This is a genomic window from Chryseobacterium sp. NRRL B-14798, assembly GCF_050470705.1.
In the GTDB taxonomy this organism is placed as follows: Bacteria; Bacteroidota; Bacteroidia; order Flavobacteriales; family Weeksellaceae; genus Chryseobacterium; species Chryseobacterium cupriresistens.
Genome location: NZ_JBFLUL010000005.1, coordinates 5008700 through 5066370 on the forward strand (window position 1 = coordinate 5008700; position 57671 = coordinate 5066370).

General features: G+C 37.3%; 50 protein-coding genes (2 of these 50 running past the window's edge). 31 read left to right on the forward strand and 19 right to left on the reverse strand.

Annotation, left to right across the window (positions count from 1 at the left end; translation table 11 throughout):
- From AB1278_RS22925 to AB1278_RS22935, 3 genes are all read right to left on the reverse strand, one after another.
- Nucleotides 1–133, reverse strand: partial view of a M1 family metallopeptidase gene (locus AB1278_RS22925; RefSeq protein WP_202841865.1) — the beginning only. The gene continues 1706 nt to the left of window position 1, outside the view; the window shows 133 of its 1839 coding nt (coding positions 1–133); it begins with the start codon at nucleotides 131–133; its stop codon lies beyond the left edge, outside the window.
- A 159-nt stretch (nucleotides 134–292) separates the two neighbouring features.
- Nucleotides 293–784 carry a DUF1572 domain-containing protein gene (locus AB1278_RS22930; protein ID WP_202841867.1) on the reverse strand — a complete coding sequence of 164 codons (492 nt, stop codon included), beginning with the start codon at nucleotides 782–784 and terminating at the stop codon, nucleotides 293–295.
- Nucleotides 785–976: 192 nt separating this feature from the next.
- Complete coding sequence (locus AB1278_RS22935) at nucleotides 977–2668, reverse strand: DUF6909 family protein (protein WP_202841869.1); 1692 nt, start codon at nucleotides 2666–2668, stop codon at nucleotides 977–979.
- 304 nt (nucleotides 2669–2972) lie between these two features.
- Here AB1278_RS22935 and AB1278_RS22940 point away from each other — a divergent pair, with 304 nt between their 5' ends.
- Entirely contained in the window at nucleotides 2973–5168 is a 2196-nt protein-coding gene (locus tag AB1278_RS22940; protein WP_137904454.1) for a glutamine synthetase III, read from the forward strand.
- A gap of 338 nt (nucleotides 5169–5506) precedes the next feature.
- The gene (locus AB1278_RS22945; protein ID WP_395972195.1) at nucleotides 5507–6217 is read left to right on the forward strand and encodes a C40 family peptidase; all 711 of its coding nucleotides are present in this window, start codon (nucleotides 5507–5509) and stop codon (nucleotides 6215–6217) included.
- Nucleotides 6218–6403: 186 nt separating this feature from the next.
- Here the strand turns inward: AB1278_RS22945 and AB1278_RS22950 are convergent, their stop codons facing one another.
- From AB1278_RS22950 to AB1278_RS22975, 6 genes are all read right to left on the reverse strand, one after another.
- Nucleotides 6404–6985: a pentapeptide repeat-containing protein gene (locus AB1278_RS22950; protein WP_395972193.1), complete on the reverse strand. Its 582-nt coding sequence runs from the start codon at nucleotides 6983–6985 to the stop codon at nucleotides 6404–6406.
- A gap of 87 nt (nucleotides 6986–7072) precedes the next feature.
- A complete protein-coding gene (gene rodA, locus AB1278_RS22955; protein ID WP_429817226.1) occupies nucleotides 7073–8302 on the reverse strand; it encodes a rod shape-determining protein RodA in 1230 nt (409 codons plus the stop codon).
- Nucleotides 8299–10344 (reverse strand): peptidoglycan D,D-transpeptidase FtsI family protein, encoded by a 2046-nt coding sequence (locus tag AB1278_RS22960; RefSeq protein WP_343640858.1) that lies wholly within the window; start codon nucleotides 10342–10344, stop codon nucleotides 8299–8301. Before AB1278_RS22960 ends, rodA begins: the two co-directional genes overlap by 4 nt.
- Nucleotides 10341–10847: a hypothetical protein gene (locus AB1278_RS22965; RefSeq protein ID WP_002982456.1), complete on the reverse strand. Its 507-nt coding sequence runs from the start codon at nucleotides 10845–10847 to the stop codon at nucleotides 10341–10343. The genes AB1278_RS22960 and AB1278_RS22965 overlap by 4 nt, the downstream gene beginning before the upstream one ends.
- Nucleotides 10840–11694 (reverse strand): rod shape-determining protein MreC, encoded by an 855-nt coding sequence (gene mreC / locus AB1278_RS22970; RefSeq protein ID WP_202841879.1) that lies wholly within the window; start codon nucleotides 11692–11694, stop codon nucleotides 10840–10842. The genes AB1278_RS22965 and mreC overlap by 8 nt, the downstream gene beginning before the upstream one ends.
- 28 nt (nucleotides 11695–11722) lie before the next feature.
- Entirely contained in the window at nucleotides 11723–12748 is a 1026-nt protein-coding gene (locus tag AB1278_RS22975; protein ID WP_002982450.1) for a rod shape-determining protein, read from the reverse strand.
- A 393-nt stretch (nucleotides 12749–13141) separates the two neighbouring features.
- Between AB1278_RS22975 and hemA the strand changes: the two genes are divergently transcribed.
- From hemA to hemE, 4 genes are all read left to right on the forward strand, one after another.
- A complete protein-coding gene (gene hemA, locus AB1278_RS22980) occupies nucleotides 13142–14416 on the forward strand; it encodes a glutamyl-tRNA reductase (protein ID WP_110009152.1) in 1275 nt (424 codons plus the stop codon).
- The gene (hemC, locus tag AB1278_RS22985) at nucleotides 14403–15311 is read left to right on the forward strand and encodes a hydroxymethylbilane synthase (RefSeq protein WP_202841882.1); all 909 of its coding nucleotides are present in this window, start codon (nucleotides 14403–14405) and stop codon (nucleotides 15309–15311) included. The genes hemA and hemC overlap by 14 nt, the downstream gene beginning before the upstream one ends.
- Nucleotides 15312–15375: 64 nt before the next feature.
- Nucleotides 15376–16059: a uroporphyrinogen-III synthase gene (locus tag AB1278_RS22990; RefSeq protein WP_202841884.1), complete on the forward strand. Its 684-nt coding sequence runs from the start codon at nucleotides 15376–15378 to the stop codon at nucleotides 16057–16059.
- Nucleotides 16060–16105: 46 nt separating this feature from the next.
- A complete protein-coding gene (gene hemE / locus AB1278_RS22995) occupies nucleotides 16106–17137 on the forward strand; it encodes a uroporphyrinogen decarboxylase (protein ID WP_079240028.1) in 1032 nt (343 codons plus the stop codon).
- A 78-nt stretch (nucleotides 17138–17215) separates the two neighbouring features.
- Here hemE and AB1278_RS23000 read toward each other — a convergent pair whose 3' ends face one another.
- On the reverse strand, nucleotides 17216–18037 hold the full coding sequence (locus AB1278_RS23000; RefSeq protein ID WP_202841886.1) for a T9SS-dependent choice-of-anchor J family protein: 822 nt from the start codon (nucleotides 18035–18037) through the stop codon (nucleotides 17216–17218).
- A 137-nt stretch (nucleotides 18038–18174) separates the two neighbouring features.
- Here AB1278_RS23000 and AB1278_RS23005 point away from each other — a divergent pair, with 137 nt between their 5' ends.
- The gene (locus AB1278_RS23005; protein ID WP_202841888.1) at nucleotides 18175–18300 is read left to right on the forward strand and encodes a GNAT family acetyltransferase; all 126 of its coding nucleotides are present in this window, start codon (nucleotides 18175–18177) and stop codon (nucleotides 18298–18300) included.
- Between the two features lie 53 nt (nucleotides 18301–18353).
- On the opposite strand, the gene AB1278_RS23010 is transcribed toward AB1278_RS23005, so the two are convergent.
- The 5 genes from AB1278_RS23010 to AB1278_RS23030 form a co-directional block, all read right to left on the reverse strand.
- Complete coding sequence (locus AB1278_RS23010) at nucleotides 18354–19574, reverse strand: cysteine desulfurase (RefSeq protein ID WP_202841890.1); 1221 nt, start codon at nucleotides 19572–19574, stop codon at nucleotides 18354–18356.
- A gap of 284 nt (nucleotides 19575–19858) precedes the next feature.
- The gene (locus AB1278_RS23015; RefSeq protein WP_110009121.1) at nucleotides 19859–20506 is read right to left on the reverse strand and encodes a 50S ribosomal protein L25/general stress protein Ctc; all 648 of its coding nucleotides are present in this window, start codon (nucleotides 20504–20506) and stop codon (nucleotides 19859–19861) included.
- A gap of 56 nt (nucleotides 20507–20562) precedes the next feature.
- Nucleotides 20563–21501: a ribose-phosphate pyrophosphokinase gene (locus tag AB1278_RS23020; RefSeq protein WP_110009120.1), complete on the reverse strand. Its 939-nt coding sequence runs from the start codon at nucleotides 21499–21501 to the stop codon at nucleotides 20563–20565.
- Nucleotides 21502–21586: 85 nt separating this feature from the next.
- Complete coding sequence (locus AB1278_RS23025) at nucleotides 21587–23047, reverse strand: G-D-S-L family lipolytic protein (RefSeq protein ID WP_343643873.1); 1461 nt, start codon at nucleotides 23045–23047, stop codon at nucleotides 21587–21589.
- Between the two features lie 12 nt (nucleotides 23048–23059).
- Nucleotides 23060–24298, reverse strand: a complete 1239-nt coding sequence (locus AB1278_RS23030) for an OmpP1/FadL family transporter (protein WP_110009118.1) — start codon at nucleotides 24296–24298, stop codon at nucleotides 23060–23062.
- A gap of 430 nt (nucleotides 24299–24728) precedes the next feature.
- Between AB1278_RS23030 and AB1278_RS23035 the strand changes: the two genes are divergently transcribed.
- The 6 genes from AB1278_RS23035 to AB1278_RS23060 all read left to right on the forward strand — a co-directional run bounded on the left by AB1278_RS23035 (nucleotide 24729) and on the right by AB1278_RS23060 (nucleotide 32836).
- Complete coding sequence (locus AB1278_RS23035; RefSeq protein WP_411414153.1) at nucleotides 24729–26123, forward strand: PSP1 domain-containing protein; 1395 nt, start codon at nucleotides 24729–24731, stop codon at nucleotides 26121–26123.
- A complete protein-coding gene (locus AB1278_RS23040; protein WP_411414152.1) occupies nucleotides 26116–26580 on the forward strand; it encodes a gliding motility lipoprotein GldH in 465 nt (154 codons plus the stop codon). Before AB1278_RS23035 ends, AB1278_RS23040 begins: the two co-directional genes overlap by 8 nt.
- Nucleotides 26581–26586: 6 nt before the next feature.
- Complete coding sequence (locus AB1278_RS23045; protein ID WP_110009115.1) at nucleotides 26587–28965, forward strand: transglycosylase domain-containing protein; 2379 nt, start codon at nucleotides 26587–26589, stop codon at nucleotides 28963–28965.
- Nucleotides 28966–29040: 75 nt separating this feature from the next.
- A complete protein-coding gene (locus AB1278_RS23050; protein WP_202841901.1) occupies nucleotides 29041–30582 on the forward strand; it encodes a protein adenylyltransferase SelO in 1542 nt (513 codons plus the stop codon).
- An 86-nt stretch (nucleotides 30583–30668) separates the two neighbouring features.
- Nucleotides 30669–31484, forward strand: a complete 816-nt coding sequence (locus AB1278_RS23055; protein ID WP_429817240.1) for a T9SS type A sorting domain-containing protein — start codon at nucleotides 30669–30671, stop codon at nucleotides 31482–31484.
- Nucleotides 31485–31558: 74 nt separating this feature from the next.
- The gene (locus AB1278_RS23060; protein WP_429817243.1) at nucleotides 31559–32836 is read left to right on the forward strand and encodes a DUF6080 domain-containing protein; all 1278 of its coding nucleotides are present in this window, start codon (nucleotides 31559–31561) and stop codon (nucleotides 32834–32836) included.
- A 56-nt stretch (nucleotides 32837–32892) separates the two neighbouring features.
- Here the strand turns inward: AB1278_RS23060 and AB1278_RS23065 are convergent, their stop codons facing one another.
- A complete protein-coding gene (locus AB1278_RS23065) occupies nucleotides 32893–33450 on the reverse strand; it encodes an SPOR domain-containing protein (RefSeq protein WP_227941202.1) in 558 nt (185 codons plus the stop codon).
- A gap of 184 nt (nucleotides 33451–33634) precedes the next feature.
- Between AB1278_RS23065 and AB1278_RS23070 the strand changes: the two genes are divergently transcribed.
- From AB1278_RS23070 to ypfJ, 13 genes are all read left to right on the forward strand, one after another.
- On the forward strand, nucleotides 33635–34993 hold the full coding sequence (locus AB1278_RS23070) for a c-type cytochrome (RefSeq protein ID WP_047426932.1): 1359 nt from the start codon (nucleotides 33635–33637) through the stop codon (nucleotides 34991–34993).
- A 23-nt stretch (nucleotides 34994–35016) separates the two neighbouring features.
- Nucleotides 35017–38079: a TAT-variant-translocated molybdopterin oxidoreductase gene (locus AB1278_RS23075; RefSeq protein WP_110009110.1), complete on the forward strand. Its 3063-nt coding sequence runs from the start codon at nucleotides 35017–35019 to the stop codon at nucleotides 38077–38079.
- A gap of 25 nt (nucleotides 38080–38104) precedes the next feature.
- Nucleotides 38105–39502, forward strand: a complete 1398-nt coding sequence (gene nrfD, locus AB1278_RS23080; protein WP_034691792.1) for an NrfD/PsrC family molybdoenzyme membrane anchor subunit — start codon at nucleotides 38105–38107, stop codon at nucleotides 39500–39502.
- Nucleotides 39489–40010, forward strand: coding sequence for a DUF3341 domain-containing protein (locus AB1278_RS23085; protein ID WP_027371993.1), 522 nt, complete (start codon nucleotides 39489–39491; stop codon nucleotides 40008–40010). The genes nrfD and AB1278_RS23085 overlap by 14 nt, the downstream gene beginning before the upstream one ends.
- Nucleotide 40011: 1 nt before the next feature.
- A complete protein-coding gene (locus AB1278_RS23090; protein ID WP_110009109.1) occupies nucleotides 40012–40701 on the forward strand; it encodes a c-type cytochrome in 690 nt (229 codons plus the stop codon).
- Nucleotides 40702–40709: 8 nt separating this feature from the next.
- Complete coding sequence (locus AB1278_RS23095; RefSeq protein WP_034691800.1) at nucleotides 40710–42041, forward strand: hypothetical protein; 1332 nt, start codon at nucleotides 40710–40712, stop codon at nucleotides 42039–42041.
- 84 nt (nucleotides 42042–42125) lie between these two features.
- Nucleotides 42126–43142, forward strand: a complete 1017-nt coding sequence (locus AB1278_RS23100; protein ID WP_202841909.1) for a hypothetical protein — start codon at nucleotides 42126–42128, stop codon at nucleotides 43140–43142.
- Between the two features lie 114 nt (nucleotides 43143–43256).
- A complete protein-coding gene (locus AB1278_RS23105) occupies nucleotides 43257–44453 on the forward strand; it encodes a hypothetical protein (protein WP_429817250.1) in 1197 nt (398 codons plus the stop codon).
- Between the two features lie 3 nt (nucleotides 44454–44456).
- A complete protein-coding gene (locus tag AB1278_RS23110; protein WP_110009105.1) occupies nucleotides 44457–44993 on the forward strand; it encodes an adenine phosphoribosyltransferase in 537 nt (178 codons plus the stop codon).
- Nucleotides 44994–45231: 238 nt separating this feature from the next.
- Nucleotides 45232–45939, forward strand: a complete 708-nt coding sequence (locus AB1278_RS23115; protein ID WP_062673110.1) for a hypothetical protein — start codon at nucleotides 45232–45234, stop codon at nucleotides 45937–45939.
- A 3-nt stretch (nucleotides 45940–45942) separates the two neighbouring features.
- A complete protein-coding gene (ribH, locus tag AB1278_RS23120; RefSeq protein ID WP_429817254.1) occupies nucleotides 45943–46461 on the forward strand; it encodes a 6,7-dimethyl-8-ribityllumazine synthase in 519 nt (172 codons plus the stop codon).
- Between the two features lie 169 nt (nucleotides 46462–46630).
- Complete coding sequence (locus AB1278_RS23125; RefSeq protein WP_429817420.1) at nucleotides 46631–48709, forward strand: LTA synthase family protein; 2079 nt, start codon at nucleotides 46631–46633, stop codon at nucleotides 48707–48709.
- 65 nt (nucleotides 48710–48774) lie between these two features.
- A complete protein-coding gene (gene ypfJ, locus AB1278_RS23130) occupies nucleotides 48775–49638 on the forward strand; it encodes a KPN_02809 family neutral zinc metallopeptidase (protein ID WP_429817256.1) in 864 nt (287 codons plus the stop codon).
- Between the two features lie 60 nt (nucleotides 49639–49698).
- On the opposite strand, the gene AB1278_RS23135 is transcribed toward ypfJ, so the two are convergent.
- Nucleotides 49699–50559 (reverse strand): GLPGLI family protein, encoded by an 861-nt coding sequence (locus tag AB1278_RS23135; protein WP_110009101.1) that lies wholly within the window; start codon nucleotides 50557–50559, stop codon nucleotides 49699–49701.
- Nucleotides 50560–50855: 296 nt separating this feature from the next.
- Here AB1278_RS23135 and AB1278_RS23140 point away from each other — a divergent pair, with 296 nt between their 5' ends.
- From AB1278_RS23140 to sufD, 4 genes are all read left to right on the forward strand, one after another.
- Nucleotides 50856–51185 (forward strand): HesB/IscA family protein, encoded by a 330-nt coding sequence (locus AB1278_RS23140; protein WP_062673099.1) that lies wholly within the window; start codon nucleotides 50856–50858, stop codon nucleotides 51183–51185.
- 81 nt (nucleotides 51186–51266) lie between these two features.
- Entirely contained in the window at nucleotides 51267–52715 is a 1449-nt protein-coding gene (gene sufB, locus AB1278_RS23145) for a Fe-S cluster assembly protein SufB (RefSeq protein WP_062673097.1), read from the forward strand.
- A gap of 232 nt (nucleotides 52716–52947) precedes the next feature.
- On the forward strand, nucleotides 52948–53691 hold the full coding sequence (sufC, locus tag AB1278_RS23150; protein ID WP_110009100.1) for a Fe-S cluster assembly ATPase SufC: 744 nt from the start codon (nucleotides 52948–52950) through the stop codon (nucleotides 53689–53691).
- Nucleotides 53692–53849: 158 nt separating this feature from the next.
- Nucleotides 53850–55157 (forward strand): Fe-S cluster assembly protein SufD, encoded by a 1308-nt coding sequence (gene sufD, locus AB1278_RS23155; RefSeq protein WP_429817423.1) that lies wholly within the window; start codon nucleotides 53850–53852, stop codon nucleotides 55155–55157.
- Between the two features lie 72 nt (nucleotides 55158–55229).
- On the opposite strand, the gene AB1278_RS23160 is transcribed toward sufD, so the two are convergent.
- Both AB1278_RS23160 and AB1278_RS23165 read right to left on the reverse strand, forming a co-directional pair.
- Entirely contained in the window at nucleotides 55230–56153 is a 924-nt protein-coding gene (locus AB1278_RS23160) for a DUF3078 domain-containing protein (protein ID WP_202841914.1), read from the reverse strand.
- Between the two features lie 226 nt (nucleotides 56154–56379).
- Entirely contained in the window at nucleotides 56380–57306 is a 927-nt protein-coding gene (locus tag AB1278_RS23165; protein WP_330744871.1) for a DUF3078 domain-containing protein, read from the reverse strand.
- 249 nt (nucleotides 57307–57555) lie between these two features.
- Here AB1278_RS23165 and AB1278_RS23170 point away from each other — a divergent pair, with 249 nt between their 5' ends.
- Nucleotides 57556–57671: the beginning of a rhomboid family intramembrane serine protease gene (locus tag AB1278_RS23170; protein WP_227941208.1), read on the forward strand. It continues 652 nt past the right edge of the window; 116 of the gene's 768 nt are visible here — the first part of the coding sequence; it begins with the start codon at nucleotides 57556–57558; its stop codon lies off the right edge, out of view.

The window sequence follows — 57671 nt, forward strand, 5'->3', positions numbered from 1 at the left end:
CCTGATAGGTAAATTTTTCAGCATTGACATCAATATCCATCTTGTACTTCGCAGCCTGCTGATAATAAGCTCCTTGCTGAGCCTGAAATTGTGAAATGATAAACGCAAAAATGATTGCAGCCGATTTTCTCATTTAAAATTTTATTTTTTCTAAAGGTAGGTAATTTATATAAGAACCTCAAATAGGAGTTATCCCGAGGTTTTATTCTGTTTATTATGGTTTTAGATGGATATTAATCTGAATTGTTAAATTCTTTTTTGAGCTTTCTTTCAATAATCCGATTTACAGTTTTTAAAAGTTGCTTCTCCTATTTTCATATGTTTTTAATATTTTTTTGATTAAAGTAATCTGTCCCAGATGATAATAGCTGTGTTCAATCATTCCATCGATATTTCTTCGGTAAGTTCCATATTTTTCATCAACGAAAACCTCATCCAGTTGGGAATCCGGCATCTGTTCCAATAATGTGGCAAACTTTTCAGAATCCGTCCAGAGTTTACTCAGCAAGTCTTCCCATTGTTGCTGAGATTCTATGGGAGGAAGATCAAAACTGAATTTGTCTTTAATCTCAAGAGCTCCTCCTTCAAAGACATTGATAATACCTGCAATATAATAATCGATGTGAAAAGTAAGCATCGCAATGGTATTCAAAGTATCTACTTTTGTTACCGCCTGTTCCCAGGTCACCTCTGAAAGCTGATCTTTAAAATTGGTATTGGCGATCCAGAAACCATCCAGCAAAACTTCTCTGAATCTTTTGGCGAGTTGTGAAACTGAACTCATGAATATATATTTATGTTTCCTAAAGATAGGTTTTTATTTAAACACAAATTTCACCAATGAAAACCACTATTTTAAACACAATAAAATAGTGCAATTTGTGAAATAAATTCGTGATATTTGTGTTTAACTAATTACAAAAAAACCTCAAATACAAAAGTATCTGAGGTTGATATTATAATGATTGAATTACAATTATTTTTTAGCCGAAGCTTCTTTCTTACCGCTTCTTAAAATCTTTTCAAGGATTCTTAAAGTGATCAGATACGTTGGTTTTACTCCTGTAAGACCCAGGCCTCCTGAAGACAGTGTGCTTCCCGTTTCCAACGGATTATCCGATGCATAATAAGCATACATGACAAACAAATCCGGTGAAATATGGTGTCTGATCTTGGATGCTACCTGAATAGCTTTCTGGTAGTGTGCTCCTTCCATTTCAAGACCAATAGCTTTCCATGAAGTATTCATAAAATAGGAAAGGATATCTTTATTCTGGAGAGAGGTTCCCAGCACCGTAATCATTGGTCCTTCAAAAGCTTTTAATTCATCATCTTTAAAATCTTCCAGTTTTAAGGCATTTTCAAAAGGATAGTTATCTGCAGTTCCTTCGAAAATATGAGAAGTAGGGATCATGATATCACCTTTCGCTCCGGTAAGAATACCTGCTTTACCCATGATGGAAACGGATTTTACATGCATCATGTATACTTCTCCTTTATGTTCAAAAGGTCTCAGCAATTCGTCCATTACTTCGAAAGCCTGCTCTCCGAAGGCATAGTCAAAAACCATTACTACATCATCACTTGAGAACTTGATGTCTGCAAATGGTGTATTTTTCAGATCTGTTTTGCTGAGGTCTATAATCTGAACGTCAATATTACTTCCACTCTTGTCAGCAATATGAATCATCCCTTCCTCCAAAGCATATTTTAAAACTTTATCACGAAGTTCTTTCTTATTGGAGATCTCTTCGTACAGTTTATAATCTACCTCGTGGTGCTGCTTCTTTTTAAGGGCATTATTGGCATACAGCATATTTTTCACCGAGTGCATATTGGCTGAAATAATGTGTAAAGGACGCATATGAAGATTGTTTTCAAATAAAACTTCCTTCACTTTGTTTGCCCATTTTTCTCCAAAATAATGGTGCCCTACTCTTTCTTTCAATATAGAACTGAAATGAATTTCTCTTTCTCTGCTACCTTTTGCATCATCAAGACTTACTTTTCCTAAGTTGTAAATGATTTTGAACAGACGGTCAGGATTATGATCGTCACCAAAAGTATTATAAGCTCTTAAAGTTTCATCAAAAGATCTTCCTATTAAAGAAGAAAGATGAATAAGTGCCACTTCTTTTTCTTTTCTGCTGAATTTCTTTTCTCCCTTCACTACTTCTTCAATAATTTTGAAGGCACGTGTCGGTTTCCAGTTTTCATCCTGGATGAATGCCAGATTACGGATTTTATCAGCTTCTATAAACAGGAAGGTAAGGTGGGTAAGAATGTCATAAATTTCAGAACGGCCCAAAAGAACCTCAATATTCATCTGGTGTTCGTCTATTCTATAACAGTTTCTTCTTCTTTTCTTGGGAACAATAGGTTCGAAACTTCCTTTATCAAACCCTTCATCAGATGTAAGATGAATAAAAGCACATTCTTCAATTCCTTCCGGAAGTCTGTCCAGTACATACATCAAACCGTCCAATTCCAATTTGCTTGGAATATTCATAGTTCCATAAATTTCCGGATTGATGGTCTTTAACAAACTTCTGATACTTTCTCCTGAAACTCCGCCCGGCTTGAAAAATCCTCTATAAAATAAGTGTCTCATAGAGATGTATAGTCTTTCAATAGCCTCTGTTGTTTCTCTTGCTCTAGAATTTGTCATAAAATAAATTTCACACAAATATACAAAATCTTTGCCCACTTTATTTTAACTGTCTTTTAACAAGTCGTTTAATCCCATCGTATTATTTTAATTTGCACAATATATAGTATATTTACATTAACATCTATAAAACAGGCGTGAATTCTCACATCCTAAATTTTAAATCACAAAACAACCCTCTTAAAAAACACTAAACACTTGTTTAGATTATATAAATTTTCAAAGCACCCCTAAAATTTTTAGGGGTAAAATGTTTTCAATTCATTTTTTTTGTAAATTTGCGCTGTAAAAAATCAACCCAATTATGTCAACCTTAAGATTCAAAGCATTAGAAACCCTTCCATTTAAGGATTTCAGAAAAGACAACTCTGTTGAGATCCCTGCGAAATTATCAGAGCTATTCTGTAAAAATGTTTTCTCAGAAGAAACCATGAGAGAATATTTAACAAAAGAAGCATTCGGTTCTATCATGGATGCGATTAAAAAAGGAACTAAAATCCAGAGACATATTGCAGATCAGGTAGCTGTAGCGATGAAAGACTGGGCAATGAGCAAAGGTGTAACACACTATACGCACTGGTTTCAGCCTTTGACGGGTACTACTGCAGAAAAGCACGATTCTTTCTTCACTCCAATCGAAGGAGGTAGAGCCATCGAAAGATTCAGCGGAAACATGCTTATCCAGCAGGAGCCGGACGCATCGTCTTTCCCTAACGGAGGTATCAGAAATACTTTTGAAGCAAGAGGTTATACAGCTTGGGATCCTACATCTCCGGCATTCATTATGGGAACTACATTATGTATTCCTTCTATCTTCATTTCTTATACAGGAGAAACGTTAGATTATAAAGCTCCTCTTTTAAGAGCTTTGAACGCTGTGGATGAAGCTGCAACGAATGTAATGCAGTATTTTGACAAAAATGTAACAAAGGTAACTCCTACTTTGGGTTGGGAGCAGGAATATTTCCTTGTTGATTCAGCATTATACCAATCACGTCCGGACCTTGTATTAACAGGTAAAACATTATTAGGACATTCTCCGGCAAAAGGACAGCAGCTGGATGACCATTATTTCGGTTCTATTCCGACAAGAGTAATGAACTTCATGAAAGAGCTGGAAATCGAATGTATGAAATTGGGTATCCCTGCAACAACAAGACATAACGAGGTTGCCCCTAACCAGTTCGAGCTTGCACCAATGTTTGAAGAAGTTAACGTTGCTGTAGACCACAACTCTTTGTTGATGGACATCATGGCAAGAGTAGCACACAAACACCACTTCCATATTCTTTTCCACGAAAAACCATTCGCAGGAGTAAACGGAAGCGGAAAACACAACAACTGGTCTTTAGCAACAGATACTGGTGAAAACCTGTTAAGCCCTGGAAAAAATCCAAAGAAAAACTTACAGTTCTTGACATTCTTTGTTAACACCATTAAAGCGGTTCACGAATATGCAGATCTTCTAAGAGCAAGTATCGCTTCTGCAAGTAATGACCACAGGCTTGGTGCCAACGAAGCGCCGCCGGCAATTATTTCCGTATTCATCGGAAGCCAGCTGTTCAGTGTATTGGAAGAACTTGAAAAAGTAACCAACGGAAAACTATCTCCGGAAGAGAAAACAGAATTAAAATTAAATGTAGTTGGTAAGATTCCTGAAATCCTGCTGGATAACACAGACAGAAACAGAACTTCACCATTTGCATTTACAGGAAATAAATTTGAGATCAGAGCGGTAGGTTCTTCTGCAAACTGTGCAGAGTCTATGACCGTAATGAACACGATTGCAGCTAAACAGCTTAATGATTTCAAGAAAGAAGTGGATGCTTTAATTGAAACCGGTCTTAAGAAAGACGAAGCGATCTTTAATGTATTGAGAGAATACATCAAGCAGTGTAAAAACATTATGTTTGAAGGTGACGGATATTCTGATGACTGGGCGAAAGAGGCTAAGAAAAGAGGATTGAACAACCTTAAGACGACTCCTGAAGCTTTAAAACAGGAAATGGACAAGAAATTCCTAGACCTTTATGAAGAGATGGGAATTTTCAACCACAGAGAAGTTGAAGCGAGAAACGAGATTAAATTAGAGAAATACTCTACTGTAATTGATATTGAAGCAAGAGTGCTAAGTGATATCGCCAGAAATCACATCATTCCATCTGCATTAAATTATCAGAACAGATTAATTGAAAACGTAAAAGGTCTTAAAGATATCTTTGGTGATAAAGAATTTAAAACGCTGGCAAAAGAGCAAATGAGTTTAATTACAAGCATTTCTGAAAATGTTTCTAAAATCAAGCTTGGTGTTGAAGATCTTATCAAAGCCAGAGAGGCTGCAAAAACCATATCAGACAGCCAAAAACAGGCAGAAAACTATTGTAACAAAGTAAAACCATTATTTGATCCTATCAGAGAAGCTTCTGATGCTTTGGAAATGATGGTGGATGATGAGCTTTGGCCAATGACAAAATACAGAGAAATGTTGTTTACCAAATAACACCTGTAAAGTTCCATATTAGTTTAAATTCCCCGGAAAACCGGGGAATTTTTTTGTTTTTTTAACAGCACTGAAAATTAAGACTTTGAATCACAAAACGTGATATATAGAAGAAAATCGAAGAAGTTTGTTAAAGAATCTTAATAAAAAAAACCGCACACTTACCAAAAACAGGCTGTTGCGGTTTATTTTTCTTTAACATATGTAAATTATATGTTAAAATGTGTTAAAATAAGATCCTGACAATTATCATATCAGGGGTCTTTTGCTCGGAATCTCTACTTTTGTAATGCTTTTGAAAATAAATATTCCTTTTTAACACGGATAATCAAATATATATGAAGAAAAGAGTTTTGTTTTATTTAGTTGCTTTAGTTACTACAGTTTCATTGCAATCGTGTGCTACAAATTATGTGGTTTCAAAACCAGCAACTTACACAAAAGAATACAAAACAGATGCCAAACTAGCTTCTATAGATAACAAAAAAATGGAGCAGGATAAGCAAAAACTTATCGACTCATTCCTTGCAGAAAAGGCGGCATCTATCGCTAGTGCTAAAAAAGCAGTTAAGAATTCTGAGATTGCAAAAGCAATCAAACATAATAAAACCATTGACGGTATCCTTGAAGAAGCTGAAACATACCTTGGAACTCCTTACAGATATGGAGGAACAACCAGAAACGGTATAGATTGTTCAGCTTTTGTTCTTTCTGTATTCGGAGCAGCAGCAGGTCTTAGTTTACCTAGAGTAGCAGCATCTCAGGCTCAGGAAGGTGAAAGAATTGAAAAAGGAGAGTTACAGAAGGGAGATTTGATTTTCTTTTCTCATGGAAGAAGAATTTCTCACGTTGGTATTGTAGAAAGTGTTTCTGAAGATGGTGAGATTAAATTCATCCACGCAGCAACATCAAAAGGAGTAATGATTTCTTCACTGAATGATTCTTATTGGGGACCTAAATTCAGATTCGCAAAAAGAGTGATCAACGAAGAAGGAGAGGCTTACAACAACTTAGCAGCAGCTACTCTTCCTACACCCGCAAATTTTTAATTTTATAAATAATTGATTTAAATAATGAAGCCATCAGAATCCTGATGGCTTTTTTATATACACTATTTCGACTAAATTCCAGCTAAGCCAGGTTAAATATCCAAGAAGGAAAAAAACGGGCTAAAACCCCTCTCCTATTATTTTAATATTGATAATTTATAAGCAAACAGAACTTAACCAAAGATATCAACTGTTCTTATCAATTTCAATATCCAGCTTATATAACAGTCCATGGATCTCAGAAAGCGAAAATCTGGCCTTTTTAAGCCTATTTAAAGCCGGATCTATCGAATAATTAACCGAAGTTCGGAAATCTGCTTTTTCCAGGTTTGTGCCGTCAAAAACAGCGCCCGACAGATCGCAGTTACTGAAGACTGCATTGGAAAGATCACACTCACTGAAATCTACCTCAATTAATTTTGAATTTTTGAAAACAGTTTTTTTAACGGATGTCTGATAAAAAACGGAATTGTTTAATGAACTTCCATCAAAAGTAAAGGATAATCCGAACGCATTGCAGTCATCAAACTGAAGTCCGAACATTTTACATTCTTTAAAGACAACCCGGTGAAATGCTGTTTTGATCAGTTTTACCATACTGAGACTGCATCCGATAAATTCACAGTCTGTAAAGCTGAAACCGGATAGGTTTCCGTATTCAAAATTACAGTTTCTGAACGTACAGTTTTCGTACTCACTTTTTTCTAAAGGAAGTTGCGTGAAATCTTTGCTCTCGAAATCTTCGTCTGAGAAATAGGATTGTTTCATACAAATTGTTGATGAAGTTGATTTTGAAGATGAATGATCAGCAGAACAATGATAAACTTCCATCATCCAGCTTCCAAACTCCCTCTTTTACACCAAACTGTTCTTATCAGAGTAATTAAGTTTAAAGAAAATAAAAGTCATCATAGAGAATGCCAGTAAAGAACTTCCTCCATAACTGAAATAAGGAAGCGGAATCCCAACTGTCGGGAAAAGCCCCATTACCATTCCCAGATTGATCGAAAAGTGCATCAACAGAATCGAGGCAAAGCAATATCCGAATACACGGTTAAAAGTTGATTTTTGCTGTTCAGAAAGATAATAGATTCTTCCTATGTATACCACATAAGCAAGCACCAGAATAGCACTTCCGATAAATCCCCACTCTTCCCCTACCGCGCAGAAAATATAGTCTGTCTGCTGCTCTGGCACAAATTTCCCCTGGGTTACAGACCCTTCACGGTAACCTTTTCCCCAAAGTCCGCCGGATCCGATCGCTGTTTTGGAATACAAAAGATTGTATCCGGAAGTATCTCTGAATGCCTTTTCCCCTTTGTAAAGAACCTCAATCCTTTCTCTCTGGTGCTTAGGCAGTTTTTCTAAAATATAAGGAGACCCGAAAGCCAGTCCGCACAATAAAAGAATAGAGCCCGCAATTCCTGAGATAGAAATTACATCCCATGACATTCTATGATAATTCATTGCTATCAGAACACCGGCAATCACTAAAACTGCAATCACAACATAAACAGGAGGAATAGCCAGTGAGATCAGGAAAACTCCGGCAAAAATAAATCCTATACCGAATAAAAGCCCGCTCAGTCCTTCTCTATATAAAGCAATGAAAAATGCAATAAATACAAGCATGGAGCCCACATCCGGAATAGCAAGAACCACTACTGCCGGAATACCAACGATGGCTAAAGTAGTCCATAAAGACTTTCTGTTTTTAAGATTAAAATCAGGTCCTGAAACATAATTAGCCAGCATTAAAGATGTTCCTATCTTGGCAAACTCCACGGGCTGCATGGTAAAACTTCCGAATTTATACCAGTTCTTCTGGCCAAGGATTTCTTTACCAAACGGAAAAAGCCCTATCAGCAGCAGCACACCGCCAATATAAATAATTCCTGCCATATTCTCGAAGAATTTACTTCTGCTGACAAAGATGATAAGCCCCACAAATAATGAGATACAGAAAAAGATCAACTGTTTCTCACCCAGTTTCTGGTCCACACTGTAAATATTTGCAATCGCGAAAATGCAAAGCAGGAAATACAGCCCAAGGCCAAGTTTATCTATTCCTTCTGTCCATTTCATTGCTTCGCAGTTTTTTTAGCCGTGTTATTTTTTTTAGTCTCTTCGTTTATTTTCTTTTGCAGCTTAGCCTTTTGCTGTTTTACCTGCTCCAGGCTATCTTTTATTCTTTTCTGTCTGATTGAGTCAGGTTTAGGATCAATATATAAGCCTTTACGTTTCAAATCAGCAATCCACTGCCTTTTGTATTCAGGCATGAAACTCGAGGTAATCATTTTTTTGTAAAGATGTTCTCTTTTCAGATCACCTGTAATATATTTTTCAGCAATCACGGTACAGGCTGGTCCTGCCCATGTAGCTCCAAATCCTGCATGTTCCATTACCGCTACTACAACAATTTTAGGTTTATCAGCAGGGGCAATCAATACAAAGATGGAATTATCTTTTCCTTGCGGAACCTGTGCGGTACCTGTTTTTGCCAGTTGGGTAAAATCATTGGATTTCAGTCCTCTTGCAGTTCCTCTTAAAACTACAGCTTCCATTCCTTTTAAAACAGGCTCAAAATGTTTTGGATCAACCAGAGTTTTGTGTTTCACTTTAAATCTTGGGTCAGGATTTGGCTTTCCATCAATTGCTTTTACGATATGAGGAGTATAATACCATCCTCTGTTAGCAATCGCCGCTACATAATTGGCCAGCTGAATAGGAGTTACCAGAACATCTCCCTGTCCCATTCCGTTATAAATGGCACCCGTAGACATTTCATCCCAGTTTTTAAAATCAGTTCTCTGGGAACCGCTTGCCTTCATGATCGCTTTAAATCTTCTCTCGTAAAAATCTCCTGAAGGTATTCTCCCCTTTGCCCCAACAGCAAAGTCATTATTCAAGAATTCTCCAACTCCGAAACTGCTCATGATTTTTTTCCACTCATCAACACCTTTTGAAGGGTTTCCCGGATATTTCTTGATAATGGCAATAAATGCGTAGGTGAAAAAACAGTTACTCGAAACCTGAATGGAAGGGATAAGCGGATCTGCTCCACCATGGCCTTTAATTCTTTTTCCTTTGTAGAAAAATCCGCCGCCACAAGGGAAGATCGTTTTCTCATCCATCACACCCATCTGCATAGCTGCTAAAGCAGTCAGCAGTTTGAAAGTGGATCCCGGAGGATATCCTGCCTGCAACGCACGGTCAAAAGTAGGTTTATTTTCATAAAGCGTATCTTTTGATAGGGCATATAGGTTTTTTGATTTATTAGGTCCTGTAAAAAGGTTCGGGTCAATGTCCGGTCCGGTTGCAGCGACTAAAACTTCTCCATTATTAGGATCTAACGCTACAATTGCACCATGTTTGTTGACCAGCATTTCTTCAGCTGTTCTCTGAAGATCATAATCAATGGTTAACGTAATATCTTTACCGGTAATCACATCTTTATCTAAAGAACCGTTCTTATAGGAACCAATATTTCGAAGCTTGATATCTTTCTGGATATATTTCACACCTTTTACCCCGCGAAGTTCTTTTTCGTAGGATTTTTCAACCCCTGTTTTTCCAATGAAATCTCCCGGTAAATAGTAGAGTGAATCTTTTTTAATATCTCTTTCATTTACCTCACTGGTATAACCAAGAAGGTTTCCGGATGTGGAAACTTCGTACTGACGCTGAGGTCTTGATACAATATTAAATGCTGGATACTTAAAAATAATTTCCTGAACTCTGGCAATATCTTCTCTGCTGAGGTCCTTAATGAAAGTCATCGGCGTCAGCTTTGAGTAATATTTTTCTTTTTTGATAACATTGATTTTATTGATAAAATCCTGTTTTGTAATTTTCATTAAACTACAAAAAGCCAGCGTATCAAAATCAGGCTTCATCAAAGCCTGGGTAAACGAAATTTCATAAGCAGGCTGGTTTCCCACCATGATTTTACCATTTCTGTCAAAAATTACCCCACGCTGTGGAATAACATATTCTGTTTTAATGGAGGTGTTGGCCGCATTCAGTGCATAGCGGTCTGTAAACAGCTGCAAATAGGCAAGTCTCGCCACAAAAATAAGGGCGATGATAACGAGAATGGAAAAAATTTTTAAATAACGTGTGTTCAAACTTTTTGTTTGATTTTAAATATTAATGCGTAGATGACTATAAAGATAAATGAAATTACACTTGTTACCAACACATTAAATAATATTTCAAAAAACCTGCTGAACTTAAAGAACTCGATATATTGTACTAAAAGCTGATGCAGGAAAATACTTGAAAATAAAAACAGCAAAAACTGCGCCCATTGAAGGGACTGAAATGAGAAAAAGTCTGTAGACGTATCTGTGGAAGTCCTGAAGATCAACGTTCTGAAATAGGCAATTAACGTTGTTGCAAATGCATTGATTCCCCACGAATAAAGAAAACCGTCAATAGACAATCCTATTAAAAAGCTCAATGCCAGGAATTGAAATTTGTTTCTGAAAAACGGATAGAACATGACAAATACAGGATATAATACCGGAGTATATTTCCCGAAAAGAGTAATCCTGTTCAATACAAATATCTGTAATGCAACAAGAAAGATCATGATCAATATATCGGTAAATAAAGTCCTGCTAATCATTTTCCTTTTTTATTACAGCCTGCATAGTGTCCTGAATCTTCTGCACTTCTGCTTTCTTAAGATTCTTCACTACATACACTTTATTCAACGCTCCCATTTTTTCACTCAGCTCTACGGAAATATCCCAGAAGCCGGTTTTATTATCTACAGAGTATCCTGCAATGGTACCAATGGTAACTCCCTTAGGAAAAATAGCAGATTTACCGTCTGTAACAACAGTATCGCCTACTTTCAGGGCTACATATTTCGGAATATCTGCCAGGTGCATTACCCTTGAGTTATCTCCATTCCATGTTAAAGTACCAAAATACCCTGAGTTTTTAAGTGCTGCATTAATTCTGATCTTGTTAACACTTAACACGGATTGAACCAATGCATAACTATCTGTAGAATTGATTACAATTCCCGCAATACCTCTCGGCGCCATTACTCCCATTTGAGGAAAGACACCGTCTCTGCGTCCGCGGTTGATTGTAAAGTAGTTGTTTCTTCTGTTGATACTGTTGAAAACAATCTCTCCATCAACAAAAGTATAGATCTGCCCTCCACCAATGGTATCATGAACTCTTTTAAAAACAGGATTCTTTGACCCGTCTTTTCCATAGAGCTCAGTCATAAGGGCTTTATTCTGAACCACAAGATCTTCATTGATCTGTTTTAGCTTCAGATAAGAAACTCCTTCGTCAATATATCCGGAAACCCAGGAATTGAACGCAGCCGTCTGGCCCGCAATCCAGGATCTCTGCATGGCATTTCTTGAGAATATCAAAACCAGAGCAATAATTTGCAGGAATATAAAGAAGACGAAAAGAGTATTCTTCGAAAATAATCTCAGCAAAAATCCCATTCAGATATAAAGTCGTAAAAAGTTAAAATTATTTAATTAAGAAATTGAACTTATCCATATTCTTAAGGGCAATACCTGTTCCGCGAACTACAGCTCTCAACGGATCTTCAGCAACAAATACCGGAAGACCGGTTTTTTTGTGAATTCTGTCCGCAAGACCTCTTAATAACGCTCCTCCTCCAGCTAGATAAATACCTGTTTTATAAATATCTGCAGCCAATTCCGGAGGGGTAAGAGATAATGTTTCCATTACAGCATCCTCGATTCTGATGATCGATTTGTCTAACGCACGTGCAATCTCTTTGTATCCAACCATAATTTCTTTAGGCTTACCTGTAATAAGGTCTCTACCCTGTACCGGGATATCTTCGATGTCTACATCAAGATCTTCTACTGCAGAACCTACTTCAATTTTGATTCTTTCAGCTGTTCTTTCCCCAATATAAAGGTTATGGTGAGTTCTTAAGTAATAAGCAATATCATTGGTAAATACGTCTCCTGCAATTTTCACAGATTTATCACATACAATACCTCCTAAAGCTACCACAGCAATTTCCGTAGTACCACCACCTATATCGATGATCATGTTACCTTCAGGTTTCTGTACGTCGATCCCAACTCCAATTGCAGCAGCCATTGGTTCGTAGATCAATCTTACTTCTTTTGCATTTACTTTCTGAGCAGAGTCTCTTACCGCTCTTTTTTCAACTTCAGTAATACCAGAAGGGATACAGATTACAATTCGTAATGCCGGTTGAATGAATTTACCTTTGATTCCAGGAATTTTCTTGATGAATTCCTTGATCATGTGCTCAGAAGCGTGGAAATCAGCAATAACCCCATCTTTCAAAGGACGGATGGTTTTGATATCCTCGTGAGTTTTACCCTGCATATGCTTGGCCTGCTCTCCGACGGCAATCGGCTTACCCGATGAACGTTCAATTGCAACAATTGAAGGTTGATCAATAACAATTTTATTATTATGGATGATTAGGGTATTAGCAGTTCCAAGGTCTATCGCAATTTCTTGCGTAAACATATCAAATAAACTCATATTTTTCTTCTGATTTTAAGATTACAAAGATATAAATTTAACACTAGTAAAGAAATTTCCCACCAACTTAATTTGGTTAAAATTTTATTAAAATTTATAATTCTTTATTAAGTTTTAGTTTAGACATTTACAGAGTTTGATTTCAACTAAAATTCATGGGATGTTAAAAGGGCTGAAAAGCGAATTAGCAAAAGGGTAAAAAGCCTGAGAATGTACCACAAAAAAGGCATCAATAAAACTTAAAAAGTGTAACAGCTTTTATACAACATGCCATTTTTGACTTTTTTACAGTTTCGCCTTTTGCAGCATTCCCTTTTATAGTTTTTTACGATAATTATCATATACACTATCTGAGAAAGGTTAATGAAAAAAATCGTAAATTTGCCACTGCTTATGTTACAGTATTCCAACATTCATCGAACGTCAAATTTTGCCGTGCTTTCAATAAGCTACGAGAAAGCCGACGTAGAAACGAGAGGAAAGTTTGCATTCTTTGATGAGAACATCAAAAACTTTGTTTCCAGAGTCCATCAGGAAGATCTGGGTGATGCATTTGTGGTTTCCACTTGTAACAGGACCGAAATTTATACCACTTCTCCCAATTATCTTTTAGTAGCGGAAGAGTATTGCAAAACGATTGGAGTACAACTTACCGATTTTCTTCAGTTTGCAAATATTCTTACCAAAGAGGAAGCTCTGATTCATCTTTTCAGAGTTGCAGCAGGCCTTGAAAGCCAGATTATCGGAGACTTTGAAATTATCGGGCAGATAAAAAAAGCATATAGCCGTTTCAAAAAAGAAAGACAAAATTCGAATCCTTATCTGGAAAGAGCCATCAATGCTGCGATTCAGATTTCGAAAAGAATAAAAAATGAAACCGGCATTTCGAATGGTGCTGCTTCGGTTTCTTATGCGGCCGTTCATTATATTTTAAACAACCAGAAAAGGATTACTGAAAAAAACATCCTTCTTTTAGGGGTAGGTGAAATAGGACAGAATACCGTTGAAAACCTGGTAAAGCATGTCTACCAGCCGAAAATTAAAATTGCCAACAGAACTCAGGAGAAAGCCGAAAAAATTTCCCAGAAATATAATATTCCTCACGTTGATTATTCTGATTTTGACCAGGAATTAAAAAATACAGATATTCTTATTGTGGCAACAGGAGCCAAGCATCCTATTGTCAACCGGTCTCATTTCCCTAATGGAAAAGAAACACTGATCATTGACCTTTCCATTCCTCATAACGTTGAAAAGAATGTTACTGAAAATAAAAACGTAACTCTGATTGATGTGGATGAGCTTTCAAAACAGATTCAGGAAACGATTCAACAGCGCGAAAGAGAAATCCCGAAAGCTGAAAAAATCATTAAGGAACTGATGAAAGACTTTATTGAATGGGAGAAAAAGAGAAAACTTGCCCCTAATATTCATCATTTCAAAGCCGTTCTAAAGAACATGGAGCGTAATGAAATGCATAATTTCTACAAAAAAAATAAATACATAAACATCACGGACATGGAACTTTCTGATAAAATGATCCAGAAAATCACCAACCGTTTTGCAAAATATATCATCGATAATCCTTTAAAAGCCGAAGAAATTAGTAAATTAATGCACGAAATATTAGTTGAACAACCAAACAACGAATTCAATGAAAAGCATTAGAATCGGAACGAGAAATTCCGCACTTGCACTTTGGCAGGCTAGAGAGGTTGCGAGGCACCTTCAGAACAACAATTATTTAACGGAAATTGTTCCTATCGTTTCTTCTGGCGATAAGAACCTTAATCAGCCGCTTTATTCTTTAGGAATTACCGGGGTTTTCACAAGAGATCTTGATATTGCCCTATTGAATGATGAAATTGATATTGCCGTACATTCTTTAAAAGATGTTCCCACTCAATTGCCTCAAAATATTGAGATGATCGCTTATCTGGAAAGAGATTATCCACAGGATATTCTGATCAGAAAAGAATCTGCAAGGAATAAAGAATTCCATGAGCTTAAACTTGCCACCAGCAGTTTGAGAAGAAGAGCTTTCTGGCTGAGAAATTATCCTACCGCTGAGTTTTCGGATATCAGGGGAAATATTCAAACCAGACTTCAAAAACTGGAAGAAGGAGATTTCGATGCTACGATCTTATCTTTGGCAGGCATCAAAAGAATGAAAATGGAAATTGATTATGAAATGCTTCCATTAATGATCTCTGCCCCATCACAAGGCGTAATCTCTGTAGCCGGACATACTGACAAGCCGGAGATCAATGAAATTGTGCGCCAGATCAATCACCAACAGACTCAGATCTGTGTGGAAATTGAAAGAAACTTCCTGAGCACTTTAGAAGGAGGCTGTACTGCACCTATCGGAGCATTTGCAGAAATTATCGACGACCAGATCCGCTTCAAAGCAGCACTTTGCTCTCTGGACGGTAAAAACTGTATTGCTGTAGATGAAAACTTTGTCTATACTCCAAATGAGAATTTTGGAGAAAAGTTTGCAAAAGTTGTTCTTGAGAACGGAGGAAAAGAATTAATGGCAGAAATCAAAAGCCAGATCTGATAGTTCAGATTTACATTTTTATATTCCTTTAGCCACACTTTTTCATTTTCTTAATTTTACAGACATGAAAATCTTATTTACCAAAAATATAGACCCATCTATTATATCCAAAGAATTAGGAGAGGATATTTTGGTTGACTGTGTTGAGGTAATTAAGACCAGCCCTATTATGATCAATCCTTTTGATCTGAAAAACTACTCTCTGATTTTTACCAGCGTCAATGGAGTGGCTTCTTTTTTTAAAAACAGATTCAAACCCAATGAAGATTTTACCGCAAAAAACTATAACAAAATCTATTGTGTAGGTGAAAAGACCAAAAGAGAGCTGAGGAAACATGGTTTTGGAACATTTAAGGTACTGAAAAATGCTGAAACTCTTTCGCGATTCATTATCGGAAAATGCCAGCACGAGCAGTTCCTGCACTTCTGTGGCAATCTTGCCATCAATGTTCTGGACAAAGACCTTCCGTTACAAAACATTAAGTACAAAAAAGTTACCATTTATAATACTGAGGAAACTCATCCTGTAATAACTGAAAAATATCATGCTGCAGTATTTTTTAGTCCGAGCGGAGTTCGTAGTTTTGCAAGGCGAAATTCTCTGGAAGGCATGAAGCTTTTTTCCATTGGCGAAACCACTTCCGGTGAGCTGAGAAATTATACGCAGGAAGAAATTTTTACTTCAGAAGAAAATACTCTGACATCAATATTTGCATTGATCAGAAAAGAAATCGGAAGTAGGATTTAGAATATCTGTTACCGGATATTGCCGGTAATATTAGTTACAATAGATTATGATAAAAAACGACCTATATTTAAAAGCACTTCGCGGAGAAACCGTTGAAAGACCTCCTGTCTGGATGATGAGGCAGGCTGGAAGATATCTGCCGGAATTCATTGCTTTAAGAGATCAGTATGATTTCTTTACAAGATGTCAGACTCCTGAACTTGCCGCTGAGATCACTCTGCAGCCTATCCGCAGATTTCCTCTGGATGCCGCGATTCTGTTTTCTGATATCCTGGTAGTTCCGCAGGCAATGGGAATTGATTTCAAAATGAAAGAATCTGTTGGCCCTTGGCTGGATACTCCCATCAGAACGATGGAACAGGTTCAGAATATTGAAACTCCGGATGTGAATGACACTTTAGGTTACGTTTTTGATGCTATTGAACTTACCTTACAGAAGCTGGATAACGAAATCCCATTGATCGGTTTTGCCGGTTCTCCATGGACTATTCTTTGCTACTGTGTGGAAGGAAAAGGAAGCAAAGCATTTGACATTGCAAAATCTTTCTGTTTCCAACAGCCTGAAGCAGCACATTTATTATTACAAAAAATTACCGATACTACGATTGCTTATTTAAAGAGAAAAGTAGAAAAAGGAGTTTCTGCAGTACAGGTTTTTGATTCATGGGGAGGAATGCTTTCTCCTACGGATTATCAGGAGTTCTCATGGCAGTATATCAATCAGATTGTTGAAGCATTAAGCCCGCTTACTCACGTTGTCGTATTTGGGAAAGGATGCTGGTTCGCACTGGAAGACATGACAATGTCTAAAGCGTCTGCTCTTGGCGTAGACTGGACTATTAAGCCGGAATTCGCAAGAACACTGACCAACCATACGATGACACTACAGGGGAATTTTGATCCTGCAAGACTTCACTCAACACCTGAAACGATTAAGAAGATGGTGAATGAAATGATCAACCGTTTCGGAAAAGACAGATATATCGCCAATTTAGGGCACGGAATTCTCCCTAATGTGCCTGTAGAAAATGCTGAAGCATTCATCAGAGCGGTAGTAGACTGGAAACCGAATGTATAAGATTATTTCTTTTGAAAATATACAAAACCCTTATAGGCATTCTATAAGGGTTTTTTGTTAGAATTATTTTTTTAATGATTATTCCTTCATCACTTTCTTTTTAACAACTTTTCCATCAGGATTACTGATCATTATAATATAGACTCCTTTTGGCAGATCTGATAAGTCATAGGAATCAGATGCTTTATTAAATGTTTTCACAAGTTTTCCTGACTGGTCAATTACAGAAATCTTTTCAAACTTGCTCTGAGAGCTTTGTTTAATATAAAAATCCCCCTTAACCGGATTCGGATATACATCTATATGATCTGCATACGAAACTTCTGACGTTGCCAGAAGGCCACTTGTAATCTTTACATTATCTATTACAACACCATAAGAATAATCTCCGGCATCATCATAAACAAATCTTAATTTAAAAGCTGCGTTAGCATAAGGTGTCAGATCTATATTGGCGGCAGTATCATAACTGGTTACTACAAATGTAAAAGTATTAAAATCAAGGTCCCATATTCCTGCGTCACCTGAAAAAGTAAAAACCTGAATCCAGGAAGTTCCATTGAAAACTTCAACTTTTAAAGTAGAATCAAGATTATCAATCATATTAGCATAATTAAACGAGAGCTTTGGATTTACTACTCCGGCCAGGTTAATTACAGGAGAAATCAGTCTGGCATTCGTATTAACTACGGATGGTCCTGCATCATCATCATCAAAAAAAGCTGCTCCATCGGGAAAGCCAGCGAAACCATTCTGGACACCCACATTCCAATTAAATGAATTATCCGGATTCTCTACCATCCACCCGGCCGGCAAAGCATTTCCGTTGAAATTTTCAGAAAAAACTTGTGCATCACACAGACCACAAATCGACAATAATAGAATAAAGAATTTTTTCATAATAAAATATTTGATGTTTATATAAAATTAGCGAAATATTTTTCATAAAATATTAATAATTATATATAAAATCAATACATTACATGAAATTATTAGAAAAGATCAGAATTTTATACTTAACCTTTAAATCGCATCATATGAAAAAATTAAACAAAGAAAAGATGAAAAGCATTATGGCAGGAGGAGAAATCTGTCTGGAATGTGCTATCGGCTATTATCAGGTCATTATTGAAGGCCGGTGCTATTGTATTTCAATAGATTAAAAAAAAGCAGCTCAACAGCTGCTTTTAATTGTATATCAGAGATCCAATATTGATTAGCTCAACATTCTCTGTGCTTTTTTAACACCTTCCACCAGAGCATCAATTTCTTCGAAAGTATTATAAACAGCAAAACTTGCCCTCACTGTTCCGGCAATATTAAAGAAGTTCATAATAGGCTGCGTACAGTGGTGTCCTGTTCTTACAGCGATTCCCATTTTATCAAGAATCATTCCTACATCAGAGGCAATTCCTACTCCTTCCAGATTAAAAGAAACAACCCCGGTTCTCTTCGCTTTTTCACCATAGATTCTAATACCATCTATTTCCAAAAGCTGTCTTTGCGCATATTCCAATAAAGCATTTTCATGATTCTGAATATGGGTATGACCTACTCTATTCATGAAATCAACAGCAGCACCTAAAGCAATATTCCCGCCTACATTCGGTGTTCCCGCTTCATATTTGAATGGAAGACCTGCATAAGTGGTACCATCGAAAGAACACGTCGCAATCATCTCCCCTCCTCCGTGAAACGGCGGTAAAGCTTCCAATATTTCTTGTTTTCCATATAAAATACCTGTTCCCATCGGAGCATACATTTTATGACCTGAAAACACAAAGAAATCGCAATCCATCTTCTGTACATCAATATTGAAATGCGGAGCAGACTGAGCTCCGTCTATCACAACATAAGCATCGGTATTTTTTCTTGTTTTAGCAATAATTTCCTCAATTGGATTTACAATTCCCAAAGCATTAGAAACCTGATTTACAGAAACAACCTTCGTTTTTTCACTCAAAAACTGATCAAAATAATCCATCTGAAGGATTCCGTTCTCATCAATCGGAATTACGCGAAGTTTCGCTCCGGTTCTTTCACACAGCATTTGCCATGGAACAATATTGGAATGGTGCTCCAGATATGAAATAATGATTTCATCATCTTTCTGCAGTTTCTGTGTTAAAATATAAGCGATGAGGTTCAACCCTTCTGTTGTTCCCTTGGTAAAAATCACCTCAAAGTCATGTTCAGCATTAATGAATTTCTGAATCTTTCTTCTTGAAAGCTCCATTTCTTCTGTTGCCAGCTGGCTCAACGTATGAATCCCTCTGTGAACATTAGCATTAAGTTCTGTATAATATGCGTGACAGACTTCCAAAACTGAATTTGGTTTTTGGGATGTAGCTGCATTATCCAGATAAACCAAAGGCTTACCGTTCACTTCTCTGTCCAATATAGAAAACTGGCTTCTTATTTCCTGAATGTCAAACATTTATTTATTTTTTAAATTAAAACGTCCTTATTTAGAACTCTTCAAATTTACGGCTTTTTTTCCGAAAGGAAGCATGGGGTTGGGTACTGATCGCTATCTGTTGATAGAAATATTCAATAGGGTAAGGTGAAGAAAGCCAATAAAACAAAAGAGGAAATTACTAAAGGGCAAAAAGACAAAATTGAAAGCAGCCTACCAGATTGTTCAGGTATCCTGCTTACTCGTTACCAAATAAAAAACCCGCCATAACTGACGGGTTCTTATATTGTTTAAATAAGCAATTCTTATTCTGCTGCAGTTTCAGCTGCTGCTTCAGGAGCTGCACCTTCTTCAGTTGCAACTTCTTCATCCTCATCATCATCCTGCATTGCTGCACCTCCTTTCATTGCATTTCTAGACATCTTAACAGCAACTACTACTGCATTGTCAGGGTGCATGAAAGAATATCCTTCTGTTTTGATACCACCGATGTAAAGTTTGTTACCAATTCTTAATGGAGTAACATCAACTACTACTTCGTCAGGTAGGTTAGCAGGGATAGCTTTTACTTTTAGTTTTCTGAAAGACTGACGTAAAACACCACCAGCTACAACACCTTTTGAACGTCCTGTAATTCTTACCGGAACTTCCATGATCACTGGCTTATCGTCAGATAACTGATAGAAGTCAACGTGAAGAATTTTGTCAGTAATTGGGTGGAACTGAATATCCTGAAGAACAGCTGGAATTGTTTTTCCGTCAACCTCAATAGATACCGTGTGTGCTTCAGGAGTGTATACTAATCCTTTGAAAGCTCTCTCTTCAGCAGAGAAGTTCAAAGGTGCTTCACCTCCATAAACAACACAAGGAACTAATTCAGCATCACGTAAAGCTTTTGTAGACTTTTTGCCCACGCTTTCTCTTTTTGTACCTTGAATTGTAATAGATTTCATTTATAAAAAATTTAAAAAATTGTTCTAATTTTAATTTGCAATTTATTTAAAATCAATTAAATAACAAATTTACTACTAATTGATTTATGTTCATGAACCATTGTCATAACGTCTGCAAATAACGGGGCGCAAGATAGCACTTTTATTTTAGATGACAAATTATTTTTAACAGGAATTGAGTCAGTTACAATAACTTCCAGCAATTTTGAGTTCTCAATATTCTCGTAAGCCTTACCAGAAAGCACTCCGTGGGTAGCCATAGCTCTTACTGTTTTTGCTCCTTTTTCAATCAAGATATCTGCAGCTTTGCAAAGTGTACCTGCAGTATCAATCATATCATCAATAAGGATTACGTTTTTACCTGTAACATCACCAATAAGGAACATTTCTTCTACAACGTTTGCTTTTTTTCTTTCCTTATAAGCAATTACTACTTCAGCACCCAGGTGACCGGCATAGTTTTTCGCTCTTTTCGCACCTCCCATATCCGGAGAAGCAATGGTAAGATTATCAAGATTCAAAGACCTGATGTGGTCTACGAAAATAGTAGAGGCATACAGGTGATCTACCGGAATTTCGAAGAATCCCTGGATTTGATCTGCATGAAGGTCCATTGTCATGATTCTTGTTGCTCCTGCTGCAGTAAGAAGGTTGGCAACTAATTTTGCACCGATCGGCGCTCTTGGTTTGTCTTTTCTGTCCTGTCTGGCAAGACCAAAGTAAGGAATTACTACGGTGATGCTCTTTGCAGAAGCTCTTTTTGCTGCATCAATCATTAGAAGAAGTTCCAAAAGATTGTCTGCAGGAGGGAATGTAGATCCAATCAGGAAAACTCTTCCTCCTCTTACAGATTCGTCCAAAACAGGCTCAAATTCCCCATCACTGAACTCCTGAAAGTTGATTTTTCCTAATTCTTTCCCATAATTCTGGGCAATTTTCTCTGCCAAGTCCCTGCTGGTTCTTGTACAAAATAGATAACTTAACTGATCGGCCATTTTTACTTTTTAAAAGATTTTGCAAATTTAAAAAAAAACCACAAGATTTACTCCTGTGGTTTTTAAGTTTTTATTTTATCAATTATTAAGGGAATTTAACTCCTGAATATTTGTTCGGATCTACCTGTGGAAGTGTAGAATTGTATTTGGCGTTAATAGATTTAATAAATTCATTAGCAACAATACCATATCCGCGTCCTGTCAGATGAACTCCGTCTAAAGAGAAAGCTCCGCCGGTTACAAATGTCGCCGTATATTTTACTCCATCCCAAATAATTCCTGATTTAGAATTCAATTCCATCATTTTAGCGTCCATATCCACAAAGGCAAGACCTTTGTCTGTTGCTGCTTTTTTTATCGCTGTGTTATATCCTGCAGTAGCAGCAAGGACTTTTGCAGTCTCAGCTTCAGTAAGGACAAGCTTATCTTCTAATGGTACGGAAGTACCTCCTCCAGCCTGTGGAGTAAGAACTTTACTAGCTGGTAAAAGAATTAAATCCTTCGCTGTTGTTTGTCTGTATTTTGGAAGCCCCGGAACAGTTGACAGATCTTTATCTACAATTACAGCTCCGTTGACTGCTGCTCCGGCAGTAAATTTAATTAACCTTCTCTGATATTCCGCATCGCTGATCGCTCCTAAGGTTTTAGCCTGAAGCAATCCTGCGTTATACTGAGCATATCCTGTATTCAGCTGAGTCACCTGAGCATCTGTCAAACCCGTAAGAGGCATAGCAGGAATTCTCGTAAAGTAAGGGACATTGGTAACTGTAGGAATATTAGCAATAACACCTTTTCTTTTTGTACCGGCAGGGAATAGTTTATCTACTAAATAAGCATAGGTATTACTGAACCCTACCCCTACAGCACCATCTACTGGCGTAATCGGAACATTCGGATCAGCTCCTCCTGAAGTTGCATATAATAAAACATCATTATTTCCTATCCATAAAGAAATGAAGGTTGGGTCTTGTTTTAGGGCATCTTCTACTACTGAAGTTGTTGTTGATGACGCAAACCTTACGAAATATGGATTTGCAGTAGCAGGCGTAGAGATTAATCCGGCTGGATTCCCATATCCCGGAGCCAGTAAATGCGCTACTCTTGCTCCCGGAACTCCCATATTCTGGTAAGGACCACCAGCAGAAACATTATCTAATGCTGCTCCTGGAGCTGTTGGACCGGGAGTTAATGCTCCGTTCACCACACTTAACACATATTTACCTGCAAAATCTCCTGTTGCTGGGTTAAATAAATTGGTAAACCCTCCTGTGTCATTAGGCATCATTGGCTGTTTAAAAGCGCCTCCACCTGCTAATTGCATTTGCGCTGCAATCATGCTTGGATAAGATTCATTCTGTCCACTGCTGTAAAGTGCTCCATCTCTATAACCAGCAGTTAATGAGTTTCCTAACGATATATATTTTGAAAAGTCTGCGTCTCCTTTTGTTACCGGGATATCTTTCACATCCGTATCGAAATCCGTATTACAGCTTACTGTAAAAAGAAGTGCAGAAACTGCCATTGTCGATATTATAATTTTTTTCATAGTCTTCTAAAATTAAAATGGATTATAAGAGAAACCTAGACCAAAGTAGAAAGCAGTTGCTTTTGACTGTCCGTTAAGCCCTATATTAACATTATTCACCTTTCTGTACTGAGGCATTGCATATCCTCCGGCAACATCAATTCCGAACTGCTTCAGCTTGAAGCCTACCCCACCTGTAACCACATAGGTATCATATGAAGGAGTTTCCGGTATAAAGTTATCCGTAGTATAAGGTGCTTCATCATAATAAGCTCCCAAACGTCCGTAGATCATATTGGTGAATGCATACTGGGTTCCCAGTCTGAAAGTTTTGGAGTTTTTGAAGTTCTTAGGATTGGTAAGAATCGTTGGGTCTGACGGATTGTTTCCGATAGGCGCATTCTCAAAATCCAATGTAAGTTTGCTGTATCTTTCCCATCCGTGATAGTTAAAGTCTGCAGAAACCTGCCACTTCGGTGTTATCTTATAAGTCAAACCAATGGTATATTCTTCAACCAATGGCAGCGTTGCTGAGAAACCATCTTGTCCTGCAGCATTCAGTTTTAGCTGATTATAAACAGATTGAGAAGGGAACTGGAATGTAGCAGTTCCTGATTTAGCTTTCATATCGATTGCTGAACGATATGCAATACTCACATCTAATTTCGGGTCAGGTCTGAAATAGAAACCGAATCCATATCCGTGGCCGGTTGCATTATCGTCATTAATATTAACCTTTCCGTCAAATTGAGTCACTGCCTTGTCCCAATCCACTTTTCCTCTTGCGTAGATATAGCTGGCACCAAAAGATACCCATGGAGCCAATTTTACAGAGACCATTGGCTGGAAATAGAAACTTTTCAGTTCCATTTTCTGTACCAATTCCTTACCTTCCCAGTTATCAGGCCATTTGATTGTACTTCCAAAAGGCGTTGAAAAACTGAACCCTACGGTAAGTTTCTCTATGGGTCTATAAGTAATTGCAGCATATATAGGTGTTCCTATAGGGTTATCTGTTTCTGCACTTTGTAAAGTATTGAAGTTTTGAAAAGTAACTTTATTACTTGCACCAAACCCTCCTGCCACTACACTCAGCTTGGAAGGGATAAATGACATACCCGCCGGGTTAAAGAATGTCACACTCGCGTCTTCGGCATGAGCACTAGTATGCGCCATTGCCAATTGTTTTACCCCCTGCAGGGAAACTCTGAAGCCTCCTGCATAAGATAGAACTCCCGCCAATAAAGCAGTTGATACTAATATTTTTTTCATAGACTATTATTATATATATAAGCCAAATATAAAATTATTTTGAATACGTCTGTTAATATTTCCTAATATTTTAAACAATATTGCAAAAGAAAACTATGTTTAAAATAACACCTCGAAGAAAATAAAATGCAAAATAATCATTATTAACTATTTAAAACAGTTGATAAACCAAGTCATATTCATTGTTTAGTTTTAAACGATTGTTTAAAACCAAACAATAATGCTCTAAAAAAGCAATACAGGAAAGTAAAAAGATAATAAATGTTAAAGGAAACAAAATAGAATAAATATTAGCATCTGATTAAGTCTACAGCCATCATTCTTAGTCAAAATATGAAAATGTTTTATGCCGAATTCAGCTTATTTAAGTATTTTAGAATCGCATAAAGATAAAAATACATAAATTTGCAGATTATAAATAATAGAAAATATGAGTTGTGGATGTAAAACATCCGGCGATTCTGCACATTCTTGCGGCCCTAAAAAAACCGCAAATGGCTGTGAAAATGTAAATACCTGCGGGAATAGTTATAAATTAAGTGTTTTTGACTGGCTTTCTAACATCAACAATCCGGCACCGAACAGGTGTGATTTTGTAGAAGTTAGATTTAAAAATGACAGAAAATCGTTTTATAAAAATGTAAATAATATTCCTTTACATATAGGTAGCGTAATTACAGTAGAATCAAGTCCGGGACACGATGTAGGCGTAGTAAGCCTTACGGGAGAATTAGTAAAGATTCAGATGAAAAAGAAAAAGTTTTCTGAAGAATCGGCACTCAAAATATACAGACAGGCCAACCAAAAAGACCTTGAGGTATGGCAGGAAGCAAGAAAAAAAGAAGATGGCGTAAAGCTTGAAGCAAGAAAAATTGCACAAAGATTAGGTCTTGAAATGAAAGTTACTGACGTGGAATATCAGGGGGATGCTTCAAAAATCACCTTTTATTACACTGCTGATAACCGAGTGGATTTCAGACAATTAATTAAAGATTACGCCGGAGCTTTCCGTACTAAAATTGATATGAAACAGATTGGTTTCAGACAGGAAGCAGCCAAGGTGGGCGGAATCGGATCTTGCGGACGTGAGCTTTGCTGTTCTACATGGCTTACAGATTTCAGGTCTGTAAACACCAACGTTGCAAGATATCAACAACTGAGCATCAACCCTCAGAAACTTGCAGGACAGTGCGGTAAGCTTAAATGTTGTCTTAACTATGAGCTTGACAGCTATCTGGATGCGTTAAGCAACTTCCCTTCTTCTTCAACTACTTTGGAAACAGAAAAAGGAAAAGCATTCTGTATCAAAATTGATGTTTTCAAAAAGAAAATGTGGTTTGCTTACGTGGATAGTTCAATCGCATGGTATGATTTCGATATTGATCTTGTTAAAAAACTGATTTCAAAAAACAAAAGAGGTGAAAAAACGCTTCCTCTTGAAGACTTGAAACAGCCGGAAGCCTCTACTCATACTATTGACCTGATCCAGGAAAATAATGTGGACCGATTTGAGAAGAAAAACAGAGGAAACAGAAACAGGAATAAGCAGAATAACGGACAACAGGGATCACAAAACCAAGGTCAGGGACAAGGACAAAAAAGAAACAGACCGGAGAAAAACGACAGGCCGGAAAGATCTGAAAAAACCGAAAACCCAAATGCCCAGTCTGCCAATCAGCCTAGACCTCAAAAGCAGCACCCACAGCAAAAAGCACCTGTGGAAAAAGCGGTGAACAACTCTGATGCTGATAAGAAGCCACAGAGCAATCCAAATAAGAAAAAATTCAAAAAGAGATATCCTCCAAAAAAAGATAATAATGCATAAAATTTTAGGATTACTGTCACTTATCCTTTTCTTTAGCTGTAACTCTTCCTCAGGAGGAGACATCATTATGAATTCCGTTGATAACAAATGGAATAAGAAAAGTGAACAAAAATTTAATCTTGAAGTTTCAGATCCGCAGAATCCTAAAAATATTATATTTGTCGTAAGAAATAACAACACTTATCCTTACAGCAATATAAGGTTTATAGTGAATTTCACCAATCTACAGAACAAAAAAAAGGAAACAGACACTTTAAATTATGTTCTGGCTAAACCAAACGGAGAATGGCTTGGTACAGGGTTTGGTGATACGAAAGAAACTTTGTTTCAGTATAAAGTAAATTACCAGTTTCCAGGAAAAGGAAAATATGAAATCGGTCTTACCCAGGCGATGAGAAACGACAACCTTCCGGGAATTGAGGATATTGGGGTAAAAATAGAAACGGCTAAACCGTAACCATAAATGGAAGAAAACAAAAAAAATGCAGGAAATAAGGGGAAAACATTTCCTCTGCCTCCCAAGAAAAAGAAAGATACCTCCTGGAGAAAATGGGTTTCATTTATTTGGATAGGACTCATCGCGGTAGTTCTTGGAATTTCAGTACTTTTCTTTTCGGTTTCCCAAGGATTCCTTGGTGAAATGCCTGATGTAAAAGAACTTGAAAATCCGGACATCTTTGTTGCTTCTGAGATCATTTCTTCAGACGGAGTAACCTTGGGTAAATTCGAAAAAGAAAAAACTCAGCCCATTGTTTATAAGGACCTTCCTCCTTTCCTTATCTATGCGCTTCAGGCTAAAGAAGATGAGCGTTTCAAAGAACATTCAGGAATTGACCTTCAGTCTGTTGCCAGAGCAGTAGTTTTTGGTGGCGGCCGAGGTGGAGGATCTACCATTACCCAGCAGCTGGCAAAATTACTTTTCACAGGGAAAAGAGCAGATAATAAAATTAAGGCTGTTTTTCAAAAGCTGAAAGAATGGGTAGTGGCTGTAAGTCTTGAAAAGAGATATACCAAAGAAGAAATTGTAACATTGTATTTCAATAAGTTTGATTTCCTTTACAATGCCAACGGAATTGAAATGGCTTCCAAAATATACTTTAACAAGAAGACCTCCGAACTTACTTTACCCGAAGCAACCATGTTTGTTGCTATGCTTGAAAATCCGGTAAAAAACAACCCAATGAGAAATCCGGAAAGAGCAAAAGCGAGAAGAGATGTTGTTTTGGATCAAATGCTGAAAACAGGCTACATAGATCAGGCTACGTTTGACAAAGCAGTTGCAACACCTATTGCATTAGATTATCATCCAATCAAAAATATTAACGATGATTATTCTGCCTATTACAAGTTTTATCTGAGAAAAGAGATTGATAAATATCTTGAAACTCACGAAAAAGAAACCGGCAAAAAACTAAACCTTTACAAAGACGGTTTAAAAATATACGTTACCCTTGATTCTAAAATGCAGAAATATGCGGAAGAGGCAATTAAGGAGCACTTAACGGATCTTCAGAAAAGATTTGATGCGGAACAAAGAGGAAGAAAGAACAGACCTTTCTACTATCTGAACGACAAACAAATCAATGATGTGATGGTTCAGGCTATGAAAAGAACCGGAAGATACAAGATGTTGAAAGCAGACGGTATGCCTGATGATTCTATCATGATGGAATTCAAAAAACCTATCAAAACTTCAAGATTCACATGGAACGGAGAAGAAGAGATAGAAATGTCTCCATGGGATTCTATCAGATATCATAAACAAATTGCACAGGCAGGTTTAATGTCTATGGTTCCGGGAACAGGAGAAATCAAAGCATGGGTAGGTGGTATAGACTGGCAGCACTTCCAGTATGATCACATCAAGCAAGGTAAGAGACAGGTAGGATCCACATTTAAGCCTTTCGTATATGCCACTGCGATTATGAAACTCGGAATGACACCTTGTTCAGCTGTTTCTAACGGAACATACGATCATAACGGATGGCATGTACCGGGAAGAGGCGGAATGCTAACTTTAAAAGATGCATTGGCACATTCTCAAAACCCTGTTGCCGCAAGACTTATTGAAATGACAGGAGTAGACGCTGTAATCCAGACGGCAAGAGATCTGGGAGTAACAGAAGATATTCCAAGAAACAATACAATTGCTTTAGGTTCATCAGACATTACAATTTACGAAATGCTTGGTGCTTACAGTACTTTTGCCAACTATGGTAACTATAACAAACCAGAAATGATCTGGAGAATTGAAGATGCCAACGGTAGAGTCATCAAGGAAGTAAACGTGGAACCTAAGGAAGTAATGAACCCAATGTATGCTTACACCATGATTGAACTGATGAAAGGTGTTGCACAATACGGAACCGCTTCCGGAGAACTGGGAAGAAGAGGAATTTCAAAAGCAGTAGAAATTGCTGCCAAAACAGGAACAACTCAAAACAACTCTGATGGATGGTTTATGGGAATTACTCCAAAATTAGCAACCGGAGCATGGGTTGGATGGGAAGACAGAGCTACCCACTTTTATGGAACAGGTGAAGGTCAGGGTGCAAAAATGGCATTGCCAATCTGGGCTATATTCATGAAGAAAGTATGGGCAGATAAGAGCCTGGGAGTTACCCCTGATGATAAGTTTGTAAAACCTTCAGACTGGAAAGACGGATGTTCAAACCTTAAAGGATTAAGCGGAGGATATGGAGATGAAGGAAGCCTTCAAACCATTGATGAGATCAAAAATCCAAGGCCGGCAGATCCAACGCCTAAAAAACCAACAGAAAAGAAAGAGGACAACATCAATGAAAACCTTCATTCCAATGATGAAGTAGATTTCAATAAATAATTTCTCTTTTAGAAATACATAAGACCTTTCAATAATCTGAAAGGTCTTTTCTTTTATAATTAATACCTTTGAAGGATGAATATCGAACGTATCAGACAGCCATTTATTGAAAATTTCCCGGGTGATTTCTCCAACAACCCAATGCAGAGAAATACCCCGAAGGTTTTATTTGCCACCATTAAACCCGCAGGCTTTGATAAACCTGAGCTGATAACTTTTAACGAAGCATTATCAGAGGAAATAGGCTTGGGAAAATATGAAGATAAAGACCTGGATTTTCTGGTTGGAAATCATCTTCCGGACAATATTCAAACCTATGCCACAGCATATGCAGGACATCAGTTCGGAAACTGGGCAGGACAACTTGGAGACGGAAGAGCCATTCTTGCCGGTGAAATTATCAATGAGGCAGGAAAAAAGACCGAGATTCAATGGAAAGGAGCCGGAGCAACACCCTACTCCAGACATGCCGATGGAAGAGCTGTGTTAAGATCTTCTGTACGTGAATACCTGATGAGTGAGGCCATGTATCATCTGGGCATTCCTACAACCAGAGCGCTTAGCCTGGCTTTCACAGGTGAAGATGTAATGCGTGACATCATGTATAACGGAAATCCAAAACTGGAAAAAGGTGCAGTGGTTATCAGAACTGCTGAAAGTTTCTTACGTTTCGGACATTTTGAACTCATGTCTGCCCAAAGAGAATACAACAATCTTCAGGAGCTTGCCGACTTTACCATTGAAAACTATTATCCGGAAATTACATCAACTGACGACAAAAAATACAGAGACTTCTTTGAAAATATATGTACCCGGACTGCCGACTTGATGGTTGAATGGTTCAGAGTAGGCTTTGTACACGGAGTGATGAATACAGACAACATGTCTGTTCTCGGATTAACGATTGATTACGGCCCCTATTCCATGATGGATGAATATGATTTGAATTTTACTCCCAATACTACAGATCTTCCAGGAAGAAGATATGCTTTCGGAAAACAGGGACAGATCGCTCAGTGGAATCTTTGGCAGCTGGCCAATGCTCTTCATCCATTAATCAAAGATGAAAAGTTTTTGGAAGATACTTTAAATAATTTTGGCACCTATTTTTGGGAAGCCCACGACCAGATGCTTTGCAGAAAGTTCGGATTTGATCAGCTGCGAAAAGAAGATGAGGATTTCTTCACCAACTGGCAAGGTCTTATGCAAGAGCTTCAGCTGGATTATACCCTGTTTTTCAATCAACTGGCAAAAACAACTCAAGAAACCAATATATCAGAGCACTTTAAAGAGGTCTCTTATATTATTTTGGACGAAAAAAAGTTGACAAAACTTAATAATTTCATCAAAAGTTATAGATCAAGATTAGAATTAAACTCTAATTCCAGAGAAGAATGTTTAGCCATGATGGAAAAAACAAACCCAAAATTTATTCTTAGAAATTATCTTCTTTACGAATGTATTGAAGAGATCAGCAACGGTAAAAAGGAAATGCTGGAAAAGCTTACCAAAGCTCTTGAAAATCCATATCAGGAAATCTACCCTGAATTCTCCGTCAAAAGGCCGTCGGGATATGATGATACAGCGGGATGTTCCACACTTTCATGTAGTTCATAATTGATTATTATTCATAAAAAATTAAAAAACATGCAATTATTTTCATTTTTTTATTACTTTTACTGTCAACTTTAAACGTAAACCAAATGAAAACAAAATTACTATTCATCTTCTTAGTCTCTTCTATATTGGGAAATGCGCAGATTCTCTCAGAGACTTTCCAGGGCACGACATTTCCTCCAACAGGATGGACAACGGGAACAAATGTGGCTTCAAGACCTTGGGGATTCACTACCATAATCTTCAATGCAACCGGACAAGCAACATTTAATATCACAGGTGGAAAATCTGCAGGTATCGGATGGACTGACCAAGCACAGGATGCTCACTTAACAAGTCCTTCTTTCAGTTTAGTAGGAACAACAAGTCCGGTCCTAAAGTTTAACGCCAAAATAGGCTATGAATACATGGTTGATCCATTTCCTAACGGAGATCTAAAAGTAGAAGTGTCCACTGACGGAGGAACCACATGGAACCAGGTATGGGTTGAAGAAAACTATGGATCATTTATCGACTATGAAACACTCGCGATTACCGTGAGCTTAGCTTCATATGCAGGACAAGCCAATGTTAAATTCAGATTCCATTATGTAGCTAATGACGCGGATAGTCTTTCAATAGATGATGTACAGGTTTTGGCAAATGGCACATTATCTACTCAGGAAACCAATGCCAAAGTAAAAGACATTACTAATATCTATCCGAATCCGACAAAAGGAGAAATCAACATCAGAGCAGATAAAAAAATAAAATCTGCCACAGTGATTGATGCGAGCGGAAAATCCGTGCTTAACAATTCTTCTGACAAATTAGATATTTCGTCACTTCCAAAAGGAACTTACTTACTAAAAGTAGACTTCTCTGATGGAACATCCAAAACCGAGAAAGTAATCAAACAGTAAGAACGTCTATACAAACTTTTACAACCACCAATTTTGGTGGTTTTTTTATTTTACTTTTGCAAAAAATTTGACACGTGTCTTATATCAAAACAAAATTTATCCATTTTTTTAAACTGGTTTTCCCATCCACCTATACCGAACTGGCAGTATTTCTGTTTTTCATGATCTGTTATGGAATATTAGGATCTTATATAGCCCTGCATTACAGAATTATTTTTGACAATAGAATCCCATGGGATGCTTATTTCAGTTTTGATAACAAATCGATCCTTATGACAGGAGGCAGTTTTGAAAGACATCCCCTGTCCTACTATTTTTTTAACTGGGTAAGAGAATTTTCATTATTTGTTTCAGGAGGAAAAATGGATGCCAGCTTCAGACTCACGCTGGCATGGCTCAGCAATATCATCATCACATTGAATATTGTTCAGGTATTTAAATATGTAAAGAACATCATTTCCCTTCCTTTATGGTTATGCCTTTTAATCATATTATTCTTTGGAGCTTTTTCCACTAATATCATCTTGTCATTCACTCCGGAAAATTTTACCTACACTTTATTTTTACTCTCATTATACAACCACTATGCAGCAATAAAACTAAAGAAGGAAGAAAAAATACCTGCAACCGCCTTATCACTGGCTGGGATTACTATCGGAGGGCTTACCATTACAAACATTGTAAAAGTTTTCATCCCACTTTTATTTGAAAAAGGACTTTTCAGAAACTGGAAAAAATTCGGAAATGCAGCGCTTAGAGTGACAGTCTCTATGATCTGTTTTGTACTTCTTTATTTGAACAGAATTGATTTTAAATATCAGAATATCTTTTCAAAAACAAATCAGCAATATGAAAAGTTCTCCAATGTAAAGTCGATGCCGACATGGGATATGATTCTTTCGTTCTTTTTTGGAGGTAATATTCTTTTCCCCGGATTTATTATGTCAGACAAGCATAATATGAAAGGTTTTAATTTCAAGGGCCTATACATGGATCTTTATTCATCAGTGTTTCCTTACTTTTTTGTAATCCTGCTGTTGATCCTGATCATTTGGAGTTATTGTAAAAATTTCAAAAATAAATGGGTTCAGGTGATTGCCATTTCATTTTTCATTGACATTGCGATCCATTGTGTGATGAGATTTGGTCTTCATACTTCCTACATCTACGGAGGACATTTTGTCTTTGTATATCCTTTGCTGTTAGGATGGCTCTTTTTTGCTTACAGATCATCACCTAAAATCATGTCATTGCTAACATTAACGGTTGTAGTGTTATTCACTTATCTGCTCGCCGCCAATATTTTCAGAATGACAGAATTTTTCTGGTTTATGGAACATTATTACCAATAAAAAAAGCTGAGAATGTTTCTCAGCTTTTTGTTTTTCTATGTTGAAATAAATTCTTCTTATTTTGCTTCGGCACAGAAAATTCTATACTGTACTGCTACTGCAGATTTAAAGTATTCTCTGATTCTGGAAAGATCACTGGCAGCACTTTGTTTTGTGAAATAACTTCCGGCCAAAATCTTATAGTTGGGTCTTAAAGACGCATCTGTTTCCACTTTCAGGTTGGGAAATCTTTTTCTGAAATAAGACTTCACCTCGTTGGCTTCTTCATTACTTTTCACTGTTGTAATCTGAATTTTAAATCCTAAAATTCTAGGATTTTTCTTACAGATTTCAGCATTGGTAAGTTCTCTGCTTGGCACAAAGATCTTAGGTGGTTTTGTAGTTATTCCTGTAGAAATTCCACTATCATTATTACTGAAATCTCTGGAAGAATTTGTTGGCGCAGCTTTAGCACATTTCCCTTCAATTCCTTCCAAAGCAGCATTTATTTTGGAATCCATTGTCATTACAAGCTCTGTTCCTGACAGGGTGTCCTTTTTAACAACTTGCTGTGCTTCAATATTATAAAATCCAAATAATGATAATATCGAAAATATTTTGATTAGATTTCTCATTTAAACTTGTTTCCGCAAATTTATACAAATTAAAAAACTATACCAAACTGGTTATTTAGAATCAATACAAATTAAACGTAAATGATATTTTCCCTTTTCGATATACCGTTAAATTCCTGTTAAAAATATTATTTTTGCGGAATTGATTGAATGTTCAATAATTTACTAACATAAGATAATTTAAATGATTAGTTGGAGAAAGCATTATAAAAAAACGTTGATCGCGATAGGCTTATTGCTATCAACCAGTGCTTCATTTTACGGGCAAGACGGCGATCCTAAAAACGGAGAGAAACTTTTCAAAGCGAATTGTACTGCATGTCACGCGCTGGACAAACAAGTTGTAGGGCCACCATTAAAAGGGGTTGTAGAACGAGTAAAGACAGAAGGTGGTGTAGACAAAGATTGGCTTCACAAGTGGATCAAAGACAACAAAGCTCTGAGAGCTTCTGGGGATAAATACGCTAATGAGATTTTTGAAAAGTTTAATAAGACTGAAATGCAGGTCTTTCCGAATCTTACAGATAAGGATATTGACGACATTTTAGCTTTCACAACTAACCCTCCTGCTCCGGAGGAGAAAAAGCCGGAAGCAACTCCTGCAACTGACGCTACTGCGGCAGCACCTGCAGACAAAACTACTACAAACGTTGTCATCATTTCACTTTTAGCGATCGCAGGTTTACTGGTTTGGATCTTGGTTAAACTAAGACAATTGGTAAAACTGGGTCAGTCTGAAGATTTAGCCGGACTTAATGAAACAAGAGTTCGTTCTTTCAGTGAAATGTATGAGAAGTTCCACTTCATTGGTAAAGGTCTATTGGCAATCCTTGCTATTTTAGCTGCTTACGGAGTATGGAACTGGCTAATGTGGATCGGGGTTTACAAAGGGTACAAACCTGAGCAGCCTATCTACTTCTCTCACAAAATCCACGCCGGAGAACAGAAAATTGACTGTCAGTTATGTCACTCCAGTGCTAAATACGGAAAAGTATCTGAAATTCCTTCTATGAACGTTTGTATGAACTGTCACAGAACAATTTCTGAATACAACGCAGATCACTACATGGAGCCTGGAAAAGACAAGGCATTCTATGACGGTGAAATCCAGAAGATCTACGCAGCAACAGGTTGGGATCCTGCAAAACAACAGTACACAGGAAAAACACAGCCAGTTGAATGGACAAGAATCCACAACATGCCAGACTTCGTTTACTTCAACCACTCTCAGCACGTAATTGCTGGGGAACAGGCGATCATCAATTCTTTCAACAAAAAGAATCCTAACAACAAAATTGATGTTGTATGTAAAGCTTGTCATGGTAAAATTGATACAATGAATGTTGTTCAGATGGCTAACGACTTTACTATGGGATGGTGTATCGAGTGCCACAGAACGACTGAAGTTGATATGAACAACGGTTATAATAAAGAGTACTTCAAAAATCTACATGACAAGTTGAAAAAACAATATCCACAAGATGGAGGTAAGATCACTGTAGATGCAATTGGAGGTCTTGAGTGTGGTAAATGTCATTATTAATAACTAAAAAATTAGAAGTATAAATGGCTTCAAACAAAATACAATTCAGAAGTATTCATGAACTTAAAGATCCGGCTTTGAATAATAAGCTGGCTCAGAAAGAGTTTCAGGAAGAAATTCCGGTAGAAGATTTCCTTGGAGATGCTGAGAAAAACGGATCAAGTACTTCAAGAAGAGATTTCCTTAAATTACTAGGATTCTCTACAGCAGCAGTTACCTTAGCTGCCTGCGAAGCTCCGGTAATCAAAACGATTCCTTACGTGGTAAAACCGCATGATATTATTCCGGGAATCCCTAATTATTACGCTTCAACCTATTTTGACGGTTTCGACTTTGCTAGTGTTTTGGTAAAAACCCGTGAAGGTAGACCTATCAAAATTGAACCCAACCCAGCTGGCGGCGATTTAGGTAAAACTAACGCAAGAGCTCAGGCAAGTGTACTTTCTCTTTATGATAATGATAAAGTAAAGCAGCCTAAACTGGATGGTAAAGATGAAACTTTCGATAAAGTAGACAGTTTTGTTATTAAAGGGTTGGAAGAAGCTAAAGCGTCTGGCAAAAAGATTGTGGTTTTATCACACTCTTTTGCTTCACCAACTTTCAAAAAGTTATTCGCTGAATTCAAAGCTAAATATCCTACAGCTGAATTAGTAACATATGATGCTTTCCCTTACTCTGCAGGATTAGATGCAGCTCAGGAAGTATTCGGACAAAGAGCATTACCTGTTTATGACCTTAAAGGTTCTGAATTGGTAGTTTCTTTCCAGGCTGATTTCTTAGGAGACTATAACGCTTCAAGCTTAGAAACTTCTTATGCAGCAGCTAGAAAGCCAGGACCAAACATGTTGAGACACATTCAGGTGGAATCTAACATGTCATTAACCGGTGCTAATGCTGACTCAAGATACAGATTAAAACCAAGTGCTGTAAACAAAACTTTAGTTGAAGTTTACAACGCAATCGTAGGTGGCGGTACTTCTGATAAGACTGCAACTGAAATTGCTAACGAATTGAAAGCAAAAGGTAGCAAAGCTGTTGTTTTTGCTGACGGTTCTAAAGGAGCACAGGTTTTAGCACACTTAATCAACCAGAAATTAGGTTCAGTAGCTTTCACAGGTAAAGCAAACTTCCTTAAAGAATTTGACGGAGCAAGATACCAGGAATTCCTGGGATGGATAAACGGTGGACAAGTTGGTGTATTGGTTACCAACAACGTAGACCCTATTTATTCTCATCCAAAAGGAGAAGATTTCAAGAAATCTTTATCTAAAGTTCCTTACGTAATTGCTGTAGCAGATAAGAAAAATGAAATGTACAAAGCAGCGAAAGCTGTAATTCCTGTAGCCAACTGGCTGGAGTCTTGGGGAGATATCGAACCACAGACAGGAGTATATTCATTAATGCAGCCTACAATCCAGAAAATCTACAAATCAAGACAGATTGAAGAATCTCTATTGGTTTGGAAGAACGGAAAAAACAATGCAGCAAACAATTACTACGATTATTTAAAAGCAAACTCTGCTTCTCTTTTAGGTGGTACTTCTTTCAACAAAGCATTGTATAACGGTATCAACGCTTCTACCAACGCAACTACTTTAGCTTATGCAGGTGGAAACGCTGCTCAGGCTGTTGCTGAACTAGGAAACTTTAAAGCTTCTGAATTAGAATTAGTATTATACACTAAGACTTCAATGGGAGATGGTACTCAGGCAAATAACCCTTGGTTACAAGAGTTACCTGATCCAATCACAAGAATGTCTTGGGATAACTATCTGACAATTTCTCCAAAAGACGCAGAAAAGTTCGGAATTGATAACGATCTTAATGCAAGAATGCAGCTGGATGGTTCTATCGTAAACCTTACTGTAAACGGAGTAACAATAAAAGATGTTCCTGTATTCGTACAACCTGGACAAGCTGAAGGATCTGTAGGTCTTGCGCTTGGTTATGGTAAGAAAAACTCAGGAGCAACTGCTGATACCGGTGTAAATGCTTATCCTTTATTTGACGGTTCTAACCTTGTGCTTTCAGGTGTTAAAATTGAGAAAACAGGAGAAGATCACGAATTCGCAGGTATCCAGCTTCAAAATACATTGATGGGTCGTTATGAAATCGCGAAGGAAGTTCCTTTGGCAGATTTCATCAACGTAGCTTTCGATGATGAGCACAAAGGATGGAACAAACCTTTGGAATACCACACGATCAGCGGAGCACTTCCAGCGAGAAAAATCGACCTTTGGGATGCTTTTGATGATACAGATGGTCCTCACTTCAACTTATCTATCGACCTGAACTCTTGTACTGGTTGTGGAGCATGTATCATTGCTTGTCAGGCAGAAAACAACGTTCCTGTAGTAGGTAAAGAAGAAGTAAGAATGTCCAGAGATATGTACTGGTTAAGAATTGACCGTTACTATTCTTCAAGACAAACGGTAGAAGTATACGAAGGGTTAAAAGAAGGAATGGCTGTACCAGAATTATACGGTACTGCATTCAACAAAGAAGGAGGTGCATTGAACCACCCTGCTGATAATCCGGATGTGATCTTCCAGCCAGTAATGTGTCAGCACTGTAACCACGCTCCATGTGAAACTGTATGTCCGGTAGCGGCTACTTCACACGGTAAGCAAGGTCAAAACCATATGGCTTACAACAGATGTATCGGTACAAGATATTGTGCAAACAACTGTCCATACAAAGTAAGACGTTTCAACTGGTTTACTTATAACCTAAATGACAAGTTCGATTTCAACATGAACAATGATTTAGGAAGAATGGTACTTAACCCGGACGTAGTTGTAAGAACTAGAGGGGTAATGGAGAAATGTTCAATGTGTATCCAAATGACTCAGAATACAATTCTTGAGGCTAAGAAAGAAGGAAGAAGAGTGAAGGATGGAGAATTCCAGACTGCTTGTTCTAAAGCTTGTTCTACTGGAGCAATGACATTTGGAGACATGAATGATAAAGATTCTTCGATCAGAGAGCAATATGCATCTAACAGAAGATATTATTTACTAGAGGAGATCGGAACAAAACCAAACGTGTTCTATCACACTAAAGTAAGAAACAGAGTAGAAAAATAAAGTTTAAATAATAAATAGGTAAAAAATGTCAGGACATTACGAAGCTCCGATAAGGGAACCTCTAATTATTGGTCACAAAACTTATCACGATATTACAGAAGATATCGCACGACCTATCGAAGAAAGAGCAGGTAAATTATGGTGGATCTCATTATATGCTGCACTAGTTCTATTCCTCTATGGATTCGGCTGTATCGCTTACACTATCGGGACAGGTATTGGAGCATGGGGGCTTAACAGAACTATTAACTGGGGTTGGGATATTACCAACTTCGTATGGTGGGTAGGTATCGGTCACGCCGGGACCCTAATCTCAGCAGTATTATTATTATTTAGACAGAGATGGAGAATGTCTGTAAACAGATCTGCAGAGGCGATGACGATCTTTGCGGTTGTACAGGCAGCAATCTTCCCTGTAATCCACATGGGTAGAGTTTGGGTTGGATACTGGGTATTCCCTTTACCAAACCAATTCGGTTCTCTTTGGGGGAACTTCAACTCTCCTCTACTTTGGGACGTATTTGCGATCTCTACATATTTCTCAGTATCAACTGTATTCTGGTTCATGGGACTAATCCCTGACTTTGCAATGATCAGAGATAGAGCGAAAACTCCTTGGACTAAGAAAATTTATACATTCCTTGCATTCGGTTGGGGTGGTAAAGCAAAACACTGGCAAAGATTCGAAGAACTTTCTTTGGTTCTTGCAGGTTTGGCAACTCCACTTGTATTCTCAGTACACACTACCGTATCTTTTGACTTCGCAACTTCGGTAATTAAAGGATGGCACTCAACAATCTATCCTCCTTATTTCGTTGCCGGTGCGATCTTCTCAGGATTTGCAATGGTACAGACCCTATTGTTGGTTGCAAGAAAAGTATGTCACTTAGAAGAATATATTACAATGTATCATATCGAAATTATGAACATCGTAATCATCTTAACGGGTGGTATGGTAACTGTAGCTTATGCCACTGAATATTTCATCGGATGGTACTCAGGATCCAGATTTGAAGATTTCACATATCTTTCTCCGGGTGCTGCTGTAGGACCTTACTGGTGGGCATTCTGGTCATTGATCATCTGTAACCTTGTTATTCCTGCTTCTTTCTGGTTCAAGAGACTAAGAACGAACATTATCTGGACATTCATTGTTGCATTGATCATCAACATCGGTATGTGGTTCGAGCGTTTTGATATCATCGTTATCAACCTTTCAAGAGACTACTTACCAGGATCATGGACTATGTTTAAGCCAACGATCATTGATGTGGGTGTATACTTAGGAACAATCGGATTCTTCTCTGTATTATTCTTATTATATGCAAGAACATTCCCTGTAATTGCACAGGCTGAATTAAAATCGATTTTGAAAATCTCAGGTGAAACTTATAAAGCAAAAGAAGGAGATGAGCACCACTAAAATTGTATACGGACTTTATGCTGACGACGACGATTTAATGAACGGCGTTAAAGCATTCAACGATAAAGGAATCGCAATCAACGAAGTTTATACTCCGTTTCCGGTTCACGGACTAGACAAAGCTTTAGGTTTAAAGAAAACCAGAATTTCTGATGCCGCTTTCATCTATGCTTGTTATGGTGTAACGATCGGTGCTACTCTTACCTGGTATGTGATGAATCACGACTGGCCTCAGAATATCGGTGGTAAACCAGCTTTTGACTGGGGGCACAACATGCCGGCATTCGTAGTTCCAATGTTCGAATTAATGGTATTCTGTGCAGCTCACATGATGTCTTTAACTTTCCTGGTTAGAAACAAAATGTATCCAGGAGCTCCTGCTCAGAACCCGGACCCAAGAACTACTGATGATAAATTCATGATGGAATTCGTAACTGAAGATGTAGAATCTGTAAAACAGTTGCTTATTGAAACTGGAGTTGAAGAAATAACTGTTAAAGACGCTTAAAATGAAAAAGAATGTATTAAAAATTACAGCGGTTTTAGGTTTAACAACAGTTTTACTTAACTCTTGCGGACCAAAGGAGAACACTCCGTTGGTATATTTCCCGGACATGTATTTTCCGGTAGCTTATGATCCGTTGATGAAAGCTCAGGATGCTTACTCAGATCATGAAAATGAAATTCCTGCTTTTGTTAAAAATAATGGTGCAACAGGTCTTTCTCCGGTAGAAGGATCAGTTGCTCAGAATAAAGATGGAGTTTTTGAAGAAAGCTTATTACCTAAAAATGTTGACGAGTACAACGCAGGGTATGAAGCCTCTAAAAAACTTACAGTATCTCCTTTGAACCCAGCTAATGCAGCGAAGGATCTTGAAAGAGGTAAAATATTGTTTGATCACACTTGTGCTGCATGTCACGGTACAGGAGGTGACGGACAAGGACCTATCGTACAAAGTGGAGCATTCTCCGGAGTGCCAAACTATGCTGACAGAGAACTTACTGTAGGATCTGTTCATTATGTATTAACAAACGGTAGAAATGCCATGGGATCTTATGCGGGACAATTGAACGCAGGAGACAGATGGAGAGTAGCAATGTATGTGATGAGTGCTTTCAAAAAAGGAGCAGCAGCACCGGCAGCAGCTACAGCGGCGGCACCAGCAACAACTGAAACGACTACCGAAACTAAAAAATAAGAAAAGAAATGTATAGTTTTTCACCAAAATTAAAATCAACTTCTATAATACTTCTTGTTGTAGGTTTAGTTCTTTTCGGTATTGGTTTCTTTTTGAACAAAGGAATTTCTACTGAGAAAATAGAACAAATGATGGAAGCTGTTCATGCTTCAGGTCATACTGCTCCTACACACTCAAGTGAAATGGTTGGACCTCAGGATCACGCGGCTCACCTTGAGCATGCTACATTGCAGGTACACAACCAGCCTTTAGCAGCAATACATTTTGTAGCTGTATTTTTCTTTGGAGTAAGCTGCTGCGTATTATTCTTCTATTCTATTCAGCACGCTGCCCACGCAGGATGGCCGATCATCATTACAAGAGTAATGGAAGCTATTGCTTCTTATATCCCTTACGGTGGTGCAATCCTGGTAATCCTTATGATCTTAAACATCACTCATAATGGTCACTTATTCCACTGGATGGACCCTGAATTGACAAACCCGGATTCTCCGCATTTTGATGTGATCTTATTTGAAAAGAAAAAATTCTTAAATATTCCTTTCTACGCAGTAAGAACTTTAATCTATGTGATTGGTGCTTCTTTCTTCGCTTGGAAATTAAAAGCTCAGTCTAAGAAAGTAGACGAAACTAAATCTAAAGTAGAGTATCAAATGCTTTACAGATGGGCAGTAGGATATATTGCATTCTTCGGATTTGCTTCTGCAGCTTGGGCTTGGGACTGGTTGATGTCTATTGACCCTCACTGGTATTCTACAATGTATATCTGGTATTCAATGGTTAGCTGCCTTTCAAGTGGTATCGCTGTAATCATTCTATTAAGTGTTTATCTTAAGAAAAATGGTTTCTTACCACAGTTCAATGACAACCACTTACACGATTTAGGGGTATTCCTTTTCGCTACAAGTATGCTTTGGACGTATACATGGTTTGCTCAGTTCATGTTGTACTGGTATGCCAACGTTCCGGAAGAGGTTAACTACTTCTTCGGTAGATTCCAGCACTACTCTCCTACTTTCTTACCAATGTTGATCATCAACTTCTTATTACCATTATTGGTATTAGTGAGCAGCAGCATCAAGAGAAACTACAAAGTAGTTACTACAATGGCAGTAGTAGTAATCTTAGGACACATCTTAGACTACTTCAACATGGTAATGCCGGGAACGGTAGGACCATACTGGAACACTCCTGAAGTATTCTTGTTAATCCTTGGAGCAATCTTATTCGTAGCCGGATTATTTATGTTTACTGTACTTTCAGCTTTATCTAAACTGAAGTTGATTCCTACAGGAAACCCATTCTTACACGAATCTGAAATTTATGAGTATCCTTTCTAAGGACTTGTAACAAAATAAAATGATAAAAGACTGATTGTTAAAACGATCAGTCTTTTTTTATGCACATCAATCAACAAACTTACTATGAAAACAAAACTTTGCCTTTACACATTCTTCCTTTTGCTATGTAGTTTTATTCAGGCTCAGACCATCACCTTTGTTTCTGAAAAAAATAACAACCCTCTTCCAAGAGTTTCTGTATTTGGAAAAGACGGAACTATTGTAGCCTATTCTGATATTGAAGGTAAGATAGACAAACAATCCCTCTCGCCTTCCCAGGAGAAATTTCAGCTTGTCTACAATAATTTTCCGGTGGCCACCTTATCTTACTCAGACTTTGATCAATCCGTTATAAAAATCAATGATCAGGTAAAGGAAATTGAAACTGTCGTTATCAAAAATAACAAACCGGCAAAATATATTTTCATTAAGGGAAATTTTAACGCCTATGTAACGGTAAACAATAAGCTTAACAGCTATGCCGATGGAATTGTAACTTACATTTTTGACAATAAAACAAAAAAACTGAAAAGCTCCAATGTAGAACAATACAGAGTTTTCAGACTGGCAGACTCTAAAAACGAGAAAAAAGAAACTTCATCATGGGATTATGGGAACTCTCTGCAAATCCCAAAACTTAAAAATGTAGGAAATCCTGAAGAGTATAAAACCAAAAGAAATATCATCAGAGAATTGAAAGGCGATCGTAAAGATCAGATTGAAGTGACAGGCGGCGCCCTTCAGGAAAAAGAATTTTCATTCTTCGGATATAGATTTTATGATATCAGAACCATATTGAATATGTCGTTTGAGAAAGGATCAGAAAAAACACTAAAAGATTTCCTCGAATATAACGAACTCGTTTTTGTTAAACTAAAACATAAAAGTGAACCTGAATACAATCAGATTGCACTTTACACTAATTTCTACCCTGCGGAACTTAGTTTCACTAATGACAACGATATTGAAAAGGTAAAATTCAATAAAGATAACAGCAGTTACCAGACGTCTTACTGGCAGAATCCTTCGTTCCCGAATATGCAGACCATCTTCAGTAATTTTTTTAAAGGAGACTTAAAAGAACAACCCAACAAAAAGTAAAAATAAGATTATGGCTCCTGTGATAAAGAAATAAAATAAGTCATAAAACATAAAGTGAAAATAAAATCTAGTATTAATAAAGGTTTTATTAAATTTGCAACAAACCAAATAAAAATGAAAAAGTTTTCTTTTCTACTTGTTTTCAGTCTGTTGCTTTTTACAGCATGCAAGAAAGATCATGTAGATGCTACGAATACTAAAACACTGCAGTCAAGTATCAATGATATGACTTCCAGTTTACCAACCATTAAACAGATTAAGTTTAATGAAGCTCTTTACATCCTTAAAACATTTGGAGTAGAAGCTGATGGTGATATCAATGAGCTGAAAGCCCTGGGAAAACTGATCAACGGAAAAAAAGTTCCTGAAATCATGGCTCTGGCTGATGAAGTGGCTCAGAAAAACGGAATTGAATGGGCAAGTACTGCCCCACCATCACTGGGAGAAATGAATATCTTCGGGGATGATAAAGCAAAAGAAAGCGATCCTAATGATGTGAAAGCAGGATCACTAAGCCTTGTGACAAGACCTACAGGTGATGACGGAACCGGGGCGCCTACGGCCATTCAGATTGTTCCAAGACTTGTAGATGCAGCCGGAAACCCGGTATCTTTCACAGGTGCAGGTCTTGAAGCCACTCTTGAAGTATTCAGCAATGGTGTAAGACTAGCTACAGCTAAAAACCTGATGCAGGATAATAACTTTAAAGGATTCAATTTAAAATTCTCATCTATCCCTGCTTCAAAAGTGGTAGATAATAAAATTGACATCACGGTTTCCGTAAAAACTACGGCAAAAACTTTCAAAATGTCAAAAATCGGACTTGATGTGAATGCTGCAGCCTTAAAAGTACCTGCCATTCCAAAAACAGATTCAACCGCGCTGACAGAACAGCCAAGTGCAGTGGTGGATCCAAACAATCCTGCAGCTACACCTGCAGCAACGACTGATCCAACAGCTACTCCTGCTACACCAGCAGCTCCAAAGCAGCCCACAGCAGATCCTAAGAATACGATAAGCAAGTTTCTGAACAATGTAAGTTCTCAGAATTTAAAAGCAGCATACGAAACGGCAAGCAATCCAAGCTGGGGAAGTTATGAGTCTTTCTCAAATCCTACTTCAGGTTTTGGATCGGTGAAGAATGTAAGTGTAAAAAATATTACAACTAACGGTACCACTGCCAACAGTGCAAGTGTAAACGCCACTTATGATGTGACGGATAAAAGCGGGAAGACAACTTCTTTAAAAGTAACTTTCGGGCTTAAAAATGTAAACGGAGACTGGAAAATTTCCAGCTATAAAATCAATTAATAAATGGCTTCAGCAGAACTGATCAAGAAATTAGAAGAAACAATTGAAAACATTCCTGATTTTCCGATTCCGGGAATACAGTTTAAGGATATTTCACCCATCTTTTTAAATCCAAAACTTTATGAAGACGTTATTGCAGATCTTGTAGCCTTCAGTAAAGGGAAAATCGATGCAGTCTGCGGAATTGAAAGCCGCGGTTACCTTTTTGGAATCGCTATCGCTGTGGCATTGGAAGTTCCATTCATCTTAATCAGAAAAGCGGGAAAACTTCCTCCTCCTGTCATTTCAGAAACATATGACCTGGAATATGGAAGCGCTATTATAGAAACCCGTGAAGGGCAGATAAAACCCGGACAAAGAGTTTTGATTCATGATGATCTTCTGGCAACCGGAGGAACTACTGAAGCTGCTGCCAAATTAGTAGAAAAACAAGGCGCAATAGTTTCACAGTTCAGTTTCCTTATCGGTTTACAAGGCTTAAATGGAGATGAAAAACTGAAGAAATTCGGGGCAGAGATCTACCATATTTTAAGTTATTAAGATTGATCCTAACAAGATAAATGCTTCGGCTCCGCTCGGCATGACAATGGCTAATAATTTACTGTGAGATTAGAACAAGCAGTATCAGAAGTGTCATGCTGAGCATCTCGAAGCATCTTTTTTTAATAAATTCATCATTAACCATTAACAATTCACAAGATTTCGTCAATAATACTCACAAAGTATTTTGTAAATCTCTCAGAAACAATTAAATTTGCATTTCAATTTTTAAAAACTTATGGCAAAATTGGGAAAGAGTGCTCAGAACGAGCAAGAAGGTAAAGAAACGGTTGAGTTCTTTAAAGACCTTGACAGAGAGGCTTTAAACACTGAAAGATTTGTTGAAAAATATTCAAAGCCGCTTGGTTTTGTATTTGGAGCTTTGATTTTAGGAGTTTTAGGATTCTTTGCTTATAAGCAATTTGTGATTGCTCCAAAGAACACTGAAGCTGTAAAAAGTTTCCTTGCTGCTCAAAAAAATCTTACGGAAGGTAAAGATAAAGATGCCTTAGGTGGAAAATCTGCAGCTAATCCTGGTTTTATAGGTACAGCTAATGAATATTCTTCTACTGAAATTGGTAAACTTTCTGCTTACAATGCGGGTTTGTTAAAATTCAAAGAAGGAAAATTCCAGGAAGCATATGATCTTTTGGATAAATTCTCTTCCAAAAACAAAACTTTGATGGCAATGAAGTATGGAGCAATGGCTGATGCAAAATCAGGTCTTAACAAAAATGATGAAGCTCTGTCCTTATTAGATCAGGCTGCTACAGCATCTGATGATCCTTATACAACGTATTATTTTACAAGAAAAGCAGGTATTGTTGCTTTAGGATTAAAGAAAAATGCAGAAGCTAAAAAATACTTCTCTGCAATTGACGAGAAATATCAGGACTACGACAACGGAATGTCTGATTCTTATATCGAAATGACTAAATATTATTAAAAAATGGCAACAGTTAATCTTTCCGATTACAAGCCACTTCATATAACGAATGCCGAAGATTTTTCTATCGGCATTGTTTTTTCTGAGTGGAATGATTTTGTAACTTACAATCTTCGTGATGCAGCTTTGGAAATCCTTGAAAAAGAAGGGGTAAAACCTGAAAACATCAAACTTTTCCCTGTACCAGGAGCTTTCGAATTAAGCTATGCTAGTATGCAACTTTGCAAAGAGAGAAAATATAACGCAGTAATTTCTATCGGATGTGTGATCCGTGGGGAAACTCCTCATTTTGACTATGTATGCTCTGCAGTAGCGCAGGGAATCAAAGACTGTAACATCATGACGGACACCCCTACTATTTTCTGTGTATTAACAGATGATAACAAAGAACAATCTATTGCAAGAAGTGGTGGTGATCTTGGGAACAAAGGGGTGGAAGCAGCCGTTACTGCGCTAAGAATGATTGATTTCAAAAAGAAATTATCCGACAAAAAAGGAAATATCGGTTTCGGACACTCTTAACCAACGATGTATTTCGACAATATAATGGGGCTATTTTTTAATAGTCCTTTTTTTATTGCTCTATAAATAATTCACAAATCTTATTAATAAAAAGGATGTTTTTCTTTTTTTCTGTCAAAAGTTCTCTACAAAAACTATCTTTGTGAAAATTAATAAAGACAGACAATACATGTTTTTAAAAAAAATAAAACCCTTCCTGTATTTAGGAATTTTCTATCTTATTATTTCGTTGATAATAAGAACCGTATTCTTTTTTCATCCTATTACTACTGCTAGTTTTGGATTTTTCGAAGTTGTAAAAGTTTTGCTGATAGGTCTGGTGAATGACATTTTTGTTTTCATACTGGCCAGTTCCATTCTCGCTCTTTACTTCCTCTTTCTTTCCAATTCAAAATATAAAAAACCTTACGGACACATTATTCTGAGTGCTCTGGTTCTATTCTTCCTTTATATATGGCTTGTGCCGAACAATATTTTCAAGCAGTATGGAGGTTCCATCATGGAAATAGCCCTTGTTTTCGTAGGAATTAAGGCCCTTTTCTTCGGATTGATGCTGTTCCTTCCTGCACAGAGAATTAAGATCCGTAATATATTATATTTCATCACATTACTGTTATATGTTCTTCTGATCATTTTCAACGGGGTAAGTGAATATTTTTTCTATAATGAATTTGGAGTTCGTTATAATTTTATTGCTGTAGATTATCTTATCTATACCAATGAGGTGATTGGGAATATCATGGAAAGCTATCCGGTTATTCCGCTGTTTTCTGCCATCATGATTGTTACCCTGGTCATCACATGGTTTATTTATAAGAAAACAAAAGATGAGCTTCTGGAACTACCAGATTTTAAACAAAAAATGGTGCTGCTGGGTAGTTTTATGGTACTTTGTGCGTTGAGTGCACTGGCAATACCATCCTTGATACAAATCAGATCCGACAATGTTTTCGCAGACGAAATTGAAGCCAACGGACTTCCTAAGTTCTACTGGGCGTTTACCCATAATGAACTGGATTATTTCCAGTTTTATTCACAGATTAACCAACAGCAGGCTGAAAAGAATTTCTTAAGCCAGTATCCACAACCTACTTTATCAAGAGCTGTTGTTGCAGAACAGCCTGAAGTGAAGAAAAACGTAGTATTGATCTCCATTGAAAGTCTTTCTGCAGATTTCATGGAACATTATGGCAATACCCAAAAAATTACTCCTTTCCTGGACAGTCTTGCTGATAAATCACTCATGTTTACCAATCTGTATGCAACCGGAAACAGAACAGTACGCGGACTGGAAGCTTTGACATTATGTATTCCTCCTACAGCAGGAGAAAGTATCATCAAGAGAGATGACAATAAGAATAAATTCACAACCGGAAGTGTTTTCAAGTCTAAAGGATATGATGTTAAATTTTTATACGGCGGATACAGCTATTTTGATAATATGCAGGATTTCTTCGGAGGAAACGGCTATGGTATCGTAGATAGAAATAACTTTAAACCTGAAGAAATTACTTTTGCCAATGTTTGGGGCGTTGCTGATGAAGATATGGCCAGAAAAGCTATTCAGATAATGAATGCTGAAGCTAAGTCAGGAAAACCGTTTTTCAATCATTGGATGACAGTTTCCAACCACAGACCATTTACCTATCCTGACGGAAGAATTGATATTCCGGGAACGGCAAAATCCCGTGAAGGGGGTGTAAAGTATACAGACTACTCTCTTAAGTTGTTCTTCGATATGGCTAAGAAACAAGACTGGTACAAGAATACGGTTTTTGTTATCATTGCAGACCATTGTGCATCCAGTGCGGGAAAAACGGAACTTCCGATGGATAAATACAGAATTCCTGCTATGGTATTTTCTGAAGGATTTATTCAGCCTCAGAAATTTGATGCGCTGATGTCGCAGATCGATATAATGCCGACCGTTTTGGGCTTATTAAACTTCAGCTATCAGTCTAAATTCCTGGGTCAGGATGTGTTCAAACCGGAATTCCAGCCTAAAGCTTATGTGGCAACCTATCAGGATCTTGGATTTATCAAAGGTGAACGTTTGACCATTATTTCGCCGGTAAAAAAGGTAAAACAATATTCTTTGGAACTGGAAAAAAGTGATCTGAAACCTGAGTTTAAACTATATTACGACGAAAAATTATTAAAAAATCCAGATCAGAAACTGGTGGATGATGCTGTATCAGCTTATCAGTCTACCTCTTACTGGCTAAAAACGAAACAACTCAACAGATAAATATCTAAATATTTTCGCTTATAATCTGGCGTAAAATATTTAAATTAACCCATAAATTTATTAGTATGAAATGGACAGACGACAGAGGCGGAAACGTTGATGACCGCCGTGGTTCAGGAGGCGGAAGTGGCGGTATGATTGTAGGAGGCGGACTCGGAACTTTAATTATAGCAGCCATCGTATTCTTTTTGGGAGGTGATCCATCCGGTATCTTGAATTCCGGAGGCATGCAGCCTTCAGGAAATTCCGGAGAACAGAGAGAGCTTACTGCCGATGAAAAACAAATCGGAGAAATGGTCAAAATGATGGACGCATGGAATAGCCAGACCTGGAATCAGATTTTCACAGAAAATGGCATGACCTATACCGATCCAGGAATTGTTCTTTTCGAAAATACAACATCTTCAGCATGCGGTACGGCTCAATCTGCCATGGGGCCATTCTATTGCCCGGCCGATCAGAAAGTCTATATGGATATGAGTTTTTTTGGTGAACTTCAGCAAAAATTCGGAGCTAAAGTAACAGAATTTACGGTAGCTTATGTTCTTGCGCATGAAGTAGGACACCATGTTCAGACCCTTTTGGGAACTACACAGAAAGTGGATGCGCTAAGAAGAAGCGGAAGATATTCCGAAGAGCAGATGAACAGAGTATCCGTTGCGACAGAATTACAGGCTGATTTCTATGCCGGAGTATGGGCAAAAAAAACCAATGACAGCAAACATATTCTGGAACCCGGAGATATTGAGTCTGCCATAGATGCTGCCGAAGCGGTTGGCGATGATAATATTCAGAAAAGAGCACAGGGATATGTGAATCAGGAAAGTTTTACCCACGGCTCTTCTGCACAGCGTAAAGAATGGTTTATGAAAGGGTACAACACCGGAGATATCAGACAGGGTGATACTTTCAACCAGCTATTAAAATAGTTTTTATCAAAAATTATAATGATATAAAAAAGCGGTCTTAAGTCAAGACCGCTTTTTTATTTATTGCAATTCGATCGGATTAGAATTTTTCTTAGCCTCTTCTTTCACCCTTTCTTCCATTCTTTTTCTCATATCAGCAGGATTTTGGTTTCCGCCGCCGGAGCCTCTTCCGCCTCCGCCTATTCTTATTGTATTAGAAAATCCACCTTGTCCACTGCCACTTTGGCTCATAAACGACATCGGATCAGCTTTAAATTTTTGCTGCTGTTTGATATAATCTGTTCTTTTTACTTTCAAAGTATTTCCAAACTGGTTCAAAGCCGGAAACTCAGCAATTTTATAGTTTTTCATAAGATCAAAAGAATAATCTCCTTTATCATCTTCCACTTTTACAATCAACCCCGGAAGTCCTCCGAACTTATAAGGTCCATCCTGATAAGGAAGATCTGTTGTAAACCATGCCGTCCATTTTCTCCCACCAAAATCAGTTTCAGCTTTCTGAACTTTATACTCGCCTATTTTTCTCGTTTCTGACTCTATTTTCCAGTTCAGTGGTCTGTCTTCTTCATACGAATAGAGATCACGCCCGATTCTGTCTTTAAAATAGGTCTTTTGATTGGTTTTATCTTTTTCAATGGAATAGCTGATATTCGTTTTCAATCCTTCCATCTGATCTCTGTTGATGCTTGCTCTTCCGCCTCCGCTCTGAAATGCTTTTTGCATAATAGAATCTCTTTTGATTCTGTTTTCAGAATAAAACACAGATTTTTCCGGAGAAATATCCAGATAAGCATTTTCAGTCTTGATATCTGTTTTATTTTCAGCATCAGGCTTCATCGTCACCTGATATACGAATCTGTTGGTTTGTGCAGAAACATTCTGTATGAAGAGCGCCAATGCGATAATACCTATTTTTTTCATTTATATTTTTATTTATTGAGCATTATTAAAAGAAAGATTTATTGTACTTTATTTTTGACAAGTTTTCTCCCTTATTGCTTGATTATATGTCTTCCTTATAGATTTAAAATACGATTCAAGGTTAAAATTATGAATAAAACCTTAACAGAAAACGGCTCAGTTTATCTTTTTTTAACATCATTTATCCTCTGATAAATTGCTATTAATATCATAATCATTAAAATAGACATCTTCGATTTGAGATTGCGGAAATTAGTTTGTATTTTTGCATCATTAAATCATTCTAAATAAATACAATGATAAAAGTATCAGACCATGCAAAGGAGAAAGCCATCCAGTTAATGACGGAAGATGGTTTTAACCCTGCTGAAGATTATATAAGAGTAGGGGTAAAAAGCGGCGGATGCTCTGGTTTAGAGTATGTTTTAAAGTTTGACAACGAAAAAACAGACACAGATCAGATTTTTGAAGATAATAACATTAAAATTATTATAGATAAAAAATCCATCCTTTATTTAGCAGGAACAACTCTTGAGTATTCAGGAGGATTGAACGGAAAAGGGTTTGTTTTTAACAACCCGAATGCATCCAGAACATGTGGATGCGGGGAATCATTTAGTCTTTAGAGAAAAGACATTAGATCCTAGATTTCAGACCTCAGAGCTATTCTGACTTCTGAAATCTAATCTGAAACCTAAAAAAAAATAATGAGTAAATATACAGAAGACGATCTAAGAGTCGATCTAGAAAATAAAAAATATGAATTCGGTTGGGAGACGAAGATTGATTATGAAGACTTCCCGACTGGTTTAAACGAGGATATCATCCGTGCGATCTCTGCTAAAAAAGAAGAGCCGGAATGGATGACTGAATGGCGATTGGAATCTTTCAAAATCTGGCAAAAAATGGTAGAGCCTGAGTGGGCTAATATCAAATATGAAAAACCGGATTTTCAGGCAATCCGTTACTATGCTGCTCCAAAAGTAAAGCCTGAACTGGCAAGCCTTGACGAAGTAGATCCTGAACTATTGAAAACATTCGAAAAGCTAGGGATTAATATCGAAGAGCAAAAAAGACTTTCAGGAGTTGCTGTAGATATCGTAATGGACTCAGTTTCTGTGAAAACCACTTTCCAGGATACACTTGCAGAAAAAGGAATTATTTTCTGCTCGATCTCTGAGGCTATTAAAAACCACCCTGATCTGGTAAGAAAATATCTTGGAAAAGTAGTTCCGAGAGGAGATAACTTCTATGCAGCATTGAATTCCGCAGTATTTTCTGACGGAAGTTTCTGTTATATTCCTAAAGGAGTAAAATGCCCGATGGAACTTTCTACTTATTTCCGTATCAATCAGGCAGGAACAGGACAGTTTGAAAGAACGCTTCTTGTAGCTGATGAAGGAAGTTATGTATCTTATCTTGAAGGATGTACAGCACCGTCAAGAGATGAAAACCAGCTTCACGCAGCGGTTGTAGAGCTTATCGCTTTAGATAATGCTGAAATTAAATATTCAACGGTACAGAACTGGTACCCGGGTAATGAAGAAGGTAAAGGAGGTGTATTCAACTTTGTAACGAAGAGAGGACTTTGCGAAAGAAATGCAAAAATCTCCTGGACACAGGTTGAAACAGGTTCAGCTGTAACATGGAAATATCCTTCTTGTATCTTAAAAGGAGACAATTCTATCGGAGAGTTCTACTCTATTGCGGTAACCAACAACCACCAATATGCAGATACAGGAACAAAAATGATCCACATTGGTAAAAACACCAAATCTACGATCATTTCTAAAGGTATTTCTGCCGGGAAATCCCAGAACTCATACAGAGGACAGGTAAAAGTAATGCCTTCTGCAAAAGGAGCAAGAAACTTCTCACAGTGTGACTCTTTATTGATGGGTAATGAATGTGGAGCTCATACGTTCCCTTATATTGAAATTAAAGATCCTACGGCACAGTTAGAGCACGAGGCTACGACTTCAAAAATCGGGGAAGACCAGATTTTCTACTGTAACCAGAGAGGTATTGACACAGAAAGAGCTATTGCTCTGATTGTAAATGGTTTCAGTAAAGAAGTTTTAAATAAACTTCCAATGGAATTTGCTATTGAAGCACAGAAACTACTTGAAATTTCACTAGAAGGTTCGGTAGGTTAATCTTTTAAAAGGATTTTCAGATAAAAACCAACTGATTTAAAGGCAAGGTTTTCAGAGTTTTTATCAGATGATCAACCGTTATCAACGGGAAATAAATTGTAATCTTCACAGGAGATTATTAGTAAAATAAAATATAAAAAGCTTCTATGTCCGCTGAGGAAATACTTCAGTTAAAGACAAAGTGAATACACAATGAGAAGCTCACACAATTATAAAGCAAAAGTTAGCAAGAATGTTACAAATTAAAGACCTTCACGCCAAAATTGAAGATGGCGCAGAAATATTAAAAGGGATTAATCTTGAAATAAAGCCGGGCGAAGTTCACGCTATCATGGGACCAAACGGAGCTGGTAAGTCTACCCTTTCTTCTGTAATCGCAGGAAAAGAAGATTACGAAGTGACTGGTGGAGAGATCCTTTTTGACGGACAGGACATCAGCGAAGATGCTCCTGAAGATAGAGCTCACAAAGGAATTTTCCTTTCTTTCCAGTATCCTGTAGAAATTCCAGGAGTTTCTGTAACGAACTTTATCAAAGCCGCTTTAAACGAAACAAGAAAAGCAAACGGACTGGAAGAGATGCCGGCAAAAGAAATGCTTGCTCTAATCCGTGAGAAATCTGAAAAACTGGGAATCAAAAAAGATTTTCTTTCAAGATCATTGAACGAAGGATTCTCCGGAGGTGAAAAGAAAAGAAACGAGATCTTCCAGATGATGATGCTTAATCCGAAATTGGCTATTCTTGATGAAACCGATTCAGGATTGGATATCGATGCTTTAAGAATCGTTGCAGATGGAGTAAACTACTTCAAAAATGAAGGAAATGCAGTTCTTCTGATTACCCACTATCAAAGATTGCTTAACTATATTCAGCCTGACTTCGTTCATGTGTTAGCAGATGGGAAAATCATCAAAACCGGTGATAAATCTTTAGCATTGGAGCTTGAAGAAAAAGGTTACGACTGGCTTTTAAATTAATTTGAAATTTACTATTTGAGATTTGAAATTATGGCAACCATTTATGAAGTGCAGCAAATATGAATCTCTAAAGTAAAAATTGGATTCCTATTCCTCGGAATAACAATATTTTAGTTCAAAAAAAAGAAAAAATGGTGCAAACCACAGACATACCAGTAATGGCATTAAAAGAACAAATTATAGAGAACCATAGTGAATTTTTGGAGAGTCTTCGTCACAGATTTCTGGATGAGGAAAGAAAAACAGCGCTTCAAAAATTTGCAAACTTTGGTTTTCCTACTAAAAAAGACGAAGAATATAAATATACCAATCTAAAGGAGATCACGGAAAAAAGCTACAACTTCTTCCCGAAAGAGCACCACAATATCACTAAAGAGCAGTTTGATGAACTGCATCTTGGTGAAGAGAATTTTGATTGGATTGTTTTTGTAAACGGTAAACTTCACAAAGAGCTTTCTAAAGTTTCTATTGAAAATGTGGAGTTCCTTTCATTCAATTATGCATTGAATGATGAGAAACATAAGGAGGTTTTTGAAAAATATTTCAATACCATTGCTTCTAAAGAACAGGCTTTTACGAACCTGAACCTTGCTTACTGCAAATATGGCTTCTTCCTTAAAGTTCCTAAAAATGTAGTGATTGAAAAGCCAATCCACGTTTTTTATATTTCTCAGAATCAGGAAGAAAATACATTCTACAATACCAGAAACCTTTTGATCGTAGAAGAAGGAGCAAAAGTAGAAGTGATTGAAAGCCACCATAATTTTGACACCACTTACGTACTGACAAACTCTGTAACAGAGATCTTTACATACCCAAATGCGAAAGCTGACTGGCACAAACTTCAGAACGATAACAACACAACCTATCTTATCGACAATACTTTCGCAAGACAGGAGAAAGACAGTTTAACAACGGTAAACACATTCTCTTTCGGAGGTAAACTGGTAAGAAACAACCTTGATTTTATTCATAATGGATCCAATATCAATTCATTCATGAACGGAATCACCATCATCGGAAAAGATCAGCTGGTAGACCACCATACAGCAGTCCACCACAACTTCCCGAACTGTGAAAGTTATCAGAACTACAAAGGAATTTTTGATGGTAACGCCCACGGAGTGTTCAACGGAAAAGTTTTTGTGGACAAAATTGCTCAGAAGACAAATGCTTATCAGCAAAACAACAATGTATTGCTAAGCGAAGGGGCAAGTATTGATACAAAACCTCAGTTAGAAATTTTTGCAGACGATGTAAAATGTTCTCACGGATGTACAGTAGGACAATTGAATGAAGATGCTTTATTCTATCTGAGAGCCAGAGGAATTTCGAAAAAAGAAGCACAGGCATTACTTTTATATGCTTTTGCGAATGATGCTATGCAGAATATTGATATAGAGCCTCTAAAAGAGAAAATTTCAAAGCTGCTGGCTGAGAAATTAGAAGTTGATATAGAATTTTAAAACTTATATATATTGATAAAAAAGCACTTCAAATGAAGTGCTTTTTTATTGTATTTACAGATTGTGTGTCTCTTATTTTTTCAACCAGCTTTGGTTATCTTTATTTTCTGAACGTTTCTTACCGTTATCAAAATTATAAGCCAATCCTACGCCCAATGTCTGCTTCAGCTGGGTCTTCCATATCTGATTATGGTCATACAAAAGGTCAAGGGTAACGTTGGTAGAAATATATTTATTGATTTTCATGCTCAAAACTCCGCTATATCCAAGGACAAGCCTGTCCGGATGATCAAGGTAGTTTGAGAATACAGAAGCCGTATTCAGTAGGGTTATATTCTCCATAATCTTCAGTTTGTACATTGCCGTTCCCAGGAAACCGAATTGGAAAAGAGAAGAATCTCCATCGTTTTTAAGACCGTAAGTTCCTGCTTTCTGAAGATCTTCGTCTAAAACAAAAGTCCATCTGGCATTCGCAGGTCGTAAAGTAACTGTAAGATTATCATTGGGACGGTATGTAACCCCTGCTCCTACACTCAGATATCCGGGAGCCATAAAATTGGAAATCTTTTTTGCATCAGGATTATTTCCATCTTCATAACCCGGAGCAAACTGAGTCTGAAGCCCCGCCCCTGCAGATAAATACCAATGTTTGGCAAATTCTCTACCATAGTTTGTAGAAAGATTAATCACATCCTGCGTTTTTCTAACTCCTGTTCCCTGTGTGTTATTTTGTCCGTACCCCAGAATAATAATATTTTCCCAAAGATCTTTCCCTTTTTCATAGGTCAGGTTGTAATTAACGCCGGCAAGCCAACCTACGTTATTGGCTCCTCCACCTACCCAGTTTGAAAAGGCAGCCTGATTAAGCATTAATGTATTTTGTCCCTGAATAGACCATGCTTTAGCTGTGTCTGATACCGGAGCTTCTGTCTTAGCCTCCTGAGCGAGTGCTGCAGCCCCAAAAGAGATAGAACTGATCAATAAAAGTTTTTTCATAATGTTGATTTATTACAAATGTATAAATAATAATTTATGCCGACATAAAATTCACTTTAAAATGAATTTAACATAATTAAAAAACACGCTTTAATCAACTGAAAACAAACCACTTGAAAAACAAAATTGTGACCCACAAACTTAAGTCAACTTAAAATTAAAGCATTAAAAAAACAAAAAAACACCTCATTTCTGAAGTGTTTTAATTAAAATATAAGTGTTCAAACTATTTTTTGATCCACCACTGGCTGTCTTTGCGATCAGAACGTTTTACACCATTTGCAAGCGTATAGGCAAATCCGATTCCAAGAGTTTGCTTCAGCTGTGTTTTCTCTATCTGATTATGATCGTATAGCAAATCTACGGTCACATTGGAAGATATGTATTTATTTACCTTTAAGTTCAGCAAAGCTCCATAGGCAAGAACTAATCTGTCCGGGTGATCAAGGTAATTCGAGAAGACAGAAGCCGTATTGGTTAAATAAATATCTTCCATAATTTTCAATTTATACATTGCTGTACCCAGAAAACCGAATTGTAATAAAGAAGTATCTCCATCATTTTTTAAACCATAGCTCCCTGCTGTCTGAAGGTCTTTATCCAGTACAAATGTCCATCTGGCGTTGGTAGGACGTAATGTTACCGTGAGATCATCATTGGGTCTGTATGTGATACCCATCCCGACGTTCAGGTAGCCTGGCGCCATAAAATTGGATATCTTTTTTGCATCAGGATTATTTCCGTCTTCATATCCTGCAGCAAACTGTGATTGAAATCCTGCTCCCATAGAGAAATACCAGCTTTTCGAGAATTTTCGCCCATAATTGGTAGAAACATTGATAACGTCCTGTGTTTTTCTGATTCCCTGGCCTTTTGTATCATTCTGCCCATATCCAAGAATAATGATATTTTCCCAAAGGTCTTTATCTTTTTCATATGTCAGATTATAATTCATTCCGGCAAGCCATCCCACGTTATTGGCCCCACCTCCTACCCAGTTTGAAAAGGCAGCCTGATTAATCATTAATGTATTTTTTCCTAAAACCGACCAGTATTTTATGGTGTCTACCACTGCGGAATCTTTTTTCAATTCTTCTTGTGCACTTGCATATATTCCTATAAAACAGGAAAGAATCAATAAAAACTTCTTCATTACTCTAAATAATTTTCAATGCAAAAATATTAATATAATTTTTTTAAAAGCTAAATTCAGCTTTAAAAGAACCCATTTCTATAAAGTTTAATGATCTCATAACAAGATATTTCTATAAAATCAATGTCAAATAATGAGATCAAAAGTTAAATTTAATACCTTTTGTCTTAAAATCAGGCCGGTAGAAACTTATTCATCGACAAATTTTCCGAAATTTATCATTGGCTTTTGATTTGACGTAAAATCCACATGTTCAAAAATGTAATTTCCAAAAGAGCGGTTATCTATCCATTGCTGATGCTTTCAGCAATGTGGTTCGGGTACTTTTTACAAATGCAGGGCTTCTTTCAAAGCTGTTTTGGAGC

What these genes read in the sequence shown, in the direction of transcription:
- AB1278_RS23160 (WP_202841914.1), bottom strand. Translation starts at nt 56,153, where the DNA reads ATGAAAAAACTTTTATTGATCAGTTCTATCTCTTTTGGGGCTGCAGCA.
- AB1278_RS23040 (WP_411414152.1), top strand. Translation starts at nt 26,116, where the DNA reads ATGCATAAAATTTTAGGATTACTGTCACTTATCCTTTTCTTTAGCTGT.
- AB1278_RS23015 (WP_110009121.1), bottom strand. Translation starts at nt 20,506, where the DNA reads ATGAAATCTATTACAATTCAAGGTACAAAAAGAGAAAGCGTGGGCAAA.
- AB1278_RS23035 (WP_411414153.1), top strand. Translation starts at nt 24,729, where the DNA reads ATGAGTTGTGGATGTAAAACATCCGGCGATTCTGCACATTCTTGCGGC.
- AB1278_RS23030 (WP_110009118.1), bottom strand. Translation starts at nt 24,298, where the DNA reads ATGAAAAAAATATTAGTATCAACTGCTTTATTGGCGGGAGTTCTATCT.
- AB1278_RS23165 (WP_330744871.1), bottom strand. Translation starts at nt 57,306, where the DNA reads ATGAAGAAGTTTTTATTGATTCTTTCCTGTTTTATAGGAATATATGCA.
- rodA (WP_429817226.1), bottom strand. Translation starts at nt 8,302, where the DNA reads ATGAAATGGACAGAAGGAATAGATAAACTTGGCCTTGGGCTGTATTTC.
- AB1278_RS23090 (WP_110009109.1), top strand. Translation starts at nt 40,012, where the DNA reads ATGAAAAAGAATGTATTAAAAATTACAGCGGTTTTAGGTTTAACAACA.
- AB1278_RS23055 (WP_429817240.1), top strand. Translation starts at nt 30,669, where the DNA reads ATGAAAACAAAATTACTATTCATCTTCTTAGTCTCTTCTATATTGGGA.
- AB1278_RS23085 (WP_027371993.1), top strand. Translation starts at nt 39,489, where the DNA reads ATGAGCACCACTAAAATTGTATACGGACTTTATGCTGACGACGACGAT.
- AB1278_RS22935 (WP_202841869.1), bottom strand. Translation starts at nt 2,668, where the DNA reads ATGACAAATTCTAGAGCAAGAGAAACAACAGAGGCTATTGAAAGACTA.
- AB1278_RS23125 (WP_429817420.1), top strand. Translation starts at nt 46,631, where the DNA reads ATGTTTTTAAAAAAAATAAAACCCTTCCTGTATTTAGGAATTTTCTAT.
- AB1278_RS22965 (WP_002982456.1), bottom strand. Translation starts at nt 10,847, where the DNA reads ATGATTAGCAGGACTTTATTTACCGATATATTGATCATGATCTTTCTT.
- AB1278_RS22930 (WP_202841867.1), bottom strand. Translation starts at nt 784, where the DNA reads ATGAGTTCAGTTTCACAACTCGCCAAAAGATTCAGAGAAGTTTTGCTG.
- AB1278_RS23075 (WP_110009110.1), top strand. Translation starts at nt 35,017, where the DNA reads ATGGCTTCAAACAAAATACAATTCAGAAGTATTCATGAACTTAAAGAT.
- mreC (WP_202841879.1), bottom strand. Translation starts at nt 11,694, where the DNA reads ATGGGATTTTTGCTGAGATTATTTTCGAAGAATACTCTTTTCGTCTTC.
- AB1278_RS23105 (WP_429817250.1), top strand. Translation starts at nt 43,257, where the DNA reads ATGAAAAAGTTTTCTTTTCTACTTGTTTTCAGTCTGTTGCTTTTTACA.
- AB1278_RS23005 (WP_202841888.1), top strand. Translation starts at nt 18,175, where the DNA reads ATGAAAAAATTAAACAAAGAAAAGATGAAAAGCATTATGGCAGGAGGA.
- hemA (WP_110009152.1), top strand. Translation starts at nt 13,142, where the DNA reads ATGTTACAGTATTCCAACATTCATCGAACGTCAAATTTTGCCGTGCTT.
- AB1278_RS22945 (WP_395972195.1), top strand. Translation starts at nt 5,507, where the DNA reads ATGAAGAAAAGAGTTTTGTTTTATTTAGTTGCTTTAGTTACTACAGTT.
- sufD (WP_429817423.1), top strand. Translation starts at nt 53,850, where the DNA reads ATGGCATTAAAAGAACAAATTATAGAGAACCATAGTGAATTTTTGGAG.
- AB1278_RS23100 (WP_202841909.1), top strand. Translation starts at nt 42,126, where the DNA reads ATGAAAACAAAACTTTGCCTTTACACATTCTTCCTTTTGCTATGTAGT.
- AB1278_RS22940 (WP_137904454.1), top strand. Translation starts at nt 2,973, where the DNA reads ATGTCAACCTTAAGATTCAAAGCATTAGAAACCCTTCCATTTAAGGAT.
- ribH (WP_429817254.1), top strand. Translation starts at nt 45,943, where the DNA reads ATGGCAACAGTTAATCTTTCCGATTACAAGCCACTTCATATAACGAAT.
- sufB (WP_062673097.1), top strand. Translation starts at nt 51,267, where the DNA reads ATGAGTAAATATACAGAAGACGATCTAAGAGTCGATCTAGAAAATAAA.
- hemC (WP_202841882.1), top strand. Translation starts at nt 14,403, where the DNA reads ATGAAAAGCATTAGAATCGGAACGAGAAATTCCGCACTTGCACTTTGG.
- AB1278_RS23110 (WP_110009105.1), top strand. Translation starts at nt 44,457, where the DNA reads ATGGCTTCAGCAGAACTGATCAAGAAATTAGAAGAAACAATTGAAAAC.
- AB1278_RS23095 (WP_034691800.1), top strand. Translation starts at nt 40,710, where the DNA reads ATGTATAGTTTTTCACCAAAATTAAAATCAACTTCTATAATACTTCTT.
- AB1278_RS23070 (WP_047426932.1), top strand. Translation starts at nt 33,635, where the DNA reads ATGATTAGTTGGAGAAAGCATTATAAAAAAACGTTGATCGCGATAGGC.
- sufC (WP_110009100.1), top strand. Translation starts at nt 52,948, where the DNA reads ATGTTACAAATTAAAGACCTTCACGCCAAAATTGAAGATGGCGCAGAA.
- AB1278_RS22975 (WP_002982450.1), bottom strand. Translation starts at nt 12,748, where the DNA reads ATGAGTTTATTTGATATGTTTACGCAAGAAATTGCGATAGACCTTGGA.
- AB1278_RS23065 (WP_227941202.1), bottom strand. Translation starts at nt 33,450, where the DNA reads ATGAGAAATCTAATCAAAATATTTTCGATATTATCATTATTTGGATTT.
- nrfD (WP_034691792.1), top strand. Translation starts at nt 38,105, where the DNA reads ATGTCAGGACATTACGAAGCTCCGATAAGGGAACCTCTAATTATTGGT.
- AB1278_RS23025 (WP_343643873.1), bottom strand. Translation starts at nt 23,047, where the DNA reads ATGAAAAAAATTATAATATCGACAATGGCAGTTTCTGCACTTCTTTTT.
- AB1278_RS23135 (WP_110009101.1), bottom strand. Translation starts at nt 50,559, where the DNA reads ATGAAAAAAATAGGTATTATCGCATTGGCGCTCTTCATACAGAATGTT.
- ypfJ (WP_429817256.1), top strand. Translation starts at nt 48,775, where the DNA reads ATGAAATGGACAGACGACAGAGGCGGAAACGTTGATGACCGCCGTGGT.
- AB1278_RS23020 (WP_110009120.1), bottom strand. Translation starts at nt 21,501, where the DNA reads ATGGCCGATCAGTTAAGTTATCTATTTTGTACAAGAACCAGCAGGGAC.
- AB1278_RS23050 (WP_202841901.1), top strand. Translation starts at nt 29,041, where the DNA reads ATGAATATCGAACGTATCAGACAGCCATTTATTGAAAATTTCCCGGGT.
- AB1278_RS22990 (WP_202841884.1), top strand. Translation starts at nt 15,376, where the DNA reads ATGAAAATCTTATTTACCAAAAATATAGACCCATCTATTATATCCAAA.
- AB1278_RS23115 (WP_062673110.1), top strand. Translation starts at nt 45,232, where the DNA reads ATGGCAAAATTGGGAAAGAGTGCTCAGAACGAGCAAGAAGGTAAAGAA.
- AB1278_RS23010 (WP_202841890.1), bottom strand. Translation starts at nt 19,574, where the DNA reads ATGTTTGACATTCAGGAAATAAGAAGCCAGTTTTCTATATTGGACAGA.
- hemE (WP_079240028.1), top strand. Translation starts at nt 16,106, where the DNA reads ATGATAAAAAACGACCTATATTTAAAAGCACTTCGCGGAGAAACCGTT.
- AB1278_RS23045 (WP_110009115.1), top strand. Translation starts at nt 26,587, where the DNA reads ATGGAAGAAAACAAAAAAAATGCAGGAAATAAGGGGAAAACATTTCCT.
- AB1278_RS23000 (WP_202841886.1), bottom strand. Translation starts at nt 18,037, where the DNA reads ATGAAAAAATTCTTTATTCTATTATTGTCGATTTGTGGTCTGTGTGAT.
- AB1278_RS23140 (WP_062673099.1), top strand. Translation starts at nt 50,856, where the DNA reads ATGATAAAAGTATCAGACCATGCAAAGGAGAAAGCCATCCAGTTAATG.
- AB1278_RS22950 (WP_395972193.1), bottom strand. Translation starts at nt 6,985, where the DNA reads ATGAAACAATCCTATTTCTCAGACGAAGATTTCGAGAGCAAAGATTTC.